Genomic DNA, 57,671 nt, shown 5'->3' on the forward strand with positions numbered 1-57,671 from the left:
GTTCTCGACCAGGGGCTGCACGCACAGGAAGGGGACCGCCACCGGCAGCACCTCCGGCGCGGCCTGCACGTCGACGCGCAGCCGGTTCCCGAAGCGCGCCTGCTCCAGCAGCAGGTACTGGCCGATGGAGCGGAACTCCTCCGCCAGCGTGGTGAACTCTCCGTGCCGGCGGAACGAGTAGCGCGTGAAGTCCGCGAACTCCAGCAGCAGTTCGCGGGCGCGCTCCGGATCGGTGCGCACGAACGACGCGATCGCGGTGAGCGCGTTGCACGAGAAGTGCGGGGAGATCTGCGCGCGCAGCGCACGCAGCTCCGCCTCCACCAGGCGGGTGCGGGAACGGTGCAGTTCCGCGAGTTCCAGCTGGCCGGAGGTCCAGCGGGCCACCTCACCGGTCGCCCGGACCAGCCCCGCCGACATCGCCGGGGCATACGCGAGCAGCGCGCCCTCGACCCGGTCCTCCACGACCAGCGGTGCGACGACGGCCTCCCTGACCTCGCAGCGCGCCTGCCCGCACCACACCCGGTCGGCCTTGACCACGGCCGTCCTGCCGCCCGCGAGCACCTCCGCCGCCAGGTCCAGGACCTGCGCGGCGTGGTGCTTTCGGGCACCGTCCCAGGTCAGCACGCGCTCCGTGTCCGTGACGGCCAGCGCGGGAACGCCGAGCAGCTCGCGCAGATGCCGCGCGGCCGCGCCGGCCGACGACTCCGTCAGCCCACCGCGCAGTGCCGGTGCCGCGAGAGACGCACGGTGCAGCGCCTCGAACGCGGCCTGCCCGGCCCGCCCGTCGAATCCAGGGTGCCGGCGCAGCCATCTGCGCTGCCGGAATATGCCCGCCATGCCGGACACGGTAACCCGACGTGGGGGCGGCGCGGCGGACGGAGTCAGGTGCCGGGGGCGGGGCGCGGTTCGCCGGCGACCTGCGCGGGCAGCGGTTGCTCGGTCCAGATCGTCTTGCCCCGGCGGGTGTGGCGGGTGCCCCAGCGCTCGGTGAGCTGGGCGACCAGCAGCAGCCCCCGGCCGCCCTCGTCGGTGGTGTGCGGATGGCGCAGATGGGGGGCGGCGCTGCTGGTGTCGGCGACCTCGCAGATCAGGGAGCCGTTCCGGATCAGCCGCACCCGGATCGGGCCCGGGGCGTAGCGGATGGCGTTGGTCACCAGCTCGCTGACGACCACCTCCGTCGTGAACGCGAGATCGGACAGGCCCCAGCTGGCGAGCTGGCGGTCGGCCAGGGTGCGGGCGGTGGCCACGATCACGGGGTCGCTGGGGAAGGTCCAGGAGGCGACCTCGTCCTCGCGCAGGACGCGCGTGCGCGCGACCACGAGCGCCACGTCCTCCTCGGGCCGCGCGGACAGCTCGGAGTAGATCACCGCGTCGCATGCCTCCCGGACGCTCGAGTGCGGCTGGACGAGGATGCGCCGCAGCCGCTCCAGCCCTTCCGCGGGGGGCCGGCCCACGAGCCCCTCGGTGTAGAGGGCGATCAGACTCCCCTCGGACAGGTGCGTCTCCCAGGTCTCGAACGGCAGCCCGTCGCCGCCCAGCGGCGAGCCGGCGGGCGCGCCGGCCGGCCGCGCACGCCCGTCGGGGTGGGTCAGGAGCGGGGCGGGGTGCCCGGCACGGGCGACGTCCAGACGTCGGCTCACGGGGTCGTAGACGGCGTACACGCAGGTGGCGGTGGTGGGCCGGCCGTTGAGCGGTTCGCTGCCGGGGACCGCCCGGCCCTCCTCGGTGAGCCGCACCATCAGGTCGTCGAGGTGCGCCAGCACCTCGTCCGGGGCCAGGTCCAGGGCGGCCAGGCTGTGGGTCGCCGCGCGGAGCCGGCCCATGGTGGCCACGGCGCGCATGCCGTGGCCCGCCACGTCCCCGACCGTGAGCGCGACCCGTGCGCCGGACAGCGGGATGACGTCGTACCAGAGCCCGCCCGCGTGCCCCGGCAGGTAGCTGAACGCCGCCTCGACGGCGTACTGGGCGGGCAGCCGCATCGGGAGCAGGCTGTTCTGGAGGACCAGGGCCGCGGTGCGCTCCCGCGCGTACCGGCGGGCGTTGTCCACACACAGGGCGGTGTGCGCGGCGAGCTCGGCGGCGATGGTCAGGTCCTCCTCGTCGAAGGGGTCGGGCGTCGCGGACCGGTAGAAGCTCGCCGCGCCGAGCACCACTCCGCGCGCGGCCAGCGGCACCACCATCATCGAGTGCACGCGCGCGGCGCGCATGCGGTCGGCTCTGAGGGGATCGTGCGCCAGCCAGTCGCTGTCCTCGTCCACCTCGCGGACCAGGCGGGGGCGCAGATCGGCCAGGCACTGGGTCAGTGGCGTGGGGAAGCCGTACGACGCCTTGTCGCCCGTCGCGTAGGCGGGCCTGAGACCGGCGGCCTCGGCCGACCGGAACGCGGCGCGCCGGAAGGTGATCTCGTAGGGCACCGGCCCCGGCTGGTACGCCTCGCCCTGGTAGACGGTGTCCAGCACGTCCACGCTCACGGCGTCGGCCACACGCCCGGTCGCCACCTCGGCGAGCTCCTCCGTCGTGCGGCCGATGTCCAGGGTGGTGCCGATGCGTGTGGAGGCGTCGTTGAGCAGTTCGAGGCGGGCCCGGTACCGGTGGCGTTCCGTGATGTCGATGGCCACGGTCGCCACTCCCAGGTTCTCTCCGGCGCGGTCGCGCAGCCGGAAGGCCGACAGGGAGAACACGTGCTCGTGACGGGGGTCGGCCGGGGTACTTCCCGGCTGGACGAAGTCGATGACCGGCTCACCGGTGCTCAGGACGTGCCGCAGCTGTCGCTCGGCGGCGTCGGTCACCAGGCCGGGCGCGACATCGCGGGCCCGCCGCCCGATGACGTCCTCGGCGCGGACGCCGCGCATGCCGGGCGAGGCGGTGTTGAACCGCACCAGCCGGAGACGTGTGTCGAGGACGTGCAGTCCGAACGGCGACTCGCTCAGCAGCGCTTCGAGCACCGCCCGGTCGAATTCGGCCGGGTCCGCGCCCGGTGCGCGGCCGAGGTGGACCGCCCAGGTCACGGGACCCTCCGCGCCGATCTGCGGGCACATCCACCACTCGGTCTCCACCGCGCGACCGCAACGGTCACGCAGGCGCACCCGGTTGCCGCCGCAGACCGGCGGGATCTGCGGAGCGGCCGTCTCGGCCGCCGGGCCGGGCCGGACCAGCAGCGACGACAGCGGCCGGCCCACCATCTCCTCGGACCCGTGGCCGAGCAGGGCCTCGGCCTCCTTGCTCCACTCGGTGATCACCCCCGCGGAGTCCAGGAGGACCCTCGCCGGAGTCACCGGGACGCCGACGCCGTCCGGCCCCTTGTCCGGAGCGCTCATCGCGGCCCTCCCTTCGTCCGGAGGCGTGCGCTGTCTGCCCGGGTACCCACCGCCCGGGCCCTCAGCCCTCGCGTGTTCGAATTATCGTTCGATAATGTGGATCGCGGGAGGTGGACGCCATGACCACGGACGGGACGAGGGACGACATGTCGACCGTGATGCATGTGCGCTGCCCCGACCGCCTGTCGGAGGACGTCTTCCGGCAGGTCCTGGAACAGCTGACGGAGCTGTCCCCGGTCGTCCAGGCCCTTCCGCCGTCGGCGGCCCTGGTGGAGCTGAAGGGCGCGCTGCGCTATCACGGCGTCGGCGCACGCCGGCTGGGGGAGATGCTGCGGGTGCGGACCATCTCCCGGCTGGGCGTGGACGTCCGCGTCGGGATCGGGCCGACCATCACCGTCGCGGCCACCGCCTCCGGACGGATCCGGCCACCGGGAGGCGTCCTCGCCATCGAGCCCGGCGACGCCGCCGAGTGGCTGGGGTCCCTGCCCGTCGAGGCCCTGCACGGCATCGGCCCCCGCCAGGCCGGGATCCTGCGGGACTACGGCATCCACACCGTCGGCCTCCTCGCCGCCGTGCCCCCGGCCACCGTGCAGCGGCTGCTGGGCGGCCGGGCCGGCCGCCTGGCAGCCGACCGGGCCCGCGGCATCGACCCCCGGCCCGTCGTACCCCGCGCCCTTCCCGCCTCCGCCGTGGTCCGCTGCGACTTTCCCCAGCACACCCTTGACGGCGCCACGGTCCGCGCGGCCCTGCTGGATCTCGTGGTCCGGCTCGGACGGCTGCTGCGCCACCGGGGCCAGGCGGCCCGCGGGCTGACGCTGACACTGCGGTTCGCCGGCGGCGCGCGCTGGGAGAAGACACGCCGCCTGGAGCAGCCCTCGGCGCACGACGACGATCTGCGCGTGCCGGCCTACCGGTTGATGGACGCGGCGGCCCTGCAGCGCGGCCGGCTCACCGGTATCGAGCTGAAGGGCGAGGACCTGGTCGACGCCGGCCAGGTCGCCGAACAGCTCAGCCTGGACCGCGCCCGCGAGGCCCGGCTGGCCGCCGAAGAGGTCAGCGACCGCATCAGCGACAAGTTCGGGCCCGGTGTGATCGGCCCGGCCGGTACGTTCCGCGACGTCTCCTGACCGGCGTCGTCCGCCGTGGCGGCCCCCGTGCCCGGTGCCGGCGGCCGCGGCCCCAGGCCCTCGCCGCGCATCCTGGACGCGCTGGCCCAGGCCCTGCGGCTCACCCCGGCCGGACACAGCCATCTCCTTCCGGCTCGCCGGTTCCGGCGCCCCGCCCCCTGCCGGCGCCGTGCGGCGGGTGCGGCCGCACGGCGCGCGGATGCTGCGGCGGCTGCCGGAGACCGGTGCGATCGTCACCGACGCGGCCTGTGGCGTCGTCGCCTGGAACCCCCTGGCGCAGCCGCTGCTGGGCGGCGGTCTCGGAGCCGGGACGGCGACCCGGGCCCGCCGGCGCTTCCTCGGGCAGGGGCGTTCGCATGAGAGCTCCGGCGCCGAGGAGTTCGGGCGCATCGTGGCGGCACGACCGCGCCGTGCCGCCGACCGCCACCCCCACGACGCCTCACTCGCCGCCCTGCCGGCCCAGACGCAGCGCGTCGCGATGTCGTGAGGCCGGCGGTGCGGATGTGACCCATGGGGCTCATGGGAAAGAAATCCCCTGCCGGGAACCGGTCATCGGGTCAGGCCGTGGCCACCGGGGATCAACCAGTGCTAGAAATGGGGCATGGCGGACCGTTTCGTCCGGTTTCGACGCGTATCGCTGCGGTCACTGATCGGAAAGAGCCCGCGAAGCGTTGCCGGGCAGGTGTTCGTCCTGCAGGTGGCGCTGGTGGTGCTGCTCGTGGCGTGTGCCGTCATCGCGCTGGTGCTGCAGTCCGAGCGGGACACCGACGCCGAGGCCAAACGCCGCTCCATAGCCGTGGCGCAGACCTTCGCGCACTCCCCGGGCGTCGTGGCGGCGCTGCAGACCCCCGAGCCGTCGAAGATCCTCCAGCCGCTCACCGAGGCCGGGCGCAAGTCCGCGGGCGTCGACTTCATCGTGGTCATGGACACCAAGGGCATCCGCTACACCCACCCCCTGCCGAGCCGGATCGGCAAGCGGTTCGTGGGCAGGATCGGCCCGTCACTGCAGGGGAAGGTCTACACCGAGAGCGTTCACGGCCCTCTCGGCCACGAAATGCAGGCAACGGTGCCCATCAGGAACGACAACGGCAAGATCGTGGCCCTGGTCTCCGCCGGGCTGAAGGTCAAGAACGTCACCAACCAGGTGGACCGGCAACTCCCCATCATCCTGGCCGCGGGGGCCGGCGCGCTCGTGGTCGCCACCGGCGGGACCGCACTGGTGGGCAGACGGCTGCGCCGGCAGACCCACAGCCTGGCCCCCGAAGAGATGACCCGCATGTACGAGCACCACGACGCGGTGCTCCACGCCGTGCGTGAAGGCGTGCTCATCATCGGGGACGACGGGCGGCTGCTGCTGGCGAACGACGAGGCCAGGCGGCTGCTGGAGCTCCCGCCGGACGTCGAGGGGCGGCATGTGTGGGAGCTGTCGGACCTCGACCCCGAAACGGTGGCGCTGCTCGTGTCCGGACGCGAGGCCACGGACGAGGTGCACTTCGCCGGGGAGCGGCTGCTGGCGGTCAACCAGCGCCCCACGGACCGCGACGGAGGTCCCAAGGGAACCGTGGTGACGCTGCGCGACTCCACCGAACTGCAGGCCGTGTCCGGCAGGGCGGAGGTCGCACGTGAGCGGCTCAAGCTGCTCTACGACGCCGGGCTGGGCATCGGCACCACCCTCGACGTGATCCGCACCGCCGACGAACTGGCACAGGTCGCCGTCCCCCGATTCGCCGACTTCGTCACCGTGGACCTGGCCGACGCCGTGCTGCACGGCGAGGAGCCGCCCGGCGCGGCGACGGCCATGCGCCGCACCGCCGTGCACGGCGTCCGCGACGACCACCCGCTCTACGAACAGGGCCGGCTGATCGACTTCCTGCCCTCCACGCCGCAGGCGCGCGGCTACGGAAGCGGGAAGTCCGAGCTGGTGCCCGACCTGTCGACCGCCACCGGCTGGCACGCACAGGACCCGGAGCGCACCAAGGCGATCCTCGAATACGGCATCCACTCGCTCATCGCCGCCCCGATCCGGGCCCGCGGCGTCGTCCTGGGCATGGCCAACTTCTACCGCTCCGAGCAGCACGGCCCCTTCGACGAGGAGGAGCAGTCCCTGGCCGAGGAGCTGGTGGCCCGGGCCGCGGTCAGCATCGACAACGCCCGCCGGTACACCCGCGAGCACGCCCTGGCGGTGACCCTGCAGCGCAGCCTGCTGCCGCGGGCCCTGCCCGAGCAGAGCGCCCTCGACGTCGGCTACCGCTACATCCCCGCGCAGTCGGGCGTGAGCGGCGACTGGTTCGACGTGATCCCCCTGCCCGGGAGCCGGGTGGCGCTGGCCGTCGGCGACGTGGTCGGCCACGGTCTCCACGCCGCCGCCACCATGGGCCGGCTGCGGACGGCGGTGCACAACTTCTCCACGCTCGACCTGCCGCCCGACGAACTGCTGAGCCATCTCGACGACTTGGTCGGCCGGATCGACCAGGACGAGTCGACCACGGAGGGCGCCGCGGGTGTGGTGGGCGCCACCTGCCTGTACGCGATCTACGACCCCGTGACGCGCCGCTGCGCCATGGCACGCGCCGGCCATCTGGCGCCCGCGCTGGTCTCCCCCGAGGGAAGCGTCACCTTCCCCGACCTTCCGGCCGGGCCGCCGCTCGGCCTCGGCGGCATGCCGTTCCAGACGGCCGAGCTGGACCTCGCGGAGGGCACCCAGCTCGTCCTGTACACCGACGGCCTCATCGAGGACCGCAGGCGCGACCTCGACGTGGGCATGGAACTGCTGCGCGACGCGCTCGCGGGCCATCCCGACCGGCCGCCCGACGAGAGCTGCCAGGCCGTGGTGGAGGCGCTGCTGCCCGGGCGCCCCGCGGACGACGTCGCCCTGCTCATCGCCCGCACGCAGGGGCTGGCGCCCGAGCGGATCGCCGACTGGGACGTGCCGTTCGATCCGGCGGCCGTCGCGGGGATGCGCGTCGTCCTGTCCGAGAAGCTCGACGAGTGGGGCCTGTCGGAGCTCGGCTTCTGCATGGAACTCGTCCTGAGCGAGCTCATCACCAACGCCATCCGCTACGGCACCGAGCCGATCCACGTACGGCTGATCCACGACCGCACCCTGATCTGCGAGGTGTCCGACGGCAGCAGCACCTCACCGCATCTGCGCTACGCGGCGACGACCGACGAGGGGGGCCGCGGCCTGTTCCTGGTGTCGCAGGTGACCGAGCGCTGGGGCACCCGCTACACCGCTCAGGGCAAGGTGATCTGGGCCGAGCAGGCGCTCCCGGAGGCCGCCGGGAAGCCCGCGCTGGCGCCCCCGCGGACGGACGCGGCCCTGCTGGGCGTCCACGGATCCGGTCCGCAGGCACCGGCGTGACCCGGCAACGGGGAGGCGTCCGGGCCCTGGAACCGTTCGCCCACCGCTGCGGCCGGCGAAGGCCCGTACGCGGTGCGTCACTTGATGCCGTACCCGGCGTGGGTTGCGGTCCGTGCCGTAGGGGCGTTACCTGGAAGTACCGGCGGTGAAGCGAGCGCGCCCGGGGCCACGGCCCACAGACCGACGGCCCGCGTTCCCCTGTGTGTCCCCCGGTAGCGGCCCGGCCGTCGCCGCCGACATCCGGCGCTCGACGCGGAGGTGACCCAGGTGAAAGCCGTCGTCTACGAAAAGCCCTTCAACGTGGCCGTGAGGGACGTCGAAGACCCGCGGATCCAGCACCCCAACGATGTGCTGGTGCGGGTCACGTCGACCGCGATCTGCGGATCGGACCTGCACATGTACGAGGGCCGCACGGCGGCCGAGTCGGGCATCGTCTTCGGCCACGAGAACCTCGGCATAGTCGAGGAGGTCGGGCCCGGCGTGACCTCCCTGGCCCAGGGTGACCGGGTCGTGATGCCCTTCAACGTCGCGTGCGGATTCTGCAAGAACTGCCTCGCCGGGAAGACCGGATTCTGCCTGACGGTCAATCCCGGCTTCGCCGGCGGAGCCTACGGATACGTGGCGATGGGACCGTACACCGGCGGTCAGGCGGAGCGGCTGCGCGTGCCCTACGCCGACTTCAACTGCCTGAAGCTGCCGCCCGGTGACGAGTTCGAGACCGACTTCGTCCTGCTCGCCGACATCTTCCCGACGGGCTACCACGGATGCGAACTCGCCCAGGTGTCCCCGGGTGAGAGCGTGGCCGTCTTCGGCGCCGGACCGGTGGGGCTGATGGCCGCCTACTCGGCGCTGCTGCGCGGCGCCTCGAAGGTGTTCGTCGTCGACCGGGTGCCGGAACGGCTCGCCAAGGCGCGGGAGATCGGCGCCATTCCCGTCGACTTCACCGCGGGCGACCCCGCCGAGCAGATCAAGGAGCAGACGGGCGGGGAGGGCACCGACAAGGGTGTGGACGCCGTCGGCTACCAGGCCCAGGCGCACGACGCGAGCCACGAGGAACCCGCCGTCGTCCTCAACACGCTCGTCGAGACGGTGCGGCCGACCGGCATGCTCGGCGTCCCGGGCCTGTACGTGCCCGCGGACCCGGGCGGCCCCGACGAGCACGCCAAGCACGGCCAACTCCTGGTCTCCATCGGCCGGATGTTCGAGAAGGGCCAGCAGATGGGCACCGGCCAGTGCAACGTCAAGCGGTACAACCGCCAGTTGCGCGACCTGATCATCGCCGGTCGTGCCAGGCCCAGCTTCGTGGTCTCCCACGAACTGCCGCTGGAACAGGCGCCGCAGGCGTACGAGAAGTTCGACAAGCGTGTCGAGGGCTACACCAAGGTGGTGCTGCACCCCGGTCACGCACTCGCGGCATGACGGACGGGTCCGGGTGCGCCCGCGCCCGGCCTCGGGAGGTGCCGGCGGACGCCTGACGTGTCCGCCGGCACCTCCCGTGGGATCATGTCCGGATGCGCGGACTGAGCGTGCTGGGAACGTGCGGGGCCTGGCCCGAGGCCGGGCGCGCCGCCAGCGGTTTCCTCCTCGAGTACGACGGGTTCCGGCTGGTGCTGGACCTCGGTTACGCCACGCTGCCGCGACTGCTGGAGCGGTGCGCCGGGACCGACGTCGACGCCGTCGTCATCACCCACGAGCACCCGGACCACTGCGCCGATCTGAGCGCCTTGTGCCGGGCCCTCCTCTTCGGGCCCGGCCGGGCCGGGCCGGTGCCGCTGTACTGCACGCCCGGAGTGATCGGCCGGGTGCAGGCCATGGAGCCGACCGAAGACCTGCTCGACGTCTTCGACGTGCATCCGCTCCCGGCCCGCCACCGGGTCGGCCCGTTCGTGCTCGACAGCGCTCCGCTTCCCCATCACGTTCCGCACGCCGGTGTCCGGCTGACCGCGCCGGGCCTGACCCTGGCCTACAGCGGCGACGCGGGCCCGGACCCCGCCCTGGGCCGACTCGCCGCCGGCGCGGACCTGTTCGTCGCCGGGACGACGCTCCAGGCCGGCGGCCCAGACGGCGCCGATCCCCGGCTGATGAGCGCCGCGGACGCCGGAACCTGGGCCGGCCGCGCCGGGGCCGGACGCCTCGTCCTCACGCACTTCTGGCCCGGCAGCGACCGCGAACGCTCCGTCGCGCAGGCGCGCGCCACGTTCACCGGCGACGTCGTCGCGGCGGACGAAGGAGCGGTGTTCACCGTCTGACGGCCGGGCGCCGGGACGGTGCGTACGGCACTCCGGTCATCCGGCGCTGCGCCGAGGGACCTCAGACGGCGGTCACCACCAGCGCCGCCTGGTCGTCGCGGGAGGTGTCGTGCGTGAAGGCGGCGACCGACGTGGTGACGGATTCGAGCAGGGTGACGGCCCCGGGAGAGGCGGCGGGGGAGGCGCAGAGGGCGTCGGTGAGCCGTTCCTCGCCGAACTGCTCGCCCTGCGGGGAGCGGGCCTCGGTGATGCCGTCCGTGACCAGGACCAGGCTGTCGCCCGGGCGCAGGTCGACGCGCGCGGGCGAGCCCACGCTCTCGCAGCCGATGCCCAGCAGCAGCCCCGGCGGCACGAGCCGTTCCACGCTGCGGTCGGCGCGGCGCACGAGCGGAGGCACATGGCCCGCGCGCATCAGGCTCACGGCCAGACCGGAGGGACTGCGGCGCAGTTCGCCGTAGACCAGAGAAACGAAGAGGTCCCGGTCGGCGGTGTGCTCCTCCAGGGCGTCGTTGATCGCGGCGACCACGGACACCGGGTCCTCCACCAGCCTGGCGACGGCACGCGCCGTGTGGCGGACCATGCCGGTCGTGGTGGCGGCCACCGCGCCGTGACCGCACACGTCGCCGATCATGAGGGCCCAGCGGTCGCCGGGCAGCGGGAAGACGTCGTAGAAGTCGCCGCCGACGTCGAGCCCCTCGCCGGCCGGATGGTAGGACGCAGCCAGAGCCGCACCCGGCACCTGGGGCAGTTGCGGCGGCAGCAGGCCGGCCTGGAGGTCATGGGCGAGCCGCACCCGGTAGGTGAACTGGCGTGCGTTGTCGGCGTTCAACGCCGCCCTGCCGGCGAGTTCCTCGGCCAGGGCGACGACATGGCCGTCCGGGTCGCGGTCGATGCCCAGCAGCGCCAGCACGCCGAAGGTGCAGCCGCGGGCCGTCAGCGGCACGCACAGGTAACCGGTGCCGCGCCCGCCGGGCCCCGCCTCGGGGGAGGAGCCGAGGAGCCCGGTCTCCGTCGTGCCGGAGGCAAGCACACGGGCGACCGCGCGATCCGCCTCGTCGTACCACCTCGATGCCACCAGCAGGTCCTCGTCCGCCGAGGTCGCGGCCGCGAAGGCGATCCGCGTGCAGCGGCCGCGCTCCTCCACGTAGACGGCGCACAGCGGTGCCAGCTCGGGCACGGTCAACTGGGCCAGGCGCCGCAGGCTGTCGGCGTAGTGCTGCTCGCGCGCGATGGCGGTGCTCGCGTCCAGGACGAAGGCCAGGTCCTCACGGGCCGCGTTCTCCCGCTCGCGCGCGGCGCGGCCGGCCGCCAGGGACTCATGGCGCTCGATGGCCAGCGCCGCGATGCGGGTGAAGGCGGATCCGAGCGCAAGGTCCTTCGGGGTGGGGGTCCTCGGGGTGCGGTGGTACATGGCGAACGTGCCCAGCAGCCGGCCGCCCGTGCCCAGGATCGGGGTGGACCAGCAGGCCGCCAGTCCGGCGCGCTTCGCCACTGCGCGGTAGTCCTCCCACAACGGGTCGGTGGCGATGTCGCGGGTGAACACCGGCGCACGGCGGTGCGCCGCCGTGCCGCAGGCCCCCACGCCCTCGGCGATCGGGATGCCGTCGATCGCCGCGTTGTAGAAGGCGGGCAGACCGGGGCCGGCGCCGTGCCGCAGCCGCCGCCGGCCGGGGTCGGTGAGCAGCACCGAGACGATCATCTCGGGGGAGAGGTCCCCGATGGCCTTGGCCATGCCGCTGAGGATCTCCTGGAGCGGGGCCTCACGCACGATCTGTTCCAGCAGAGCGCGCTGCTCCGCGGCCAGCAGTTGGGTGTCGTGGTAGACGGTGGTGTCGACGGCGATCATCACCACACCGTCGATCCGGCCCGTCGCGCACCGCCGGGGTTCGCACGTCAGGTCGAAGAACCTCTCGTGCGGCCCTGCGGGCTTTCCCAGGAGCAGCCGGCTGTCCCGGGCGCGATGAGGAATCCCGGTGCGGTACACCTCTCCCAGACGGGCGAGCAGGCCCTGCCGTGCGAGGCCCGGTAGCAGGTCCGCGATCGGCATGCCGGTCTCCGTCCGGCCGCTGCCGACGAGGGCGAAGAAGGCCGAATTCGCCGATTCCACCACATGCTGGGGGCCGCCCAGCGAAGCGAAGATCACCGGGGCGGGCCCGAACAGCTCCGCCTCCGCGCGCCACCGGGGTGAGAGGGCCGTCGCACCGGCCGGACCTGACCTGGGGCCTACGGGCATCACCGATGCCTCCCTCCCACGGTCTTACCTTCACTGTCCCACGTCTTGGTGTGTTAGGGGGTGCTTTGAGAAGTTTATTCCGATATTAGGTCGCGGCCCGGGACGGATCCGCCGTGCCACGCAGCACCGGTGCGCTGCGCAGCCGTACGAAGGTGACCGTCAGGGCCAGGGCCTGCAGCACCGCGCACCCTCCGATCGCCGCGGTCAGGTACGGCGCCGGTGTGAGGGCGATGACGACGCCGGCGAGGGGGAAGGGCAGCAGCAGGAGCAGGATGGTCAGGGACAGGGTCGTGCCGAAGGCCGCGGGCGGAATGACCAGGGAGCGCACGGTCCGCAGGACGACGGTGAGCCCGCCGTCGCCGGCCATGAACAGCGCCACCAGGACCGTGTAGGCGGGGTAGGAGGGTGCGTAGGGGAGGGCGAGGCAGGCCGCCGCGGCCACGGTCGAGCTGATGACGCCGACGCCCCACAGGCCCACCCGGTTGAGGGCGAACCGGCAGCAGGCGATGGCGAGGAGCGTGGAGGCGGCGGCGGCCGACCAGAGGGTGCCGACGGCGGCCGGGGAGCGGCCGAAGCCGTCCACCACGATGACGGGGCTCGCCGACTGCAACAGGCCCAGGGCGAGGTTGGAGCAGGCCAGCCCGGCCACGAGCCGGCTCAGGACGGGCAGTGAGCGCAGGGTCTCCCACCCTTCCCGCAGCCCTCCGCTCTGCTCCTGCCCGCCCTGCTGTGCGGCGCGCAGGGGGGTGGGCGGGGTCTGAAGGGCGAGTCCGGCCGACAGGAACGACAGCAGGCTCAGGCATGCGAGCATGCCGGTCGGCCCGGCCAGAAGGAGGACACCGCCCAGCGCCGGACCGGCCAGGGTGGCCGTCTGGTCGATGCCGATGAGCACCGACTGCACCTTGTGGGACCGGCCCTCCACCCGGCGGCTGACGACGGCGCCGACGGCTTCGTTGGCGATGAAGCTGAACTGGGTGAGTGTGCCGGTCACGGCCGCCAGCGCCATGACGGCGACCGTCTCGGCCGTTCCCCGCGGCAGCATCACCAGCACGACGGCGGCGGCCGCCACCAGCACGGCGCGTGTCAGGGAGGCGAGGAAGCACACGATCGCGGCGCCGCTCCGGTCCACCAGGCCCCCCGCCAGGCCGAACGCGGCCACCCGGGGTATCCACTCCAGCGCGAAGGCCAGACCCGTCAGGGACGAGGAGCCCGTGGTCGCCAGCACCAGGAGCGGCATCGCGTAGGTCGACATGGAGAAGGCGAGCGCGTCGCAGGCGCGCGGTGCGTAGACCCGCCGGAAGAGGCTGCCGGCGGGCACGGCGGCGTGGCGGCCGGCGGGCCGGCTCTCGTACAGGGAGATGGACACGGAGTGGGGGGCTTTCGTCGAGCGGCAGGGGGCGGACGCAGGCTCGGGAGTCCTCAGGGCCCGGGCGCGGCCTCGTCCGTGGGGGCGCCGAACGGCGCGGCGGACGGCGGGGGACGGTTCACTACACGCTGATTCCAGCCATGGTCATGACATGCCTGTCGGCCACGGGAACTCCGCTCGGACGGGAGGCGGGAGGCAGGCGACAAGCACGCCGACACACCTGTTGAGGCGTGAACCATGGTGCGCTCACAAGATAGCGGAAACGGCTCCCCTGCCTGCCCGTGAGTTGCCCGTCCGAAGCGGATCCGGGCTTCTGGACGGCATGTTGGACACTGTGTCCAATCTCTTCTAGGCTCCTTCCACCGGCACGGAGAAGCGCCGTGGCCGTCCGATCGTGAGGTGGAGTGCCGTGACTGCTGGTGGAGCCGACCGACCGACCCTGCTCCTGGTGCACGGGGCCTGGCACGGCGCGTGGTGCTGGGAGAAGCTGACCCCGGTGCTCGCTGCCGACGGCTGGACGACCCGGACGGTCGCCCTGCCCAGCGCCGGGCGGGAGGCCGGAGTCCAGGACGACGCGCGCGTGGTGCTCGGTGAACTGGAGCGCATCGACGGGCCGGTGGTGGTGGTCGCCCACTCCTACGGCGGCATACCGGTCACCGAGGCCGTCGCCGAGGCCGCCCACGTCGCGCACGTCGTCTATCTGGCGGCGTACCGGCTCGACGTCGGGGAGAGCCTCCTGGGGTACCACGGCGCACCGGTGCCGACGGAGCCGCGCGGTTTTCAGCCCGTGCCCCGTCGCCCGGTCCCGAAGTTCTACACGGACGTGCCCCCGGCCGAGGCCGAGGAGGCGGCGGAGCGTCTGGTGCCGCAGAGCACGAAGTCCTTCAGCGACCCGCTGACCCGGGCCGGGTGGCACACCGTCCCGTCGACGTACGTGGTCTGCGAGCGGGACCAGGCGCTGCCGCCGCGGGACCAGGAGGAACTCGCCGCCAGGACCGGCGCGGTCCACCGCATCCGCAGCGACCACTCGCCGTTCCTCTCGATGCCCGGGGAGTTGGCCGCCCTCCTCGCGAAGATCGTGCTGGAGTCGGCCGGCTGAGCGGCGCCGCGCCGCCGCGGGGGGCCGCTCGGCACCCGCGGCACGGACCCCGCACCCCTCCACCGGCTCCCTAGGATGGCGGCATGGCTTCCACCACTCGACGACCTTCCAGCGCGGCCGGCCGGCGGGCCGCACTCGAGCAGCGGATCCTGTCGGTGCTCGAAGAACTCCTGCGCGGTGGTGCGACGTACACGGAACTGAGCGTGGAGCAGATCGCGAACGCCGCGGGGATCTCGCGCTCCACGTTCTATCTGTACTTCCGCGACAAGGTCGACGTACTGCTGCGGGTGAGCGGGACCCTCAAGGCGCGCAGCTACGAGATCGCGGAGGCATGGCGGCCCTGCGGCCCGGACGGCGGGGCCGCGGGTCTGGCGAGGACGTACGAACTCATCATGCGGCACTACCGCGAGCACGCGGCACTGCTGTCCGCGGTCCACGAGGTGGCCGCGTACGACCCCGCGGTCCGCGACGCGTGGGCGGCGTACCAGGACCGTTTCGCCGACCACCTGGTGACGGTCCTGAAGGAGGAGCAGCAGGCGGGCCGCACACCCGCCGACATCGTCCCCGAACTCGCCGCCAGGGTGATCGTCCAGGGAGGTGGGGAGGTCATCGCCCGGCAGGTCTCCGGCGGGGACGCCGGCGACGACGCCGTCGTCGCCCGGGAGTTGGCCCACGGCTACTGGCACGGGGTCTACCGCCGCCCCGACGCGCGTGCCGCCCGCTGACACCGACCGCGGCGGGACGCGTCGGGCGTCCGCCGCGGCCGCCGGTGTGCGCCGTGTGAGTGGTTCTGCAAAGGACGTACGACACCGCACCCGATCCGGGAGCCGGGCAGGCACAGGCCGTTAGCGTGCCGACGTGGAGACCTCCCCGTCCCGCCGGGTCCTCGACATGCTGCTGGCCTGCCTGGTTTCGGTTCCTTTGCTGACCGCCGCCGCCGGACCGGCCGACGCCGCGGTGCCCACCTGCCGGCTCGGTGCCTACGTCGCCGACCTGTACGGGCTGAACACACGGCAGCAGACCGTCAACGCGGACATCTGGTTCTGGAGCGTGTGCCCACGGGCGGACATGGAGCCGATCCGCCGCTTCGAGTTCATCAACGCCTCGCAGGCACGGAGGGCCGACCGCGTCAGCGTCCGGAGCAACGGCGAGTACTGGACGTACGAAAAGGTCGTGGCGACCTATCGTGACCAGTTCGACATCTTCGACTACCCGTTCGACCGGTACACCCTGGACTTCATCGTGGAGGACACCCGGGACGCGGCGCAGTTCGTCTACACGGCCGACCCGGCCAACTCCACCTACAATCCCGGCATCCGGATGGGAGGCTTCTCGATCAAGGGTTTCCGTGTCCTGGTGCGGGACCACCGTTACCGGACGACGTTCGGCGCCCCGGGACTGCGCCCCGGAAACGGCTCGGCCTACAGCCAGTTCGTCATCCGGATGAACATCGAGAGGATCGACGCCAGCGGTTTCATCCGGGAGACCTGGCCGGTCTACGTCTCCTTCCTGATCGCCCTGGCGACGTTCTTCATCTGGTTCGAGGACACCACGGCGGTGCTCGGCGCACGCCTGGGCATGCTGGGTGCCGCGCTGTTCACCATCGTGGTGAACCTGCGGGCCGCCAACCAGTCCCTCGGTACGGGGGTCGGGATGACCCTGGTCGACCAGATCCACCTGTACACGCTGGTGTACGTACTGGTCGGGGTGGCGACGACCACATACAGCTGGCGTGTCTCCATCCACCCCCAGGGAGAGTTCCGGGCCCGGCGGTTCAACCGCCGGGTGGCGCTCGTGGCCAGCCTCGGCTACGCGGCCGCGCTCGTGGCCGCCATCGCATCGGCACTGTCCGGATGAACAGGCGGGATGAACGGGGCGGGATGAACAGGGCCGGATGAACAGGGCCGGATGAACAGGGAGAGCACAGCACGGCCGCGCCCATCGACGCGCTGACGCAGGGCGGGCCGGGTCCCGGCTCAGCTCCGGTGGCGGACCCCGAAGCGGACGGAGTTGGCGGTCATCTTCTGCAGCAGGGCGATCAGGGTCTCCCGCTCGTCCTCGCTGAGGGTGCCCGCCCACTCCTGCTCCCGCGCGTTGTGGGCGCGGAAGGCGCGGGTGATGGCCTCGTGGCCCTGTTCGGTCAGGCTGAGGTGAACCGCTCGGCCGTCGAGCGGGGAGCGCTCCTTCACCACCAGCCCGTCCCGGCCGAGGGTGGCCACGAGGGCCGAGACCGCCGCGCGGCTCATCCCGGACAGCTCCGCGACCTGTTTCGCCTCCAGCGGGCCGGTCAGCCAGATGACGAAGAGGACGCGGAAGCCGGGCCAGGACCAGCCGCGCGGCCGGTGCACGGTGGACTCCAGATCGTAGACCAGCATGTTCGCCGCGCGGTGCAGCGTGAGCACCAGTCGCATCGCCAGCGGGTCGATGCCTGGCAGTTCCCGCGCGGTGCGCGCGATCGCGTGGTCGACGAACGACCAGAAGTCCAACTGGTCGCTGTCGCCGTCGGACGGTTCCGGGGTCACACCTGAAGTGTAGGCAGGACTTCGGGCCCGGACTCGGGGGCAGGAGTCTTCTCCCGCGGCCGGCGCGTCAGCACGAACAGGCAGGCCAGGCTGAAGGAGGCGATGAGCACCAGGTAGAGGGTGATGGGCCAGCTTCGGCCGTTGATGCCGTAGAGCGCGGTGGCGACGGTGGGCGCGATGCCGCCGCCGAGGACGGCGCCGAGCTGGTAGCCCAGCGAACTGCCGCTGTAGCGGAGCTTGGCCGGGAAGAGCTCGGAGAAGAGGGCGGCCTGCGGCCCGTAGGTGAAGCCGAGCATGACGGCCATCACCAGGAAGGCGAGCACGACGACCGGTACGGAGGCGCTGTCCAGCAGCGGGAAGAAGACCGCGGCGGCGGCGACCAGTCCGAGGGAGCCCGCGAGGAACACCGGGCGGCGGCCGAGCCGGTCGGAGAGCACCGCGGCTCCGGCGATGGTGACCAGCCAGGCGGCGGCGCCGACGAGGATGACGGCCAGCATGGTGTTGCGGCTCAGCCCGAGCACCTTGGTGCCGTAGGCCAGGGTGTAGGCCATGAAGATGTAGCCGATCGCGTTGTTCGCGACGAACGTCCCGCCCGCGAGCAGCACGTCCCGCCACTGGTGGCGCAGCACCTCGACGATCGGCAGCCGGGCCGGGCGCTCGTCCGCGGCGTCCCGCTTCACCGCGGCGAACTCCGGGCTCTCCTCGATCCTGGCCCGGATCACCAGGCCCACCACGATGAGCAGCGCGCTGGCCAGGAAGGGGATGCGCCAGCCCCAGTCGGTGAAGGCGGCGGTCCCCAGCCCCTGCGAGGTGGTCAGGAAGACGAGGTTGGCCAGGATGAGACCGCCGGGCACGCCCATCTGGGGGAAGCTGCCGTAGAAGCCGCGCCGGCCGTCGGGCGCGTGCTCCACCGCCATCAGGACGGCGCCGCCCCACTCCCCGCCCACGCCGAGGCCCTGCACGAAGCGCAGCACCACCAGCAGCACGGGCGCCCACACACCGATGGCGGAGTAGGTGGGCAGCAGGCCGATGCCGGTGGTGGCCAGGCCCATCACGGCCAGCGAGAGCACCAGCATCGACTTGCGGCCGATGCGGTCGCCGAAGTGCCCCATGACGATGCCGCCCAGCGGACGGGCGGCGAAGCCGACGGAGTAGGTGGCGAAGGAGGCGAGGGTTCCTGCCGCGGGCGAGAACTGGGGGAAGAACTGCGGGCCGAAGACCAGGGCCGCGGCCATGCCGTAGATGAAGTAGTCGTACCACTCCACGGCGGTGCCGACGAAGCTGCCGACGAGAACTCGCCGTGCGCTCGTTCTTGCAGGTGGGGACACGTTCGTGCGGGTCATGAGGGGAACTCCCGGAGCAGAGATCGACACATCGGGGAAGCGAGCCGTCCGCCCACGGTTCGACCGGCGGTGCAGGGTCCCCGCCCGGGTACTCCCTGCCGCGAGGTCACAAGCTAAGTGAGCCACGCCACGGTGACAAGGCTCCGGCGCCGGTCATGACCGGGGGGTTCCCAAGTCCGGGACGCCGGGGTACCGTCCGCATTTAATCAAAGCTTTGATCAGTTCTGCGGCAGCGGCTTTCCTCTGCCGCGGCCGCAGGACGCGGCTCTCCCGGCCCGCCCGCCGGGAGAGCCGTCCTTTCCCGACACCCCGTTGACCAGGCAGGTGAGTCCCGCCATGCCCGCTGCACCCCTCTCGGCCCTGCCCCGCACGGCCGAGCCGGATCCCGGCGCCCTGCGCGCCTGCATGTCCCGCTTTCCCACCGGCGTCACCGTGGTGACCTTCGACGACGACGGCGCACCACGCGGCGCCACCATGAACTCCTTCACCTCGGTGTCCGCAGATCCGCCGCTGGTGCTGGTCAGCGTGGCCCGCGGGGCCCGCTGCCACCGCCGGCTGACCGGCCGCCCCTTCTGCGTCAACATCCTCGGCGCGGAACAGGAACCGCTGGCCCGGCTGTTCGCCGGAGCCGGCGGACCGGCCGAGCCGCGCTGGGCGGCCGGGGCGCGGGTGCCCCGGCTCGCCAACCCGCTCGCCTGGGTGGAGTGCGCGCCCTGGCGCTCCTACGAGGCCGGGGACCACACCCTCGTCCTCGGCCGCGTCACCGACCTCGGCCACCGTGACGGCGACGCCCTCACCTACGCCTGGAGCCGTTTCGGCACCGCGGTGGAGGCCACCGAGGGCGTCGAACACCTCATCTGAACCGGCCCCGCACCCGCCCTTCGACCGTTCCGCCCGATTCGCCCGTAAGGAAGACCAGCATGGCCGCACGCACCGGCGAAGAGTTCCTCGACCGCCTCTCCCGATCCCGCCCCACGGTGCACATCCAGGGGGAAACGCTCACCGGCTCCGTCCAGGACCACCCCGCCTTCCGCAACGTGGTCCGCAGCTACGCGGAGCTGTACGACCTCCAGCACGCCCCGGAGCACAAGGACGTGCTCACCTACCCCTCACCGACCTCCGGGGAGCCCGTCGCCACCTCCTTCCTCACTCCCCGCACCCCCGAGGACCTGGCCAGACGGCGCCGGGCGTTCAAGGTCTGGGCCGACCACAGCATGGGCATGCTCGGCCGCACCGGCGACTACCTCAACAGCTCGCTGATGGCGCTCGCCTCCGCCGCGGACTGGTTCGCTCAGGCCGATCCCGCCTTCGGCGAGAACATCCGCCGCTACTACGAGAAGGTCCGCGAAGAGGACCTGCTGTGCACCCACACCCTGATCCCCCCGCAGGCCAACCGCGCGGTCGCGGGCACCCGGCAGGGCGACGGACGGCTGGCCGCCCGCATCGTCCGCGAGGACGACAACGGCGTGGTGGTCCGCGGCGCCCGGATGCTCGCCACCATCGCCCCGTTCGCCGACGAGATGCTGGTCTTCCCCTCCACCGTGCTGCGCGGCACCCCCGAGGACAAGCCGTACTCGTACGCGTTCGCCGTCCCCAACGATGCCAAGGGACTGCGCTACATCGCCCGGGAGCCGCTGGACCACGACCGGCCGCGCCACGACCACCCGCTGGGCTCCCGCTTCGAGGAGAGCGACGCCGTGGTCGTCTTCGACGACGTCCACGTCCCCTACGAGCGCTGCTTCGTGCTGGGCGACCCGGAGCTGTGCAACGGCTTCTACGCCCAGACCTCCTCCGTGGTGCACATGTCCCATCAGGTGGTCACCCGCACCACCGCCAAGACCGAGTACATCCTCGGTCTGGTGTCGCTGCTCACCGAAGCCATCGGCATCGAGCAGTTCCAGCACGTCCAGCAGGACATCGCCGAGGTCATCACCACCCTGGAGACCCTGCGCGCCTTCCTCCGCGCCGCCGAGGCCGACGCCGAGATCAACGAACACGGGGTGCTCACCCCCGCGTTCGCCCCGCTCAACGCGGCCCGGAACCTCTACCCCCGGCTCTACCAGCGCTTCCCGGAGATCCTGCGGAAGTTCGGCGCCTCCGGTCTGATGGCCACCCCGACCCAGGCCGATGTGACCGGCCCCGCCGCCGGTGACATCGAGGCGTACCTGCAGTCCGCCTCCCTCAGCGGCGCGGACCGCGTGAAGCTGTTCCGGCTGGTGTGGGACACCTGCATCTCCGCGTTCTCCGGCCGCCAGGCGCTGTACGAGTACTACTTCTTCGGCGACCCGGTGCGCATGGCCGGCGCCTATGTCCAGGGCTACGACCGCGAACCGTACAAGGCCCGGGTCCGGGCGTTCCTCGACCGCGCCTGAGCAGGTGGGACGCCATGCCGCACCCGCTCGGGACCACCCCCTCGAAGATCATCGCCGTTCATGTCAACTACCCCAGCCGGGCACGGGAGCGCGGCCGGGTCCCCGCGGCCCCCTCCTACTTCCTCAAACCCCCCTCCTCCCTCGCGGGCACCGGGGAGGCGATCGTCCGCCCGCGCGGTTGCGAACTCCTCGCCTTCGAAGGGGAGATCGCCCTGGTCATCGGCGAGCGGGCGCGGCGCGTCCGCCCCGAGGACGGCTGGCGCCACGTCCGGTGGGTGACCGCCGCCAACGACGCCGGCGTGTACGACCTGCGCCATGCCGACCGCGGCTCGAACCTGCGGTCCAAGGGCGCGGACGGGTTCACGCCCATCGGGCCGCGGCTGCTCCAAGCCCGTGAACTCGACCCGGCACGACTGAGGCTGCGCACCTGGGTCAACGGCGAACTCGTGCAGGACGACACCAGCGACACCCTGCTGTTCCCGTTCGCCGAACTCGTCGCCGACCTGTCCCGGCTCCTCACCCTGGAGCCGGGGGACGTGATCCTCACCGGTACCCCGGCCGGGGCCTCGGTGGCCTCGCCCGGTGATGTGGTCGAGGTCGAGATCACCGCGGACGGCCGTACCACGGGGCGGCTGCGCAACCCGGTCTCGGAGGCCGGCCACGACCTGGAGCCCTGGGGCGCCATGCCGCGCACCGGCCCGGCCGACCGCGCCGCCGCCCTGGGCGCCGCCCACCGGGCCGCACCCGAACTCGACCCCGTCACCGCGCAGGGCCTGCGGTCGGTGGCCGTCGCCACCCTCAGCGCACAGCTGCGCCGACGCGGCCTGCCGCACATGAGCCTGGACGGTCTGCGGCCCACCCGGCCCGGCGACACCATGGTCGGCGTCGCTCACACCCTGCGCTACCTGCCCCTGCGCGAAGACCTGTTCGAGCGCTACGGGACGGGCATGAACGCGCAGAAGCGCGCGGTGGAGGAGCTCCGCCCCGGCCAGGTCCTGGTGATGGACGCGCGCCGCGACACCAGCGCCGGCACCCTCGGCGACATCCTCGCGCTGCGCGCCCTGCAGCGCGGCGCGGCCGGGGTGGTCACCGACGGAGGACTGCGCGACAGCGCCGCCGTGGCCGGACTCCCGCTGCCCGTCTACCACGGCGGCGAACACCCGTCCGTACTCGGCCGCCGCCACGTCCCCTGGGACACCGGGGTGCCGATCGCCTGCGGCGGCGCCCTGGTCCAGCCGGGGGACCTGCTGGTCGGCGACGCCGACGGCGTGGTGGTCGTCCCGCCCGACCTGGCCGGGGAACTCGTCGCCGACTGCCGGGAGCAGGAGGCGCAGGAGCGGTTCATCACCGAGCAGGTGCGGGCCGGCCACGGCATCGACGGCCTCTACCCGCTCGGTCCGGCCTGGCGGCGCCGGTACGAACAGTGGCGCACGCAGCACACCCCAGAAGGAGACTCCGTATGAAGTTCCGCAGCGACCCCGGGGCCGTCCGCGGATCCATCGCCCCCCTCGTCACCCCCTTCGCCGACGACGGCTCCGTCGACCACACCTCCCTGCGCTCCCTGATCCGCTTCCAGCTCGACGCCGGATCCCACGGCATCTCCCTGGGCGGCTCCACGGGAGAGCCCGCGGCGCAGACCGCCGCCGAGCGGATCGCGGCCATGCGCACCGCGGCCGAGGAGATCGCCGACCGGGTGCCCTTCCTGCCCGGCACCGGCTCGCACAAGCTCGACGAGACCCTGGAGATCACGGACGCCGCACGGGCCCTGGGCGCGGACGCCGCCCTCGTCATCACCCCCTACTACGCGCGGCCCACCCAGGAAGGGCTCTACCAGTGGTACGCCACCGTGGCCCGGGAGTTCCCCGACCTGCCGCTGGTCATCTACAACGTGCCCTCGCGCACCGCCGTGGACGTGGCGCCGGAGACGGTGCGGCGGCTGTTCACCGACTTCGAGAACATCGTCGGGATCAAGGAGACCACCAAGGACTTCGAACACTTCTCCCGGGTCCTGCACCTCTGCGGCCGCTCACTGCTCGTCTGGTCCGGCATCGAACTGCTGTGCCTGCCGCTGCTGGCGCTCGGGGGTGCCGGATTCGTCAGCGCGGTCGCCAACCTCGCCCCGGAGGCGGTGGCCCGGATGTACGACCTGTGGGAGGAGGGCGCGTCCGACGCCGCCCGCGACCTGCACTACCGGCTGCACCCCCTGGTCGACCTGCTCTTCACCGAGACCAACCCCGCTCCCGCCAAGTGGGTGCTCCACCAGCAGGGCCGCATCGCCTCCCCCCATGTGCGCCCGCCGCTGGCGCCTCCCACCCCCGCCGGGACGGCCCGCATCCGCTCCCTGCTCGCCGAGGGCGGCGACCTCACCCGGCAGCTCCGAGAGGGCACACCATGACCGAGCACGCCCCGGCGGGACTGCCGGACACCATCCTCCACTGGATCGGTGGCGCATCCGTCGCCGGCCATGACGGACGCACCTTCGAGGTGGCCGACCCCGTCTCCAACACCCCCTACGCGCGGGCGGCCGCCGGCGGCCCCGCCGACATCGATCGGGCCGTGGCCGCCGCACGGGCCGCCTTCCCCGGCTGGTCGGAGCTCTCCGGCCGGGAACGCGCCCGCACCCTCCACCGGATCGCCGACGCCGTCGAGGACCGTCACGAGCTGCTGGCGCGCTTCGAGTCGTACGACACCGGACTGCCCATCACCCAGGCCCGGGGGCAGGCCCGGCGGGCCGCCGAGAACTTCCGGTACTTCGCGGACGTCGTCGTGGCCCTCGGCGAGGAGGCGTTCCGCCAGGGACACGAGCAGTTCAGCTACGTGGTGCGCACCGCCGCGGGCGTGGCCGGGCTGATCACCCCGTGGAACACCCCGTTCATGCTGGAGAGCTGGAAGCTCGCCCCGGCCCTCGCCGCGGGCTGCACCGTCGTCCTCAAGCCGGCCGAGTGGACCCCGCTGTCGGCGAGCCTGTGGCCGGAGATCCTCACCGCGGCGGGTGTGCCCGACGGCGCCGTCAACATCGTGCACGGCATCGGCGAAGAGGCCGGACAGGCACTCGTCGACCACCCTGCGGTGCCGCTGCTCTCCTTCACCGGCTCCACCACCACCGGCCGGCACATCGCGGGCAGCTCCGCCCGGCACCTCAAGACCCTGTCGATGGAGCTGGGCGGCAAGTCCCCGGTCGTCGTCTTCGCCGACGCCGACCTCGACGCGGCCCTCGACTCCGTCGTCTTCGGCGTCTTCTCGCTCAACGGCGAGCGCTGCACGGCCGGTTCCCGGGTCCTGGTGGAGCGCCCGCGCTACGCCGAGTTCACCCGCCGCCTCGCCGAACGGGCCGAGCGGGTCCGGGTCGGACCGCCCTCCGACCCCGGCACCGAGGTCGGCGCCCTGGTCCACCCCGAGCACTACGCCCGGGTGCTCGGTTACGTGGACCTCGGGAAGCAGGAGGCACGCCTGGTCGCGGGCGGCACCCGCCCCGCGCACCTGGACACCGGCAACTACCTCCAGCCGACCGTCTTCGCCGACACCCCGCGGGACGCCCGGATCTTCCAGGAGGAGATCTTCGGCCCCGTCGTGGCCGTCGCGCCGTTCGACGACGAGGCCGAGGCGGTGGAGCTCGCCAACGCCACCGAGTACGGCCTGGCGGCCTACGTCTGGACCTCCGACCTCAAGCGCGGACACCGGGTGGCGCACGCCGTCGAGTCCGGCATGGTCTGGATCAACTCGCACAACGTACGCGATCTGCGCACGCCCTTCGGCGGCGTCAAGGCGTCCGGGCTCGGCCGCGAGGGCGGAGCCCACAGCATCGACTTCTACACCGAATCCAAGATCGTGCACGTCGCCCTGGGCGAGGTGCACACCCCGCGCTTCGGAGGTACCGCATGACCACCGCACCCCCTGACGCTCCCGACGTCGTCCGCTCCGCCTATGCCCAGCTCGCCGTCACCGACCTGGCCCGGTCCCGCTGGTTCTGGGTGGACATGCTCGGACTGCACGTCCAGTACGAGGACGAGGACACGCTCTACCTGCGCGGCACCGACGAACTCACCCACCACAGCCTGGTGCTGCGCCGCGGGGACACCGCCGCACTCGACCACATCGCCTACCGGGTCCGCACCCCGCAGGACGTCGACCGGGCGGAGGCGTTCTTCACCGCGCTGGGGCGGCCGGTGCGCCGCGTCCCGGCCGGTGCGGGCACCCGGGGCATCGGCGACGCCGTCCGGGTCGTCGACCCGCTCGGGTTCCCGGTCGAGTTCTTCCACCACACCGAGCGCGCCGCCCGCCTCATCCAGCGCTACGACCTCCGGCGCGGCGCCGAGGTCGCCCGCCTGGACCACTTCAACCTCTGCACCCCGGACATCCCGGCCGCCTACCGGCACTACCGGTCGCTGGGGTTCGGCTGCTCCGAGACCATCGAGGGCGAGGGGCGGGAACTGTACGCGGCCTGGATGTACCGCAAGCAGACCGTGCACGACGTGGCCTTCACCGGCGGCGCGGGTCCCCGGCTGCACCACCTCGGGGTCGCCACCCACGAATCCCACCAGGTGCTGCGCACCGCCGACCTCTTCGGCGCGCTCCGCAAGGAGCACCACATCGAGCGCGGTCCCGGCCGGCACGGTGTCTCCAACGCCTTCTACCTCTATCTGCGCGACCCCGACGGCCACCGGGTGGAGATCTACACCTCCGACTACTACACCGGCGACCCGGACCACGAGACCCACCGCTGGAGTGTGCGGGACGACCGGCGCCGCGACTTCTGGGGCAACGCGGTCATCGAGTCCTGGTACAAGGAGGCATCCCCGGTCCTGGACCTGGAGGGCAGGCCGCAGCCGCTGTCGGAGTCCCTGCTGGACGAGTCCGCCGTGCGGGTCGGCGCCGACGGACTGGGGTGACCCCCGCACCGTCCCGGCCCCGGCCCACCGCCGGGGCGCGCATCGCCCCGGCACCGTGCTCTTCTTACGCGTCCCAGGGCAGGAGCCCGCCGGGCGGCCGGGTCATGGCGAACCCATGCCGGATATTCGCGAGAGGAAAATCCGGTTAACAGGTCTGCAAATCGGTCGCTGGATCGGTGTAATCGGCACCTATGTCGGACCGTGGAAAGACCTAGCGTCCGGGATGTACGCGGGCTGTTACACGCCTCAGAAAGGAAACCAGGCACCCATGTCCGTCCCGGATACCGGCGTAGCGCCGAAAGCAGACCTCGACGCCCTCATCACCTTCCCCGACCCCGGCCACCAGCCCCTCGGCGACCTCCCCCTGCCGGTCGAGGAGCTGCCCGGCTCGGAAGCGTCGCCGGACACGGTCTGCCGCCGTGTGCGGGACGAGCTGATGCTCGACGGCAACGCACGCCTCAACCTCGCCACCTTCGTCACGACGTGGATGGAGCCGCAGGCGCGGCAGCTCATGGCCGAGACGGCGGAGAAGAATCTCGCGGACCGCGCCGAGTATCCCCAGATCACCGCGATGGAGGAGCGGTGCGTGCAGATGCTGGCCCGGCTCTGGCACGCGCCGTACCCCGAACGGGTGCGCGGCTGCTCCACCACCGGGTCCAGCGAGGCCGCCATGCTCGGCGGCCTCGCGCTCAAGCGCCGCTGGCAGGCCCGTCGCCGCTCCCAGGGCAGGGACACCGCACGCCCGAACCTCGTGATGGGCGCGAACGTCCAGGTGTGCTGGAAGAAGTTCGCCAACTACTTCGAGGTGGAACCCCGTTGTGTCCCGATGGAACCGGGCCGGTATCACCTCACCCCCGACACGCTGACCGCCTACTGCGACGACAACACCATCGGTGTCGTCGCCGTCCTCGGGTCGACGTTCGACGGCTCCTACGAGCCCGTCGCCGACATCTGCATGGCCCTGGACGGCTACCAGGCCGCCACCGGAACCGATATCCCCGTGCATGTCGACGGCGCCTCCGGAGCCCTGGTGGCCCCCTTCCTCGACCCCGGCCTCATGTGGGACTTCCAACTCGAACGCGTCGCCTCCATCAACACCTCCGGACACAAGTACGGTCATGTCTTCCCCGGTCTCGGCTGGGCCCTGTGGCGCGACGCCGAAGCCCTCCCCGACGACCTGGTCTTCGAGGTCGACTACCTCGGGGGCAAGTCCCCGACCTTCACCCTCAACTTCTCGCGTCCCGGAGCCCATGTCGTCGCCCAGTACTACAGCTTCCTGCGCTACGGCTTCCCGGGCATGAGGCGCCTGGCGTCGCAGTGCCGCACGACGGCCCGCGCGCTCGCCGCGCAGATCCGCAGCATGCCGTCCTACGAGCTGATCACCGACGGCTCCGAGCTTCCGGCCTTCGCCTTCCGCGTCACGCCGGGCACCCCGGGCCTCAGCGTGTTCGACGTCTCCCAGGCCATGCGGGCACGAGGCTGGCATCTGCCCGCCTACACCTTCCCGGCTCCGTGCCAGGACATCTCCGTCCTGCGCCTGGTCGTACGGACCGGCTTCACCGCCGAACTCGCCCGGCTTTTCATCGCCGACCTGACCGAGGTCACCAGGCGTCTCCAGGCCCGTACTCCACGCGCCCTTCCGCCGCTTCTCAAACCCTCCACCGCGACCGAGCCCGGGGTCTGACCCCGCGTCCGGCCGCCGCGCCGGCCCGGCGGTGCCGGAGGCGCGGCCCGGCGGCCCGCCGCCGCGGCCGCGTTCCCGGTCACGCGGTGACGATGTCCTGCCGCAGCGGCAGCAGGGCCTGCGCGACGGTTGCGATCGTGGGCTCGTCGACCCCCGCTTCCGCGAGCGAGGCGGCCAGATGCCGTACGACCCGGTCGAAGGCGTCATCCGTGATCGACAGGTGCTCGTGCGCCGTGCGCATCGAACGGCCGGAGTAGGGGCGCGTCGCCCCGAGCGCCTGCCCGATGAAACGCCGCTGGTGCCGCTTGAGCCGTTCAAGGTCCACTCCGGTGAAGTACGGCCGCAGGCCGGGGTCGCCGAGCACCTTCCCGTAGAAGGCGTCGACGACCGCGCCGATCGCGGGTTCCCCGCCCAGTCGCTCGAACAGGCTCGGGGAGCCGGGCTGGGACGGCGTGGTGGAGACGGTGTCAGTCATGCCGCCAGCGTCCGGCCCGGTCCTTGCCGGTTCGTCAGCACGAGGTTTCCGAGCGGTCAGAACCCGCGCATCCGCCTCCGCGCCCCCTGGGAACGTTCCGTAACGCCGCGCTTACACGGCAGTCGTCGGTGTCCCGCCGCTGGGCCGGGGAGCGGCCGGGGCGGGAACGGCGACGAGGCCGAGCGCGCCCAGATGGGCCCGGTGCCGGTGGAAGACCCGCCGCATGTGCAGCACCCGGCGCCGGGCCACCGGGTCCCGCAGGGCCCGGCCGATGATGCCCAGGGCTCCGTCGGCTCCTTCGTCGGCGACGAGCCGCCGCGTCTCGAGAAGGGCCATCGGCACCGTCTTGCGGGCGATGACGGTGAACCCCTCGGCGGCCAGCAGGTCGCTCCAGCCGGCCGGGGTGAGGGGACGAGCGCCGATGTGCATGGCCTCGCACAGGTCCGTCGTTATCCTCTCGGCGTGCGCCGGGTCCAGCCCGTCGGGCAGCAGGCACAGTTCGTGGACGGCGTACCGGCCCGAGGAGCCGGCGAGGAGCCGGCGCGCCTCCCGCACGATCCGCCGCTTGGCGGGGTCGGGCTGCATCGTCAGCATCGCCTCCCCGTACACCACGGTGGCGCAGCCGTCGGGCAGACCGGTGCCCGCGGCGTCCGCGCGCACCGCCCTGACCTCGGTGGCGCCGGGTGCCGTCAGGGTGCCCAGCGCGGCCACGGCCGCGGCATCGCGGTCGACGGCGGTGTAGGCGGCGGGGGCGCGGGCGAGCGTCAGGCGGGCGGTGGCCCCCAGCCCCGCGGCCAGTTCCACCACCCGGTCGTCCGGTCCCACGCTCAGCCGGTCGAGCATCCAGCGCGTCAGGCGGATGCCACCCGGGCGCAGGACGCGTTTGCCCAGGCGTGCGAGGGTCCGGTGGCCGGGCAGACGGGCGGCGGCCGAGCCGCCGCCGGGCGGGCGGCTGGGCCGGGGCGGCCGTCCGCGATCGGTGCCAGCCATACACGTGCCTCCCTCGCCCTCGGCCCTCGCGCTCGCCGGGGCCGCGCAGGCAAGGCTAATTTCATTGTTTGCCGGTGTATGGGGCCGAACGTCCCCATCGAAGGGACCACCGGTCCGACCTCGGGCGCCGGACCGGTCGCCGGCACGCCGCCGGGTCCGTCCCGGAGCGCCCGGTGACCGGCGGAACCCGGCGGAAGGAGGGACCAACGGCCCTGGGACGGGGGCCAGTCGGCCGTGGGTCCGGATGCCGGGCGCGGTGCAGGCTGGCGGTGATCGAACCGGAGGTAGCTGCATGTACGACCGCACCGAGCGCCGGCCCGGCCCTGTCCGTCCCTGGCCGAGACCGGCGCGACGTTCGGTACGTACCCCCCGGTGCGGTCATCGTCCGGCCGCCCCGCACGTCTGCCCTGACTCCCGGGCGGCCGGACGTACGGCCGGCAGGCCGCGGTGAGCGGCGGGCGGGCGGTGCGCCGCCAGCGCCAGGACGTGGCCGACAGGCCGTTCATCGTGATCTGGGAGTCCACCCGGGCATGCCCCCTGGCCTGTCTGCACTGCCGTGCGGAGGCCGTGCCCGACCGGGACCCGGGAGAACTGGACACCAACGCGGCCAAGGAGCTGATGCGTCAGGTCGCCGCCTTCGGGCACCCGGCGCCGCTGTTCGTGATCACGGGCGGTGATCCCTTCCAGCGCCCCGACCTGCTGGAGCTGATCTCCTACGGGAAGGAGTCGGGGGTGCGGGTCGCCGTCTCCCCGTCCGGCACCCCCACCCTGACCCCCGAGCGGTTGCGGGCCGTCGACGCGGCCGGAGCGGTCGGGCTCTCGCTCAGCCTGGACGGCTCGACCGCCGCACTGCACGACGGGTTCCGCGGCGTGCCCGGCGTGTTCCGCTGGACCCTCGACGCCTGGGACGCCGCGCGCGAGCTGGGCATGAAGGTCCAGATCAACACCACGGTCACCCGGCACAACCTCCACGACCTGCCGGACGTCGTCCGCCTCGTCCATGATCACGGGGCGATGCTGTGGAGCGCTTTCTTCCTCGTACCGACCGGGCGCGGCAAGGTGCTCGGGGCGCTGACGGCCGGCGAGACCGAGGATGTCCTGAACTTCGTGTACGACGTCGGCCTGACCGTGCCCGCCAAGACCACCGAGGCCCACCACTTCCGCCGTGTCGCGCTGCAGCGGCGGATACTCGCGGACGGGGGCGAGGACCATGAGAAGGCGCTCCGACTCGGCCCGCTGTACCGGCGGTTGCGCGACCGGACCGGTGAACTGGGCCTCGCCACGGGGCAACGGCGCGTCCGCCGGCCACCGCTCGACGTCAACGCCGGCCGGGGCTTCGTCTTCGTCTCCCACACGGGGACCGTGCACCCCAGCGGATTCCTGCCGCTGGGCGCGGGCAGCGTGCGCGAGCGGCCGCTGACGGACATCTACCGCTCCTCGGAGCTGTTCACCGGCCTGCGCGACGCCGACCGGCTGGGCGGCCGGTGCGGCTCGTGCGAGTTCCGCCGGGTGTGCGGCGGCTCCCGTTCCCGGGCCTACGGGGTGACCGGCGACCCCTACGCCGAGGAGCCGTGGTGCGGTTACGTTCCCGGATCCTTCCCCTATCAGCGGGAGTTGGCCGCGCTGCTGACCGGGGACACGGCCGGGGACGTCGAGGGGGAGCCGGCGCCGCCGCGGGCGGCGCGGTGAGGGGCGTGGAGAACCGCCCCGCCCGAGCGGCCGGCCGGCGCCTCGACGGGCCCGGCCGGCCCTCGGGTACGGACGCGTGACCGCGCGTCAGCGCCGGAAGACGTCCTTGCCCTTCTCCTTGGCCTGGCGTGCGTCGCCCTTCGCCTTCTCGGCCCGCCCCTCGGCGGTCAGGCGCTCATTGCCCACCGCGCGGCCGACCGCCTCCTTGGCCTTCCCCTTGGCCTGCTCCTTCTTCGCCTTGGCCTTCTCGTCTCGTGCCACCGCTGCTCACTCCAAGCGACCCTCGACTCCGATGTCACAGACCGAGTGACCGCGAGCCGGCCTCGTAAACGGTGAGACCGTCGCCCCTGCCGGTCCCGGTCCCGGCCCTGGCCCCCGGCCGCCGGCGCGGCCAGGACCGGCGACTATGACAGTTGTCATGAAGGTGTGCTATGACAGCGGTCATGACGGGAATCGGGTGGTGCGAGGACCGCGGAACAGCGGAGCGAGGGGGGAACGGTGAGTGAGGTCTCGTCCCGGGCGATGTGGGAGCTGGCCGAACCGGTGCACGACCTCGTGTACTTCACCCCGGAGGCCGTGCAGACCGCCGGTGAGGTGGGGATGCGGGGCTTTTGGATGGGATACGTCGCGATGCGCGCCGCCCCGCTGGGACCGGTGCATCCGGCGGTGGTGACCAGCAGCTTCTATGTGTTCCACCCCGACCGGGTGGCCCGGGCCCTGCCGGACGCGTGGCGGTACGCGACGCCGCCGGAGGTCCTGGCGGCCCGGGAGCGGGCGGTGGACCTCGCCATGCGGCGGCTGTACGGGCGGGACGCGCTGCGCGGCGCGCCGATGGCCCAGGCGGCGGATCTCGCCTGGGACGCGGCCCAGGCGGCCGACACCGCCGGGCGCGTGCTGGGAGCCGCCAACCAGGCCCTCGAACGTCCGGCCGAGCCGCATGTGCGGCTGTGGCAGGCGGTGACCACGCTGCGCGAACACCGGGGTGACGGGCATGTCGCCGTACTGGTGGGCCGCGGTATCGGCCCGGTCCAGGCCATGGTGCTCAAGGCCGCCGCGGGAGAGTCGGACGGCGCGATGCTGCGTGAAGGCCGCAAATGGGATGCCGCGACGTGGCACGCCGCGGAAGCGGAGCTGCGGGAGCGCGGATGGGTCGATGACGACGGGGGTCTGACCTCCCGGGGAGCGGCCGAGCGCCGTGCGATCGAGGACGCGACCGACGCTGCCGCCGAAGGGCCGTGGCGCGCCGTGGGCCGGGGCGCGGCCGCACGACTCGCCGAACTGCTCACCCCGCTCGCGCGGACGGTGGTGGAGTCGGGGCTGATTCCCACGGGCAACCCGGTGGGGCTCACCGGCTCCCTGCTCGGCGGTTCACGTCAGTTCCACAGCGGGTAGGTCTCCACGCGCCCGTACCCGGCCGGGCGGCCGTCGGTGTAGACGAGGCTCATGCGGGCGTAGTGCCGCACCTGGGGATGCTTCTTCCAGACCTGCGGGTCGTCGAGCCGCACGATGACGCGGTACGAGTGGAATCTGCCCGCTGCGCAGTACGGCACGCAGTCGTTCACCACGTTGACGCCCTCGGCCAGCGCCGAGTCGGCGCCCCAGCTCGACCAGTGCAGCGAGGTGAGCAGGCTGTTGCCGTCACCGCAGGCGATCATGAAGTCGCCCGGCTGCAGCTGCGGGCGCCAGAAGCAGTCGACGAGCACGGGGTCCACGGGCTGCTGCCGCTGCGCGGTGTGCGCGGCCGGCGCCGCCCTGGGAGCGGCGGAGGCCGTCCCCATGACTCCGAGGAGCGATGCGGCGCAGAGCGCCACCGCCGTACTCACCGTGTGTCTCCGCATGTCCGCTCCCGGCTTGCTGATCTCCGGATCCATGCGCCCCTGCCCGGACTTCTCTAACCGACGCTACGACCGTGCCAGGGGATGCACCACTCGTACAGACGCCACGCCGTGTCGGCGTGCACGTCGCCGGGGCCGGGGACGGCCCCGGCGACGCGCCGCCAGGGGTCAGCAGCCCCCGCAGTTGTAGTACAGGACGTCCCAGTGGTTGCCCTCGTCGGCGTAGATGTTGCCGGCGCCGGACTGGTACTGCGGCGCGCCGTCGCCGCGCAGGCCGATGTACGTGAACGTGCCCTTGATGTAGTTGGTGACGCAGGTGTTCTTGCCGTAGTCGAGCTTGTAGCCGTTCCAGTGCGAGTAGGTGCCGCTGGCATGGCCGGTCTCGGTGCCGCCGGTGATGTTCAGCGCACAGCCCGAGGCGCCCTTGAGGGTCTGGGCGCCCTGGGCGGTGGCGAGGTTGAGCTGCTCGAAGGACGTGCAGGTCGAGTTGTTGCGGTCGGAGCAGTTGCCGGAGGACGACCAGGTGATGCCCACCTGACGGAACATCGAGGTGGCGGTGGCGTGGGAGATCTTGGTGACGGTGACGGTCTGGGCGCTGTCCTGGGCGGCGAGGGCGTCGCCGGCGCCGCCCAGGACAGCGAGGCCGGGGGCGACGGTGAGCGCGAGAGCCGTGAGGGCGGAGCGGATTTTCATACGAGGACCTCCTGCGGTCGGGCCGTGCGTCTCGTGGGGTCGGCGGTGCAGGTGGTGCACGCAGATGATGCCCGAGGTCTACGCGCGTCCGCCAGAGGGCGGGGCCCGCCGCCCGCCACGGGGCGGGGCGGGCGGCCACGGCCGGGCGGTGCTCAGGCCGCGCCGCTGAAGACGGGGAGGTAGCCGTCGGACTGCCCGAGCGCCGTGGGATGGTACGACTCGACGGGGGCGAGCCAGTTGACGCTGCGCAGCCAGGGGGTGCCGGAGCAGATCTCGTGCCCGGAGAAGGCGGTGGCGATGTCGGTGAAGGTGAACCCGTGGTCGGCGGCGCGTTTCGCGATCACGCTGTTGAGATGGTCCACGGCGTCGTTGACGGCGGAGCGGGCGGCCTCCGTCAGGCCCGCCACGCAGGTGCCCCCGAGCCGGTACAGGCGCGGATAGCCGAGCACCACGACGTGGGCGGCCCGGGCCTTGTCCCTGATCGCCGTGTAGAGACGGTCCAGGTCGTGCGGGAGGGTGCGGTCCATGTACGACCTGGCCTCGGTGATGACGGTCTGGCATGCGGTGTTGCCCCGCAGCACACACGTCGTCATGACCTCGCCGAAGCCCGCGTCGCTGCCCCCGGCCGTGATGCTGACCAGGCCCGTACGGGTGCCGAGCGGGCCGAGTTGCCTGGCCAGCACATCACTCGTGCGCGCGCCGTTGCACGCGGTGAAGGTGAACGACGACGGTGCATGCGCCGCCGCCCACAGGGCGGGATACGCCCGGCCGCTGCGCAGGCAGTCGCCACTGGAGCCCAGATAGCTGCCGGTCCCGACGCCGGCGGAGTAGGAGTCGCCGAGGGCCACGTATCCGGTGGCCGCCGTCTGCGGGGTCGCCTGCGCCGCGGCGGCACCCGTGACGGTGCAGGCGACGGCGAGAAGGAGGGAGGACATGCATGCCGCGATTCGGGACTGTCTCATACACCTCCCTTAGCACGGCCCGTTCGCCCCGGCCGTCATGGCCGTACCGCCGTGTCCTGCCCGGTGGAGAGGTGCCCGCGGCCGTGCCGTGGCCCGGAAACCCCCCGCATCCCGGGGGACTCGCGCCGCCCCGGGAGGGGGTGGCGGCCGGCCGCCCCGGGGCGGGCGTCACCCGAAGGGGCGTCACCCGCCCGGCGGTGTCCCGGCCACGCCTCGGCGGGCGCGCGCCGGCCCGGGTTCCCGTTCCCGTCCGGGCACGAGGCGTCCGGGATCGGGGAGGCGGTGAGCGGTGCCGGGCCGGGGCCGCCTGTTCCTTGACAAGGGTTCCGGGCCGCCCGCAGACTGATGTTGCGCTTATCGCAATCCGTTTCGCTATACGCACCGAGGTGTCATGATGATTCCCGCGTGCCGTCTCGCGGATCTGCCGCGAGGCGAGGCTCTCCGGCTCGACATCGATCCGCCGGTCTCCGTGTTCCACACCGATGACGGTGAGCTGTTCGCCATCGACGACACCTGCACCCACCAGGACGCCTCCCTCGCCGACGGCTGGCTGGAGGGCTGCGCGGTGGAATGCCCGCTGCACGCCTCCACGTTCGACCTCCGCACCGGTGCCGTCGACGCCCCGCCGGCCAGGCTCCCGGTGCGCACCCACGAGGTCGTCGTCGAGGACGGGATGATCTACATCCGGCTGTCCGCCCAGGCCCCCAACCTTCCCCCCGGTTCCCGGCTTCGCTCGGACAGGGGGCACGCCCGTCCCTGCGTCGCGTCCCGTCTCGCCGGGGGCACCGCGTGAGGACCGTGGCCGTGGTGGGCGCCTCGCTGGCCGGGCTGTCGGCGGCGCGCTCGTTGCGGAAACGGGGGTACGACGGGCGGCTGGTCGTCATAGGGGACGAGCCCCACCGTCCGTACGACCGGCCGCCGTTGTCCAAGGAGTTCCTGTCCGGTGCCATGGGCGAAGCGGATCTCGCACTGGAGACGGACGACGAGGACCTGCGGGCGGAATGGCTGCTCGGTACCCGCGCCACCGGACTCGACCGGGCCCACCGCGCCGTACGGCTCGCCGGCGGCCGTGAGGTGAGGGCCGACGGGGTCGTCATCGCGACCGGTGCGGCCGCGCGCCGGCTGCCCGGCGCCCACGGCCTGGCCGGGGTGCATGTGCTGCGCACCCTGGACGATGCCCGCGCCGTGCGTGACGAACTGGCGTGCGGCGGACGGCTGGTGGTGGTCGGCGCCGGCTTCGTCGGCGCCGAGGTCGCCTCCACCGCCCGCGCCCTCGGGCTCGATGTGACCGTTGTCGAGGCGGCCCCGGCACCGCTGGCCGGAGCGCTCGGCCGGGCCATGGGCGGCGTCGTCTCCGCCCTCCACGCCGACCACGGTGTACGGCTGTCGTGCGGTGTGGGCGTCAAGGGGCTGAGCGGCGGGAGCCGAGTCGGTGCCGTGCTGCTCGAGGACGGCCGCAGCATCCCCGCCGACACCGTGGTCGTCGGGGTGGGCGCGCGCCCGTGCGTCGAGTGGCTGGAGGGATCCGGTGTCGCGCTCGACGACGGCGTCAAGTGCGGCGCGGACGGCCGCACCGGCGTGGGTGGTGTGGTCGCCGTCGGTGACTGCGCCTCCTGGTACGACCCCCGCATCGGCCGCCGTCGCCGGGTCGAGCACTGGACCGGCGCACGGGAACGGCCCGACGCCGCCGTCGCCGCGCTGCTGTCCTGGGGCGCGGTGGAACCGGGCGTGCCCAGGCCGCCGTACTTCTGGTCCGACCAGTACGGTGTGAAGCTCCAGTTCGCCGGTCATGCGGCCGGCGCGGACAGCGTGACCGTCGAGGAGGGCGCCACCGGCGACCGCTGCTTCCTCGCCGTGTACCGGCGTGCCGGCCATCCCGTCGCCGCGCTCGCGATGAACCAGCCGCGGTTGTTCACCCGCTGGCGCAAAAGGCTCGCCGGCGCCACCGCGTGACACCACCGGCGCCGCCTCCCGCGCCGCACTCTGCCGGAGTGCGCGGCGCCGCCCCGTCCACAACGCCGTCCGGAGCCGCTCTTCCCGGCGCGTGAACGACCGATCCACGACGTTTTCCGAGGAGTGCACCGTGACCTCGACCAGCCTGCCCGAGAGCCTGATCGCCACCCTTCCCGGCTCCTTCTACACGGACCCCGGGATCTTCGCCCAGGAGCAGGAGCGCATCTTCGAGAGGATGTGGTTCTGCGTCGCCCGGTCGTCCGACCTGGCCGGACCCGGGGCCTTCCGGACCGTGGACGTGGGCCGTGAGAGCGTCCTCGTCACCCGCGCCCGCGACGCCTCCGTCCGCGCCTACTTCAACGTCTGCCGGCACCGCGGGGCCAGGATCTGCACGGAGCGGTCCGGCGAGGTCAAGAGGGCCTTCCAATGCCCGTACCACGCCTGGACGTACGACCTGACGGGGAAGCTCGTGGCGGCGCCCAACCTCACCAGGATGCCCGATGTCGGCCGCACCGAGTACGGCCTGGCGGGCGTCGCCGTCCGCGAGTGGCTCGGCTACGTCTGGGTGTGCCTGGCGCAGGACCCGCCCCCCTTCGAGGAGGTCGTCGGCGAGGTCGTCACCCGCCTCGGCGACATGGAGTCGATCGAGCACTACGGCATGGCCGGCCTCGCGGTCGGCAAGCGGATCGTCTACGACGTCAGGGCGAACTGGAAGCTCATCGTCGAGAACTTCATGGAGTGCTACCACTGCGCCACGATCCACCCCGAACTCACCGAGGTGCTCCCCGAGTTCGCCGACGGCTACGCCGCCCAGTACTACGTCGGCCACGGCGCCGAGTTCGGTGCGCGGATCCAGGGCTTCACCGTCGACGGCTCGCCGGGCCTCGATCGCATCCCGGGAGTGTCCGAGGAACAGGACCGCCGCTACTACGCGATCACCGTCAAGCCGCAGGTCTTCATCAACCTCGTCCCCGACCATGTGATCTTCCACCGGATGTACCCGGTGGCCGTCGACCGCACGGTCGTCGAGTGCGACTGGCTCTACCTGCCCGGCGTGGTGGAGGGCGGCAAGGACATCAGCCGTTCCGTGGAGCTCTTCGACCGGGTCAACCGCCAGGACTTCGACGCCTGTGAGCGCACCCAGCCCGGAATGGGCTCCCGGGTGTACGCCGGGGGCGGCGTCCTGGTGCCCAGCGAGCACCACCTCGGTGCCTTCCACGACTGGGTGCACGAGCGCCTGGGCACCCGGCCGCCGCAATAGCGGCGGCCGCGGCTCAGCCCAGGTAGCCCATCCGGTGGCTGATCTCCTCCGCGCCCTTCAGCAGGAGCGGGGCCAGCTCGTGCATGCGCTCCTCGGTGAACCGGTACGAGGGTCCGGACGCGCTGATGGCGGCGACGACCCGGCCCTCCCGGTCGCGGATCGGCGCCGCCATGGCGTGCAGCCCGATCTCCAGCTCCTCCAGCGTCAGGGCGTAGCCGCGCTCCCGGGCCTCGGCAAGGTTCTTCTCGAGCTTCGACTTCGCGGTCAGGGTGTGCGGCGTCGCCTTCTTCAGGCCCGCCTCCGACAGCAGCGCGCTACGCTCCGCCGCCGGCAGGTACGCCAGCAGGATCTTGCCGCTCGACGTGGCGTGCAGCGGCGTCAGCTGGCCGACCCAGTTGTGCGCGGCGACCGCCCCCGGGCCGCGCACCTGGCAGAGGTTGACCGCGTAGCGCTCCTGCAGCACCGCGATGTTGACCGTCTCCCCGATCTCCTCGGCGAGGCGCTCGCAGACCGGGCGGCCCTGCTGGGTGATGTCGATCCGGCCGGTGACGGCGCCGGCCAGGCGTACGATGCCGAAACCGAGCCGGTACTTGCCGCGTTCGCCGGCCTGTTCCACCAGGCCGCGCGCCTCCAGGGCACCCAGCAGACGGAACGCGGTGGACTTGTGGACGTCGATCTCGGCGGCCACCTCGCTGACGCCCGCCTCGCCGCGCTGGGCCAGGATCTCGAGGACGCTGATGGCCCGGTCGACGGACTGCACCCCGCCGGCCTGCGAACCCGTCGTTTCGGTATCTGGACTGTAGTTGCTCACAGCGAAACTATACGCGCAGTAAACAACGCGGACGCAAGCAACGCGAGCGGAACACGGCACCCTTCAAGTTGCGCTCAACGCAACCTGGTGCGGATAGCGCTACCCGTATTAGCATGCCTCGCGTATCGACGGCGCGAGCGAGACGAGGCCCCATGGCTCCTGTGCAGTACGACTTCGTCATCGTCGGCGGCGGATCAGCCGGCAGCGCGCTGGCGAACCGGCTCTCGGCCGACCCCGCACACCGGGTACTGGTGCTGGAGGCGGGCCGGTCCGACTACCCGTGGGACGTGTTCATCCATATGCCCGCGGCGTTGACCTACCCCATCGGCAATCGCTTCTACGACTGGAAGTACGAGTCCGAGCCGGAACCGCACATGGGCGGCCGGCGCATCTACCACGCCCGGGGCAAGGTGCTGGGCGGCTCCAGCAGCATCAACGGCATGATCTTCCAGCGCGGCAACCCCATGGACTACGAACGCTGGGCCTCCGGTCCCGGCATGGAGACCTGGGACTACGCGCACTGCCTGCCGTACTTCCGGCGGATGGAGAACTGCCTCGCGGCCGGCCCCGACGACGAGTTCCGCGGCCACGACGGCCCCCTCGTCCTGGAACGCGGCCCGGCCGCCAACCCGCTGTTCTCCGCCTTCCTGGAGGCCGCCCAGGAGGCCGGCTACACCCGCACCGACGACGTCAACGGCTACCGGCAGGAGGGCTTCGCGCCCTTCGACCGCAATGTGCACCGCGGGCGCCGGCTGTCGGCCTCCAAGGCGTACCTGAGGCCCGCGATGCGGCGGCCCAACCTCACCGTCGTCACCCGCGCCCTGGTCACCCGCGTGCTCTTCGAGGGCAAGCGCGCCGTCGGCGTCGAGTACCGGCGCGGCCGCGGTGCCGTCCGGCAGGCCCGCGCGGGCGAGGTGATCCTGTGCGGGGGCGCCGTCAACTCCCCGCAGCTGCTCCAGCTGTCCGGCGTCGGCAACGCCGGTGAACTGGCCGCCCTCGGCATCGACGTCGTCCACGACCTGCCGGGCGTCGGCGAGAACCTGCAGGATCACCTGGAGGTGTACGTCCAGTACGCCTGCCGGCAGCCGGTCTCCGTGCAGCCGTACATGGCGAAGTGGCGGGCCCCCTTCATCGGGCTGCAGTGGCTCTTCCGCAGGGGCCCGGCCGCGACCAACCACTTCGAGGCCGGGGGCTTCGCCCGCAGCAACGAGGACGTGGACTACCCCAACCTGATGTTCCACTTCCTGCCCGTCGCGGTCCGCTACGACGGCTCCTCGCCGGCGGGCGGCCACGGCTACCAGGTGCACGTGGGACCCATGTACTCCGACGCCGTCGGCTCGGTGAAGATCAGGAGCGGCGATCCGCGCGAGCACCCGGCGCTGCGCTTCAACTACCTCTCCACCGCCCAGGACCGCCGGGAGTGGGTGGAGGCGATCCGTGTCGCCCGCAGGATCCTCGGCCGGCCCGCGCTCGCCCCCTACAACGACGGGGAGATCTCCCCGGGACCCTCCGTCGAGACCGACGAGGAGATCCTCGCCTGGGTCGCGAAGGAGGGTGAGACCGCACTGCACCCCTCCTGCACCTGCAGGATGGGTACCGACGAGATGTCCGTGGTCGACCCGCGGAGCATGAGGGTGCACGGAGTGGACGGCCTCCGCGTCGTGGACGCGTCGGTGATGCCGTACGTCACCAACGGCAACATCTACGCGCCGGTGATGATGATCGCCGAGAAGGCGGCGGACCTCGTCCTCGGCACCGAGCCCCTGCCGCCCTCCACGGCCGTCTACTACCGCCACCGCGACGCCCGGAAGCGGGCCGGGTAGAGCACGACGCCGGTCGCGGGGCGCACCGCCGGAACCCGGCCCGCCCCGCGACCGTGTACGACCCGGCGCTCAGCGGAAGACGACCGTGCGGTTGCCGTCCACCATGACGCGGCTCTCGCTGTGCCACTTCACCGCGTGCGCCAGCACCTGCGCCTCCACATCGCGGCCGACCGTGACGAGTTCGTCCGGGCCGAGCGAGTGGTCCACCCGTACCACGTCCTGCTCGATGATCTGCCCCTCGTCCAGATCCGGCGTCACATAGTGCGCCGTCGCCCCGACGAGCTTCACCCCGCGCTCGTACGCCTGCTCGTAGGGACGCGCTCCCTTGAAGCCGGGCAGGAAGGAGTGGTGGATGTTGATGGCGCGGCCCTCCAGCTCCTTGCACAGGTCGTCGGAGAGGATCTGCATGTAGCGGGCCAGCACCACCAGGTCGACGCCCAGCTCGCGCACGAGTTCCAGCAGACGCGCCTCGGCCTCGGGCTTGGTGTCCCCGGTCACCGGAATGTGGTGGAAGGGGACGCCGTAGCCGTCCGCCAGGCCCTCCAGGTCCCGGTGGTTGGAGACGACGGCGGGAACCTCGATGCCGAGGGCGCCGGTGCGGCGGCGGAAGAGCAGATCGTTCAGGCAGTGGCCGAACCGGGACACCATGATGAGCGTGCGGGTCGGTGTCGCGGCGTCCCTGAGGGTCCAGGAGATCCCGTACGCCTCGGCGACCGGGCCGAAGCGGTAACGCAGATGTTCCAGAGTGGCGTCCGGATCGGAAACGCCGAAGTGGACCCTCATGAAGAAGCGGCCCTGGAGACGGTCGTCGAACTGGTGGCTCTCCAGGATGTTGCCGGAGTTCCGGACGAGAAAACCGCTCACGGCATGAACCAGACCGGCCGTGTCGGGGCAGGAGAGGGTGAGGACGTACTCACGGCCGGGATGCGGTCTCAGGGACATGCGGGCCTCCCTCGGTGCGTATCGCACAACCTGATGAGCGATGCGCAACATGGTCGAGTCCGCCGCCGCCCTCGGTCAAGGGTGGCGGGACAACTGCCCGTATGCCGGAGACGGGATGCGCCAACCCCTTGACGTATCTCCTGGAATTCGTCAGGGTGTTCCACCACAAGCAATTCAATGCACGATGCGCAACGAATTCCGGTCGAAGGGATCGGCGCATGGCAGAGCTGTACGTGGACGGGGAATGGCGCGATGCGGTGGCCGGCGGCCACCGCGAGATCCGGTGCCCGGCCGACGGCACTCCGGTGGCGACCGTGTCCGAGGGGACGCGCCCCGACACCGAGGCGGCGATCGCCGCGGCCCGCCGGGCCTTCGACGACGGTCCCTGGCCCCGCACCCCCGAACGCGAGCGCGGCGCACTGCTGCTGCGCACCGCCGGCATCATCGAGCGCGACGCCAAGGAGTTCGCCCGCGCCGAGTCGCTCGACACCGGCAAGCGGCTGGTCGAGAGCGAGTACGACATCGCCGACGTCGTCTCCTGCCTCCGCTACTACGGCGGCATCGCCGGCACCAGCGCCGGCCGGGTGGTCGACACCGGCCGCGCCGACGCCCTCAGCCGGATCACCTACGAACCCGTCGGTGTCTGCGGACTGATCACCCCCTGGAACTACCCGCTGCTCCAGGCGTCCTGGAAGGTCGCCCCAGCCCTCCTCGCGGGCGACACGATCGTCCTCAAGCCCAGTGAGTTCACGCCCTCCACCGCGATCCTGCTGATGCGGTCGCTGCAGGAGGCCGGGCTGCCCGCCGGAGCCGCGAACCTGGTGCTCGGCACCGGACCCGAGGCCGGCGCACCGCTGTCCGCGCACCCTGCGGTCGACATGGTCTCCTTCACCGGGGGCCTGGACACCGGCCGGCGCATCATGGCGGCCGCCGCACCCACCGTGAAGAAGGTGGCCCTGGAGCTCGGCGGCAAGAACCCCAACGTGGTCTTCGCCGACGCCGACTTCGACACGGCCGTGGACTTCGCGCTGACCGCTGTCTTCCTGCACTCCGGGCAGGTCTGCTCGGCCGGCGCCCGGCTGATCGTCGAGGACCGCCTCCACGACGCACTCGTCGACGAGATCGTGCGCCGCGCCCGCCGGATCCGCCTCGGAGGACCCTTCGACCCCGGGGCCGAGACCGGACCGCTGATCTCCGCCGCGCACCGCGAGAAGGTCGAGGCGTACGTCGCCGCGGGAGTCGCCGAGGGCGCCGTACTGCGCTGCGGCGGCGCCCGCCCCGACGACCCCGCGCTGGGACGCGGCTTCTACTACCCGCCCACCGTCCTCGACGAGTGCCGGCAGGACATGCGCGTGGTGCACGAGGAGTCCTTCGGGCCCGTGCTCACCGTGGAGCGCTTCCGCGACGAGGACGACGCCGTCCGGATCGCCAACGACACCGCATACGGACTCGCCGGGGCCGTGTGGACGCAGGACGCGGGCAGGGCCCAGCGGGTCGCGCGGCGGCTGCGCCACGGCACGGTGTGGATCAACGACTACCACCCCTATGTGCCACAGGCGGAATGGGGTGGCTTCGGGCACTCGGGCGTCGGCCGCGAACTGGGCCCCACCGGCCTGGACGAATACCGGGAACCCAAACACGTCTGGCAGAACATCCAACCCCGGCCGCAGCACTGGTTCCGCGGCTGAACGCCGAAAAGAGGTCGATCGTGACCCCCACGCAGACCGAGGCGCCGCAGCGGCGCGGCACGCCCCAGGACGCGGACGGCACGCCGGTCGTCTCCGTGCGCGGGCTGTGGAAGGTGTTCGGGCCCAAAGCCGGCCGGGTGCCCGGCTCCGAGGAGCTGTGCCGCCTGACCCGCCGCGAGCTCATGGACCGCACCGGATGCACCGCCGCCGTACGCGACGTCACCTTCGAGGTGTCTCCCGGTGAGGTCTTCGTCGTCATGGGTCTGTCCGGCTCGGGCAAGTCCACGCTGGTGCGCTGTCTGACCCGGCTGATCGAACCCACCGCCGGCGAGATCGTCTTCGAGGGCGAGGACATCCGCGGCGCCGACGCGGGGCGCCTGCGCGAACTGCGCCGCAGCAAGTTCTCCATGGTCTTCCAGCACTTCGGGCTGCTGCCCCACCGGCGGGTCGTCGACAACGTGGCGTTCGGCCTGGAGATCCGCGGCATGGGCAGGACGGAGCGCACCAGGCGGGCCCTGGAGGTCGTCGAACTGGTCGGCCTCGCCGGCTACGAGAACTCCTACCCCGATCAGCTCTCCGGCGGCATGCAGCAGCGCGTCGGCCTGGCCCGGGCGCTCGCCGGCGACCCGGACGTGCTCTTCTTCGACGAACCGTTCTCCGCCCTCGACCCGCTGATCCGCCGCGACATGCAGAACGAGGTCGTCCGCCTGCACCACGAGGTCGGCAAGACCATGGTGTTCATCACCCACGACCTGTCCGAGGCGCTCAAGCTCGGCGACCGCATCCTCATCATGCGGGACGGCCGGACGGTGCAGTGCGGCACCGGCGACGAACTCGTGGGCGCCCCCGCCGACGACTACGTACGGGACTTCGTCAGGGACGTACCACGCGCCGATGTGCTGACGCTGCGCTGGATCATGCGCCCGGCGGGCCCCGACGACGCCCTGGACGGCCCGGAGCTGGGCCCGGACGTCGTGGTGCGGGAGGCGACCCGCGCGGTGCTCGCGGCCGAGAAACCGGTCAGGGTCGTCGAGGACGGCACACTGCTCGGGATCGTCGGCGACGAGGAGATCCTCTCCGTGGTCGCCGGGCGGGCGGGCGGTGCGTGATGGCCGCCGCCGACACGACCGCACCGATCGCGGCCGTACGCCGGATCAGCCGCCGCACGGCCGTGGCGGCGATCCTGATCGCCTGGCTGGTGCTCTTCGCCCTGCTGCGCGGCCGGCAGACGCTGTCCCTCGCCGCGGCCGACCTCACCGCGCTGCACCGCTGGTTCAACGACGTCAACGACACGATCGGCGCCCACCGCAACTCCAACCCGCTCTTCCTGTACTTCTTCAACGAGATCCGGCTGGTCATCGACAACCTGGTGACCTTCATCCAGTCCCTGATCTCCCAGCCCGCCGGCGGACGCCCGGTGCCGCAGATCGGCTGGCTCGGTGTCGTCGGCCTCACCGGCTATGTCTCCTGGGCCGTCGCCAACTGGCGGGTCGCTCTGCTGGCCGCGGCCGGCTTCACCTTCTTCGGACTGCAGGGGCTGTGGCAGGAGAGCATGGACACGCTGGCGCTCACCCTGTCCGCGGTCCTCGTCGCGCTCCTGATCGGCATCCCGCTCGGCCTGTGGGCCGGCCTGTCCGACCGGTTCGACCGGATCATGACGCCGTTCCTGGACTTCATGCAGACGATGCCCACCTTCGTCTACCTGGCCCCGCTGACCCTGTTCTTCCTCATCGGCCCCGCCTCCGCCACCATCACCACGCTGATCTACGCGGCGCCGCCCGCGATCCGCATCACCGCGCACGCCATCCGCTCCGTGCCCGAGACCACCGTCGAGGCGGCCGGCTCGCTGGGCTCGACGCGCCGTCAGACCCTGCTGAAGGTCCTGCTGCCGATGTCGAGGCGGACCGTGGTGATGGGCGTCAACCAGACCATCATGGCGGCCCTCGCCATGGTGACCATCGCCGCCCTGATCGACGCGCCCGGACTCGGCAAGACCGTCGTACAGGCCCTGCAGTCCCTCGACGTCGGTACGGCCTTCAACGCGGGCCTCGCCATCGTCGTCATGGCGATCGTGCTCGACCGTGTCACGACCGCGGCGAGCGGACGAGAGGAGGCCGCCCGGCGCTCCGGCGGCCGCCTCCTCGCCTGGCGGCGGCCCCTGCTGGCGGCGGGCGCTGCCGTCGCCGCGGTCCTGGTGTACCTGTCCCACACCTACGTGTGGGCCGCCGAGTTCCCCGGGGAGGGCGGCACCGGCAGCGCCGTCGCGAGCGCGGCGGACACCGCGACCACCTGGGCGCAGGACCATCTGTCGGGCCTCACCAACGCCTTCCGGGACGCCCTCACCAACGGTCTGCTCAACCCGTTCCAGTCGCTGCTCACCGACTCCCCCTGGTGGCTGGTCGGCGCCGCCCTGACCGGGCTGGGCGCGGTGCTGGGCGGATGGCGCGCCGGAGTGACCGCGGCGGTCTGCGTCGGCCTGCTGGTCGGCACGGGCGTGTGGTCGGACGGCATGACGACGCTGGCCTCGACCGTGGTGGCCACCGCGCTGGTGCTGCTGCTCGGCGTCGTCCTCGGGGTGTGGATGGGACGCAGCGCCCTCGTGGACCGGGTGGTGCGCCCCACGCTGGACGCGGCGCAGGTGATGCCGCCGTTCGTCTACCTCGTGCCGTTCCTCGCGCTCTTCGGCGCCACGCGCTTCACCGCGATCGTCGCGGCCGTGGTCTACGCGGCGCCCGTCGCGATCAAGATCATCGCGGACGGGGTGCGCAACGTGCCCACGACCACGGTGGAAGCGGCCACCTCCGCCGGGTGCAGCACCTGGCAGATCATCACCAAGGTCCAACTGCCGATGGCACGCGGCGCCCTGACCCTCGCGACCAACCAGGGGCTCATCTATGTGCTGTCGATGGTTGTGGTGGGCGGCCTGGTGGGGGCAGGCGCCCTCGGCTACGACGTCGTGGCCGGCTTCTCACAGGGAGAGCTGTACGGCAAGGGACTGGCGGCGGGGCTGGCCATCGTACTGCTCGGAGTCATGTTCGACCGGATCACTCAGGCAGCTGCGCGACGCACCAGCGCATAAGGAGCGCGACACCATGGCAAGACACTGGCGAGCCGGCGCGGCCGGCCTGGCCGTCCTCGGCCTCACCCTCACCGCCTGTTCCGGAGCGAAGGTCGGCGACGGCTCCTCCGCCGGCTCCAAGAGCTCGGGAAAGTGCGGCACCTTCAACCTCGCGGTCAACCCGTGGGTGGGCTACGAGGCGGACGCGGCGGTCGTCGCGTACGTCGCACAGCACGACCTCGGCTGCACGGTCACCAAGAAGGACCTCAAGGAGGAGATCGCCTGGCAGGGCTTCGGGACCGGCGAGGTCGACGCCATCCTGGAGAACTGGGGCCACGACGACCTGAAGAAGAAGTACATCTCCGGCCAGAAGACCGCCGTCGAGGCCGGCCGGACCGGCAACAAGGGCATCATCGGCTGGTACGTGCCACCGTGGCTGGCCAAGGCGCACCCCGACATCACCGACTGGAAGAACCTCAACAAGTACGCCGGCAGGTTCAAGACCTCCGAATCGGGCGGCAAGGGCCAGCTCCTCGACGGCGACCCGTCGTACGTCACCAACGACGCGGCGCTGGTGAAGAACCTGAAGCTGGACTTCAAGGTGGTGTACGCGGGCAGCGAGACCGCGCTCATCCAGGCGTTCCGCAAGGCCGAGAAGAACAAGGAATGGGTGATCGGCTACTTCTACGAGCCGCAGTGGTTCCTGTCGGAGGTGCCCCTGGTCAAGGTCGGCCTGCCCGCGTACACGACGGGATGTGACGCCGTGGCGGCCAAGGTGGCCTGCGACTATCCCGTGTACGACCTGGACAAGATCGTCAGTTCCAGGTTCGCCGCGTCCGGCAGCCCGGCCTACGGCCTGGTCAAGAAGTTCAACTGGACCAACGACGACCAGAACACCGTCGCCAGGTACATCGCCGTGGACAAGATGACGGCCGACGCGGCGGCGAAGAAGTGGGTCGAGGCCCACCGCGACAAGGTCGACGCCTGGCTCGACTAGCCGAAGCGGGCGGCGGACGGCGTCGCCCCGGCCCCCGGGGCCGGTGGCGGCGCCCTCGCGCGTACATCCGGAACACCCCCGTCAAGGGCCCGGCAGGCTGCGCCGACAGCCTGCCGGGCCTTTGTGTTCCGGGTCGTTCCCCGACGTCAGCGACCCCTTGACACCCATCCGCACGGCGGGCACATTGAGTTGCGCAACCTGAATCATGTTGCGTATTCGGCAACTGGAGGTTTGGTGATGGCGGGACCCCGAGTGGTCATCATCGGAGCGGGCGTCGTGGGAGCGGCCCTCGCCGACGAGATCTCCGAACGCGGCTGGACCGAGGTGACCGTGGTGGACCAGGGCCCGCTCCCGGCCACCGGAGGCTCGACCTCGCACGCCCCCGGTCTGGTCTTCCAGACGAACCCGTCCAAGACCATGACCGAACTGGCCCGCTACACCGTCGAGAAGTTCTGCTCCCTCGACGTCGACGGCAGGCCCTGCTTCCTGCAGGTCGGCGGCCTCGAGGTGGCGACCACCCCCGAGCGCCTCGCCGAACTCCACCGCCGCCACGGCTGGATCACCGCCTGGGGCGTCGAGGCACACCTCCTCGGCCCCCAGGGGTGCGTCGAGCGGCACCCGCTGCTCGACCCGGACAAGGTCCTCGGCGGCCTGCTGGTCCCGACGGACGGCCTGGCCAAGGCCGTCCTCGCCGTCGAGGCGCAGATCCGCCGGGCCACCGCACGCGGCGTTCGCTTCCTTCCCCGCCACGAAGTCCTCGACGTGCTCCACGGCGCGGGCCGGGTCACCGGCGTCCTCACCGACCGGGGCGAACTGCCCGCCGACATCGTCGTGTGCTGCGCCGGCATCTGGGGACCGAAGATCGCCCGCATGGCCGGCATGGACCTCCCGCTCACCCCGCTCGCCCACCAACTCGCCTGGACGGGCCCGATCCCCGCCCTGGCGGGCCAGACCGAGGAGGCGGTGCGGCCGATCCTGCGCCACCAGGACGCCGACCTCTACTACCGCGACCGCTTCGACGGCCTGGGCATCGGCTCCTACGGACACCGCCCGATGCCGGTCGCCGCCGACGACATCCTCCCCGTCGACGAGGCCGACGCGATGCCGTCGGTCCTGAAGTTCACCGAGGACGACTTCGCCGACGCCTGGACCGAGACCCGGTCGCTGCTTCCCGCGACACGTCAGACGGAGATCGAGGAGGGCATCAACGGACTGTTCTCCTTCACCCCCGACGGTCTGCCGCTGCTCGGCCAGTCCCCGGACGTCGAGGGCTTCTGGGTCGCCGAGGCCGTCTGGGTCACCCACTCCGCCGGAGTCGGCCGCGCCGTGGCCGAGTGGCTGGTGGACGGCCACTGCTCGTCCTTCGACCTGCACGAGTGCGACGTCAACCGCTTCGAGCCGCACCAGCTCGCCCCGGAGTACGTCCTGGCCCGCGACTGCCAGAACTTCGTGGAGGTCTACGACATCCTGCACCCGCTGCAGCCGTCGGGACCTCCGCGCCCGATCCGCACCAGCCCCTTCTACGCCCGCCAGCAGGACCTCGGCGCGTTCTTCCTGGAGGCGAACGGCTGGGAACGCCCGCAGTGGTACGAGGCCAACGCCGCGCTGGCCGAGGGCCGCGGCATCCCTGCCCCCAACCGCTGGGCCGCCCGCTACTGGTCGCCCGTCGTCGGCGCCGAGGCACAGGTCACCCGCGAGACCGTCGCCCTGTACGACATGACGGCACTGAAGCGGCTGGAGGTCGCCGGGCCCGGTGCCGCCGCGTTCCTGGAGCGGATGTCCACCGGAAAGGTCGACAAGTCGGTGGGCTCCGTCACCTACACCCTGCTGCTGGACGAGGACGGCGGCATCCGCAGCGACATCACCGTCGCCCGGCTGGCCCCCGACCTCTTCCAGGCCGGCGTCAACGGCAACGTGGACCTCGACTGGCTGCGGCGCCACCTGCCCGCCGACGGCTCGGTCACGGTGCGCGACATCACCCCGGGCACCTGCTGCATCGGGCTGTGGGGGCCCCTGGCCCGCCACGTCCTGCAGCCCCTCACCGACGAGGACTTCTCGAACGACGGCCTGAAGTACTTCAGGGCCAGGCGTGCCCACATCGGCTCCGTGCCGGTCACCGCGATGCGCCTGTCGTACGTCGGTGAACTCGGCTGGGAGCTGTACACCACCGCGGACCTCGGCCTGAAGCTGTGGGACACCCTGTGGCAGGCGGCCCGGCCCCTGGGCGGCATCGCCGCCGGCCGCGGAGCCTTCAACAGCCTGCGCCTGGAGAAGGGCTATCGCTCCTTCGGCACCGACATGACGTACGAGCACGACCCGTACGAGGCCGGACTCGCCTTCGCCGTCAAGCCCGACAAGGGCGACTTCATCGGCAAGGCCGCACTCGAGCGGCGCCGCGCCGACGTACGGCGCAGGCTCACCTGCCTCACCATCGACGACCCGCGGGCCGTCGTCATGGGCAAGGAGCCGGTCTACGACGGCGACCGCGCCGTCGGCCATGTCACCAGCGCCGCCTACGGCTACACCATCGGCAAGGGCATCGCCTACGCCTGGCTCCCCGCCGGCCTCGCCACCACCGGGAACACCGTGCACATCGGCTACTTCGACCAGCGCGTCGAGGCGGTCGTCGCCGACGAGCCCCTGTTCGATCCGGCCATGTCCCGCCTGCGTGGCCGGCCGAGCGCATGACCCACGCCGGGGAGGAGCACCGCCGGTGACCGCACAACCGCCCGACGGCCGGGTGATGCCGATGGCCGGCACCACCGCGCCGGGGAGCCGGACCCATGACCGGGCGATGCCGCCCGCCGACGCCGTCGAGGCCGCCGAGAGGAACGCGAACGCCGTATGAACGCGCCGACCACCCCGCCGGCGGAGCCGGACCCCGAGGTCCACGCCGCCCCGCGCGCCGAACCGCACCCCGGCCCCGCCGGGCACCCGCTCTGCCCGCACCTGTCGGACGGAGACGCCCGATGAGCCCCCGCACCCCCGGCGCCGACCTCCCCGAGCACCCCGACCGGCTGTGGCGCACGCCCGAGCCGCGGCGCTCGTACGACGTGGTGATCGTCGGCGGCGGCGGACACGGCCTCGCCACCGCCCACTACCTGGCCAGGAACCACGGCGTCACCGACGTCGCCGTCCTGGAGAAGGGCTGGCTCGCGGGCGGCAACACGGCCCGCAACACCACCATCATCCGTTCCAACTACCTCTGGGACGAGAGCGCCGGCATCTACGAGCACGCCCTGAAACTGTGGGAGGGACTGGAGGACGAACTCGGCTACCCGATCCTCTTCTCCCAGCGCGGCGTCCTCAACCTCGCCCACAGCCTCCAGGACGTCCGCGACGGCGTGCGCCGCGTCGAGGCCAACCGCCTCAACGGAGTGGACGCCGAATGGCTCGACGCGCAGGGCGTCAAGGACGTCTGCCCGATCGTCGACATCTCACCCGACGTGCGCTACCCGGTCCTGGGCGGCACCTACCAGCCGCGCGCGGGCATCGCCAAGCACGACCACGTCGCCTGGGGCCTGGCGCGCTCCGCCGACGCCGCCGGAATCGACATCATCCAGGACTGCGAGGTCACCGGCATCGACATCGCCGGCGGCCGGGCCGTGGGAGTACGCACCACGCGCGGGCCGATCGCGGCGGGAAAGGTGGCGCTGTGCGCGGCCGGCCACACCTCCGTGCTGGCCGCCATGGCGGGCATCGAAGTCCCCCTGCAGAGCCACCCGTTGCAGGCACTCGTCTCCGAACTCCTCGAACCGGTGCACCCGACCGTGGTGATGTCGAACGCGGTCCACGTGTACGTCAGCCAGGCGCACAAAGGCGAGCTGGTGATGGGCGCGGGCATCGACGCCTACAACTCGTACACGCAGCGCGGCGCCTTCCACATCATCGAACGGCAGATGTCCGCCGCCCTGGAGCTGTTCCCGGTGTTCGCCCGGGCCCATGTGCTGCGCACCTGGGGCGGCATCGTCGACGTCAGTCCCGACGCCTCGCCCATCCTCGGCCTCACCCCGGTCGGCAACCTCTACCTCAACTGCGGCTGGGGCACCGGAGGGTTCAAGGCCACCCCGGGCGCCGGCTGGCTCTACGCCCACACCATCGTCCATGACGCCCCCCATCCCCTCAACGCCCCCTTCTCGCTCGACCGTTTCACCACCGGCGCGCTCGTGGACGAGCACGGCGCGGCCGCGGTGGCCCACTAGGGAGCCCAACCATGCTGCTCATTGCCTGTCCTTGGTGCGGGCCCCGTGACGAGGCCGAGTTCCACTACGGCGGCCAGGCGCACGTGCCCTATCCCCAGGACCCGGCGGCCCTCACCGACGAGGAGTGGGCCCGGTACCTGTTCTTCCGCGACAACCCCAAGGGCCCGTTCGCCGAGCGGTGGAGCCACGCGGCGGGCTGCCGGCGCTGGTTCAACGCGGTGCGGGACACGGCGACGAACGAGATCCTCGCGGTGTACCGGCCGGGGGAGGAACGTCCGGTTCCCTTCGGGACACGGTCGGTACGGCCGGCCCGTCCGGCGTTCGAGCAGGAGATCCCTTCACGACCGGACGGGGGCCCGGAGACGGAACCCCCAGCGAGGTCCAGGGGCGGCAGCCCGGTACCGGGAAGGAGCGGGGCGGGGGAGAGGACCCAGCCGTTCCGCCTCCCCGCCCGCGGCCGGATCCACCGCGACGAACCCCTCCGCTTCACCTTCGACGGCACCGCCTACCAGGGCTACCGAGGCGACACCCTCGCCTCCGCCCTCCTCGCCAACGGCGTCATCCGGACCGGCACCAGCATCAAGCTCGGCCGCCCGCGCGGCGTCTTCTCGGCCGGCGTGGAGGAACCCAACGCCGTCGTCCAGATCGAGGCCCCCTTCCCCGAGCCGATGCTGCCCGCGACGACCGTGGAGCTGTACGACGGCCTGGCGGCGAGCAGTCTGCCCGCCCAGGGGCGCCTCGCCACCGGGCCGGACCCGGCGCGCTACGACGCCGTCCACGCCCACTGCGACCTCCTGGTCGTCGGCGCCGGCCCCGCGGGCCTCGCCGCCGCCGCGGCCGCCGCGGGCACCGGCGCCCGCGTCATCCTCGCCGACGAGCAGCCCGAACCGGGCGGCAGCCTGCTCGGCACGGGGGAACACCTCGACTGGGTGGAGGCGACCGCCGCGCGGCTGGGGTCCGCACCCGAGACGCGCGTACTGCGCCGCACCACCGTCTTCGGCTACTACGACGACAACCACCTCCTCGCCGTCGAACGCCGCACCAACCACCTCGGCGCGCGGGCCCCCGGCCACCGCGCCCGCGAGCGGGTGTGGCGCATCCGCGCCCGCCGCGTCGTCCTCGCCACCGGCGCCCACGAGCGTTCGCTGGCCTTCGCGGACAACGACCGCCCCGGTGTGATGCTGGCCGCCTCGGCCCGCGCCTACGTCCACCGCCACGGTGTGCTGCCCGGCCGCCGCGCGGTCGTGTTCACCACCAACGACAGCGCCTACCCGGCCGCACTGGACCTCGCGGCGGCGGGCGCCGGCGTCACCGCGATCGTCGACACCAGGTCCGAGCCGGGGGAGTGGGCCGACCGTGCCCGCGCGGCCGGGATCCGGGTGCTGCCCGGTCATGCCGTCATCGGCACCCGGGGCGGCGCGCGCCTCACCGCGGTGACCGTCGCCCCGTACGGGCGGCCGGCGGAGCGGCGGGAGTTCGCCGCCGACCTGCTGCCGGTCTCCGGCGGCTGGAACCCCGTCGTGCACCTCTTCAGCCAGGCGGGCGGGAAGCTGCGCCACGACGACACGCTCGGCGGCTTCGTCCCCGCCGGCTGCCGTCAGGCCGTGGAGGTCGCGGGCAGCGCGAACGGCGCCCTGGACCTGGCCGCGGTCCTCGCACAGGGCGCCGCAGCCGGCGCCCGCGCGATCGCGGCCGAGGGCCACCCGCCCCTGCGACCCCCTCTTCCGGAGGTCCCGGCGCGGCCGGCCCCGTCGCCGCCCATGCAGGTGTACGCCGTCCCCGGCGCCGACGGCGGACCCCGCTTCGTCGATCTCCAGCGCGACGTCACCGTCGACGACGTGGCCCGCGCGACCGGCGCCGGCCTGCGTTCGGTCGAGCACACCAAGCGCTACACCACCGCCGGCACCGCGAGCGACCAGGGCAAGACGTCCGGGGTGCTCGCCGGCGGCGTGGTCGCGGAGCTGCTCGGGGTGGACGTCCCGGACCTCGGCACCACCACGTTCCGGCCGCCCTACACACCCGTCTCCTTCGCCGCCCTCGCCGGACGCGACCGCGGCGCGCTGCACGACCCGGTGCGGGTGACCGCGCTGCACGACTGGCATGCCGCACACGGGGCGCTGTTCGAGAACGTCGGGCAGTGGAAGCGGCCGTGGTACTACCCGCGGCCCGGCGAGGACAGGGACGGCGCCGTCCTGCGGGAGTGCCGGGCGGCCCGCGAGGGCGTGGCGTTCATGGACGCCTCCACCCTCGGCAAGATCGACGTCCAGGGCCCGGACGCGGCCGTCTTCCTCGACCGCCTCTACACGAACATGATGAGCACCCTGAAGCCCGGCATGATCCGCTACGGCGTCATGTGCCGGCCGGACGGCATGGTCTTCGACGACGGCACCGTCCTCCGCCTCGCCCAGGACCGCTTCCTCACCACCACCACGACCGGCAACGCGGCCGCCGTCCTGGACTGGATGGAGGAATGGCTGCAGACCGAATGGCCCGGACTGCGCGTGCACTGCACCTCCGTCACCGAGCAGTGGGCCACCGTCGCCCTGGCCGGCCCCCGCTCGCGCGACGTCCTCGGCGCGCTCGCGCCGGCGCTGGCGGTGGACAACGCCGGCTTCCCCTTCATGGCATGGCGGGAGACGGCCGTCGCGGGCATCGAGGCCAGGGTGTGCCGGATCAGCTTCTCCGGCGAACTGGCCTACGAGATCAATGTGTCGCCCTGGCACGCGGTCGCGCTCTGGGAGGCGCTGTACGAGGCCGGTGCCCCGTACGGCATCACCCCCTACGGCACCGAGACCATGCACGTCCTGCGGGCGGAGAAGGGCTACCCCGTCATCGGCCAGGACACCGACGGCACCGTCACCCCGCACGACCTCGGCATGGCCTGGGCGGTGTCGAAGAAGAAGCCCGACTTCATCGGGAAGCGCTCCCACACCCGCGAGGACACCCTTCGCCCCGACCGCAAGCACCTGGTCGGCCTGCTCCCGGAGGATCCGGACGACCTCCTGCCCGAGGGCGCCCAGCTGGTCGCCGACGGCGTCCTGCCCGAGCCGCCGGTCCCGATGCTCGGTCACGTCACCTCCAGTTACCGCAGTGCGGCGCTCGGCCGGACCTTCGCCCTCGCGCTGGTCAAGGGCGGCCGGCAGCGGATCGGCGAGCGGCTTGCGGCCCCCGTGGGCGACCGCCTGGTCCCGGTGACCGTCGCCCACCCCGTCCTCTACGACCCCGAGGGAGCCCGCCGCGATGGCTGACACCGCCCCGCCCGCCCCGCCCCGCAGCCCCCTGGCGCACGCCGCGCGGCGACTGGCCGCCGCGACGCGCACCTCCCGCGGCGCCGTCCGGCTGGCCGAACTCCCCTTCCTGGCCCAGGTAGATGTGCGGCTCGACGGCAAAGGCCCGGCGGCGGACGCCGCCGCGCTCGCCCTGGGGCTCCCCCTGCCCCTCGAACCGAACACGGTCGTACGCGCCGGGGAGCTGACCGCGCTGTGGCTCGGCCCCGACGAATGGCTGCTGGTGGGCCCGCCCGGCACCCAGCGGGATCTGGAGACCCGGATCAGGGCGGCCGCCGGGGACGAGCCGGTGTCCGTCACCGACGTCTCCGCGCAGCGCACCACCCTCCTGGTCGCGGGACCCCGCGCCCGCGACCTGCTGGCCCACGGCTGTGCGCTGGACCTGCACCCGCGTGTGTTCGGCCCCGGACGCTGCGCCCAGACCACACTGGCCCGCACCCAGGTCGTGCTGGTCGCCCGGGACGAACCCGGGTCGGGCTTCTGGGTGCTGGTCCGTTCGTCCTTCGCCGGCTATCTGGGCGACTGGCTGCTGGATGCGGCGGTGGAATACGTGTGACGGCGCGGGCAGGGCCCGGTGACGCGCCGCGGCCCGGCGGCCGGCCGGGCCGGTACCGGCGTCGGCGTCGTCAGACGCCGTCCGGCCCGTCCCGCAGCGCGTGGTACAGCCGCTGCCTCAGGGCGAAGACCGCGCCGACGTCCGCCTCGGGTGCGAAACGCTCGACGAGGAGCACACGCAGCCGCGCGTCGTCGCCCGCGCGGACGGCCGACACGATCTCGTCGATCACCTGCTGCATGTCCGGCAGCACCCCGGCGTAGTGCTCTTCCACCGGGCCCGGGTATCCTCCGCCCGCCCGCGTATGGGTCCCCCGTTCGAGTGAATGAGGCGTCACGGACGGCGGTCACCGGGAGGTACGCCACGCGCACGGCGAGCGCCGTGCGCGTCGTGGACATGACGGCCCAGCAGGGCGCCCCCGAAGACCACGAATCCGACCCCGATGAGCCAGGACTGCACGACGAGAACGGTGCCCACGGCGCCGTAGGTGACCGCGTTGTTCACGATCAGCGGGGAGAAGACCTGGTAGGAGAACCAGCGCAGGCCGACCAGGCCCAGCAGCGTGGCCACCGCCCCGGGCAGCAGCGCCCGCCAGGGCACCCGCCGCCCGAGCAGGAAGTACTGGCCCCACCAGAAGAACAGCACGCCGAACACGACGGTGAGGGTGATGCGGGTGGCGGACCGCGGTGTTCCGCCCCGCAGCACCGTGCCGCTCTGCACCTCGGCGAACAGATACGCCGTCAGCGCCGCGAGCCACACGGCACGCCGCCACACGGTGTGCCACCGGCCCGCGGGCAGACCCCACACCCGCTCGTATCCCGTCTGCACGCTGGAGGCGAAGGTGAGTCCGAACAGCGCCAGGACGACCACGCTGAAGACGCTGGTCGCGCTCAGCACCCTGCGGGGCGCCGAGAACAGGCGCTGCACGGCGTCGGCGGGATGCCCAGACAGGCTCATGCCGTCGATCACCCAGGCGTCGAAGCCGCGATGGGGGAAGGGGGAGGCGGCGGCGACGACGATCAGCAGCGGTGCGAGGGTGACCAGGCCCAGTGCGGCGAACCCCATGGACCGGTGCAGCAGTTCCAGCTCGCTGCCGTGCCGGTAGAGACGCCGGGCGGCCGAGTCGTGCCGGCGGGAACTCCGCCCCGGCCGTGGGGGGCGGTCGTTCCCGGGCGGGTCTGAGGAACCCGTCATGCGTCCCCCGCTTCCCGGCCACCCGTCGGACGAAACCTCCCCGTCCTCGCCGTCACCCCGAGGGCCGGTGCCGTGAGGGCCGGTGCCGTGAGGGACACGCCGGACCGGGGCACACCCGTCTGCGGTCGCCGACTACGTCGAACTGCCCGGCGCGGGCACGTGCTGCGGCGCGGCGGGAACGTACTCGATCGGTGCCCCCTGCCGTCGAGGTACTGGCTCAGTTCCCGCACCCGGTCCCCGCCGAGGTGGTGGGCGAGGTGCGCGGCGCAGCCGCCCGCGGTGGTGACGATGGTGCCGGGCAGCCGCTCGCCGAGTGCGCGGGCCAGTTCGGCGCCGGTCGCGGAGTCGCCGTTGTGGGCGTGGAGCGCGCCGCAGCAGCCCTGGCCGCCGGGGACGGTCATCTCCGGGCACAGCTGCCGTGCGGCCCGGGACACCTTTCGGGTACAGGCCGCGTTCGACACAGCCGAGCATCAGCGACACCGGCGTCCCGGCAGACCGGTCGCCCGGCGCGTCCGCCGGGGGTGCGGCACCCGAGTGAGCCCCCTACGGGCTGGAAGATCTGTCGGTAACCTTCGTCGGATCCGACCTGCGTTTCCACCAGTCCCTCGTCGACGCCGTCGACAGCCCCCGTCTCAGCCGGCTCTACCGCGGCATCAAGGGCGAGATGCACCTGTGCATGGTGCAGACCCGGCACACCCCCGGGCGGGAGCGCATCGTCGCGGAGCACTGCGCGGTCCTGGAGGCGCTGCGCGCCGGCGACGCGGACGAGGCGGTGCGCCGGATGCGCGACCACCTCGACGGCGCCTGCCGGTCGCTGCAGCGGCTCTTCGAGGAGAAGGGCGACCGACCGGCCGCCGCTACCCGATGACGACCACGTGTGCCCACTCGGGCGGCGAGTCCGGCACATAGACGGGGTCGTCCCCGTCCCACGACCCCTCCGGCCGCCGACGGGGGAAGAGGCCCACCACCGTCCGGCACGGCGGCCGCCTGCCCGGCCAGGGCGTCTGGCCGTCGGTCAGGGCCACGATGACGTCCGGGCGGGGCCGTGCCCCGAGCGCCTTGGCGAAGCCCGCCCGCAGATCCGTACCCCCGCCGCCCACCAGCGGAATCCCCTGGGCACGGCACAGCGGGTGCGCGATCCGCGCCGCGGCGTCGCAGGGCAGCACGGTGATCAGATCGCGACGGCCGCCCACCGCGCGGGAGATGGCGGCCACCTCGACGAGCGCGCTGCCCAGTTCGGCGTCACTGACCGACCCGGAGGTGTCGATGACCACGGAGACCCGCGGCGGCCTGCGCCGGAGGCTCGGCAGAACGACCCCGGGCACCCCGGCCGAGCGCCGCGACGGCCGGCCGTAGGTGTAGTCCTCGCCGGCGCCCGGTCCGGAGGCCGCCGAGCGGACCGCCGCGCCGAGCAACTCCCGCCACGGCTGCGGCGGGTGGAACGCCTCCTCCGCCCACCGCCGCCACCCCCGCGGGGTGTTCCCGGGACGGGCGGTGATGCCCTGCGCCACCCGGAACCGGACCGCGTCCCTTTCCTGCGCGCTGAGCCCGTGTGCGCCGTCGGGTCCCAGGTCCCACTCCCGCTGCAGCCCGTCGGCGCCGCTGCCGCAGTCCAGCCAGGCCATGCTCTGCGTCCGCGGCCCGAGCCGGAACAGGCGCAGGTAGTCCTCCATCAGCTCCCCCTCGGGCAGCCCCA

48 protein-coding genes and 1 pseudogene (2 of these 49 cut by a window edge) are annotated in these 57,671 nt (G+C 72.6%); 31 read left to right on the plus strand and 18 right to left on the minus strand.

Annotation, left to right across the window (positions count from 1 at the left end; genetic code table 11):
• Window positions 1-837, minus strand: the 5' portion of a protein-coding gene (locus ACZ79I_RS38860; protein WP_471504467.1) for a sensor histidine kinase. Its footprint begins 369 nt before the window's first position; only the first 837 of its 1,206 coding nucleotides appear in the window; its start codon is at window positions 835-837; its stop codon lies off the left edge, out of view.
• 44 nt (window positions 838-881) lie between these two features.
• Window positions 882-3,317 (minus strand): SpoIIE family protein phosphatase, encoded by a 2,436-nt coding sequence (locus ACZ79I_RS38865; protein ID WP_471504470.1) that lies wholly within the window; start codon window positions 3,315-3,317, stop codon window positions 882-884.
• Between the two features lie 119 nt (window positions 3,318-3,436).
• Here ACZ79I_RS38865 and ACZ79I_RS38870 point away from each other — a divergent pair, with 119 nt between their 5' ends.
• From ACZ79I_RS38870 to ACZ79I_RS38890, 5 genes and pseudogenes are all read left to right on the plus strand, one after another.
• The gene (locus ACZ79I_RS38870) at window positions 3,437-4,444 is read left to right on the plus strand and encodes a DNA polymerase Y family protein (protein ID WP_471504472.1); all 1,008 of its coding nucleotides are present in this window, start codon (window positions 3,437-3,439) and stop codon (window positions 4,442-4,444) included.
• A 45-nt stretch (window positions 4,445-4,489) separates the two neighbouring features.
• Window positions 4,490-4,907: pseudogene (locus ACZ79I_RS38875) on the plus strand (MmyB family transcriptional regulator); the annotation flags it as partial.
• A 138-nt stretch (window positions 4,908-5,045) separates the two neighbouring features.
• Entirely contained in the window at window positions 5,046-7,805 is a 2,760-nt protein-coding gene (locus ACZ79I_RS38880) for a SpoIIE family protein phosphatase (protein WP_471504474.1), read from the plus strand.
• Between the two features lie 267 nt (window positions 7,806-8,072).
• Window positions 8,073-9,224 (plus strand): glutathione-independent formaldehyde dehydrogenase, encoded by a 1,152-nt coding sequence (locus tag ACZ79I_RS38885; protein WP_471504476.1) that lies wholly within the window; start codon window positions 8,073-8,075, stop codon window positions 9,222-9,224.
• A gap of 92 nt (window positions 9,225-9,316) precedes the next feature.
• Window positions 9,317-10,054, plus strand: coding sequence for an MBL fold metallo-hydrolase (locus tag ACZ79I_RS38890; protein WP_471504478.1), 738 nt, complete (start codon window positions 9,317-9,319; stop codon window positions 10,052-10,054).
• A 61-nt stretch (window positions 10,055-10,115) separates the two neighbouring features.
• Here the strand turns inward: ACZ79I_RS38890 and ACZ79I_RS38895 are convergent, their stop codons facing one another.
• Window positions 10,116-12,287, minus strand: coding sequence for a SpoIIE family protein phosphatase (locus ACZ79I_RS38895; protein ID WP_471504480.1), 2,172 nt, complete (start codon window positions 12,285-12,287; stop codon window positions 10,116-10,118).
• Window positions 12,288-12,372: 85 nt separating this feature from the next.
• Window positions 12,373-13,653: an MFS transporter gene (locus tag ACZ79I_RS38900; RefSeq protein WP_471504482.1), complete on the minus strand. Its 1,281-nt coding sequence runs from the start codon at window positions 13,651-13,653 to the stop codon at window positions 12,373-12,375.
• 409 nt (window positions 13,654-14,062) lie between these two features.
• Here ACZ79I_RS38900 and ACZ79I_RS38905 point away from each other — a divergent pair, with 409 nt between their 5' ends.
• From ACZ79I_RS38905 to ACZ79I_RS38915, 3 genes are all read left to right on the plus strand, one after another.
• The gene (locus ACZ79I_RS38905) at window positions 14,063-14,752 is read left to right on the plus strand and encodes an alpha/beta fold hydrolase (RefSeq protein ID WP_471504484.1); all 690 of its coding nucleotides are present in this window, start codon (window positions 14,063-14,065) and stop codon (window positions 14,750-14,752) included.
• 83 nt (window positions 14,753-14,835) lie between these two features.
• The gene (locus ACZ79I_RS38910) at window positions 14,836-15,477 is read left to right on the plus strand and encodes a TetR/AcrR family transcriptional regulator (protein ID WP_471504486.1); all 642 of its coding nucleotides are present in this window, start codon (window positions 14,836-14,838) and stop codon (window positions 15,475-15,477) included.
• 133 nt (window positions 15,478-15,610) lie between these two features.
• Window positions 15,611-16,609, plus strand: coding sequence for a ligand-gated ion channel (locus tag ACZ79I_RS38915; protein WP_471504489.1), 999 nt, complete (start codon window positions 15,611-15,613; stop codon window positions 16,607-16,609).
• Window positions 16,610-16,728: 119 nt separating this feature from the next.
• Here ACZ79I_RS38915 and ACZ79I_RS38920 read toward each other — a convergent pair whose 3' ends face one another.
• Together ACZ79I_RS38920 and ACZ79I_RS38925 are read right to left on the minus strand one after the other, a co-directional pair.
• Window positions 16,729-17,274, minus strand: a complete 546-nt coding sequence (locus ACZ79I_RS38920) for a MarR family winged helix-turn-helix transcriptional regulator (protein WP_471504492.1) — start codon at window positions 17,272-17,274, stop codon at window positions 16,729-16,731.
• Window positions 17,271-18,617, minus strand: a complete 1,347-nt coding sequence (locus ACZ79I_RS38925; protein WP_471504495.1) for an MFS transporter — start codon at window positions 18,615-18,617, stop codon at window positions 17,271-17,273. Before ACZ79I_RS38925 ends, ACZ79I_RS38920 begins: the two co-directional genes overlap by 4 nt.
• A gap of 336 nt (window positions 18,618-18,953) precedes the next feature.
• Between ACZ79I_RS38925 and ACZ79I_RS38930 the strand changes: the two genes are divergently transcribed.
• From ACZ79I_RS38930 to ACZ79I_RS38960, 7 genes are all read left to right on the plus strand, one after another.
• On the plus strand, window positions 18,954-19,478 hold the full coding sequence (locus ACZ79I_RS38930; protein WP_471504497.1) for a flavin reductase family protein: 525 nt from the start codon (window positions 18,954-18,956) through the stop codon (window positions 19,476-19,478).
• 59 nt (window positions 19,479-19,537) lie between these two features.
• Window positions 19,538-20,989, plus strand: coding sequence for a 4-hydroxyphenylacetate 3-monooxygenase, oxygenase component (gene hpaB, locus ACZ79I_RS38935; RefSeq protein WP_471504499.1), 1,452 nt, complete (start codon window positions 19,538-19,540; stop codon window positions 20,987-20,989).
• A 14-nt stretch (window positions 20,990-21,003) separates the two neighbouring features.
• Window positions 21,004-22,452, plus strand: coding sequence for a fumarylacetoacetate hydrolase family protein (locus ACZ79I_RS38940; RefSeq protein WP_471504501.1), 1,449 nt, complete (start codon window positions 21,004-21,006; stop codon window positions 22,450-22,452).
• Complete coding sequence (dapA, locus tag ACZ79I_RS38945) at window positions 22,449-23,384, plus strand: 4-hydroxy-tetrahydrodipicolinate synthase (protein WP_471504503.1); 936 nt, start codon at window positions 22,449-22,451, stop codon at window positions 23,382-23,384. Before ACZ79I_RS38940 ends, dapA begins: the two co-directional genes overlap by 4 nt.
• A complete protein-coding gene (hpaE, locus tag ACZ79I_RS38950; protein WP_471504505.1) occupies window positions 23,381-24,871 on the plus strand; it encodes a 5-carboxymethyl-2-hydroxymuconate semialdehyde dehydrogenase in 1,491 nt (496 codons plus the stop codon). The genes dapA and hpaE overlap by 4 nt, the downstream gene beginning before the upstream one ends.
• Window positions 24,868-25,878, plus strand: coding sequence for a 3,4-dihydroxyphenylacetate 2,3-dioxygenase (hpaD, locus tag ACZ79I_RS38955; protein WP_471504507.1), 1,011 nt, complete (start codon window positions 24,868-24,870; stop codon window positions 25,876-25,878). Before hpaE ends, hpaD begins: the two co-directional genes overlap by 4 nt.
• Before the next feature lie 268 nt (window positions 25,879-26,146).
• Window positions 26,147-27,562 (plus strand): glutamate decarboxylase, encoded by a 1,416-nt coding sequence (locus ACZ79I_RS38960; protein ID WP_471504509.1) that lies wholly within the window; start codon window positions 26,147-26,149, stop codon window positions 27,560-27,562.
• A gap of 79 nt (window positions 27,563-27,641) precedes the next feature.
• Here ACZ79I_RS38960 and ACZ79I_RS38965 read toward each other — a convergent pair whose 3' ends face one another.
• Both ACZ79I_RS38965 and ACZ79I_RS38970 read right to left on the minus strand, forming a co-directional pair.
• Window positions 27,642-28,037: a group I truncated hemoglobin gene (locus tag ACZ79I_RS38965; protein ID WP_471504511.1), complete on the minus strand. Its 396-nt coding sequence runs from the start codon at window positions 28,035-28,037 to the stop codon at window positions 27,642-27,644.
• A gap of 111 nt (window positions 28,038-28,148) precedes the next feature.
• The gene (locus ACZ79I_RS38970; protein ID WP_471504513.1) at window positions 28,149-29,027 is read right to left on the minus strand and encodes a methyltransferase domain-containing protein; all 879 of its coding nucleotides are present in this window, start codon (window positions 29,025-29,027) and stop codon (window positions 28,149-28,151) included.
• Between the two features lie 486 nt (window positions 29,028-29,513).
• Here ACZ79I_RS38970 and ACZ79I_RS38975 point away from each other — a divergent pair, with 486 nt between their 5' ends.
• Window positions 29,514-30,716 (plus strand): TIGR04053 family radical SAM/SPASM domain-containing protein, encoded by a 1,203-nt coding sequence (locus ACZ79I_RS38975; RefSeq protein ID WP_471504515.1) that lies wholly within the window; start codon window positions 29,514-29,516, stop codon window positions 30,714-30,716.
• An 87-nt stretch (window positions 30,717-30,803) separates the two neighbouring features.
• Here ACZ79I_RS38975 and ACZ79I_RS38980 read toward each other — a convergent pair whose 3' ends face one another.
• Window positions 30,804-30,977 (minus strand): CsbD family protein, encoded by a 174-nt coding sequence (locus ACZ79I_RS38980; protein WP_471504517.1) that lies wholly within the window; start codon window positions 30,975-30,977, stop codon window positions 30,804-30,806.
• Window positions 30,978-31,214: 237 nt separating this feature from the next.
• Between ACZ79I_RS38980 and ACZ79I_RS38985 the strand changes: the two genes are divergently transcribed.
• Window positions 31,215-32,108 (plus strand): SCO6745 family protein, encoded by an 894-nt coding sequence (locus ACZ79I_RS38985; protein WP_471504520.1) that lies wholly within the window; start codon window positions 31,215-31,217, stop codon window positions 32,106-32,108.
• Here the strand turns inward: ACZ79I_RS38985 and ACZ79I_RS38990 are convergent.
• From ACZ79I_RS38990 to ACZ79I_RS39000, 3 genes are all read right to left on the minus strand, one after another.
• Window positions 32,090-32,554 (minus strand): hypothetical protein, encoded by a 465-nt coding sequence (locus ACZ79I_RS38990; protein WP_471504524.1) that lies wholly within the window; start codon window positions 32,552-32,554, stop codon window positions 32,090-32,092. The two genes, ACZ79I_RS38985 and ACZ79I_RS38990, sit on opposite strands and share 19 nt — an antisense overlap.
• 165 nt (window positions 32,555-32,719) lie before the next feature.
• The gene (locus ACZ79I_RS38995; RefSeq protein ID WP_471504527.1) at window positions 32,720-33,244 is read right to left on the minus strand and encodes a hypothetical protein; all 525 of its coding nucleotides are present in this window, start codon (window positions 33,242-33,244) and stop codon (window positions 32,720-32,722) included.
• Between the two features lie 152 nt (window positions 33,245-33,396).
• On the minus strand, window positions 33,397-34,206 hold the full coding sequence (locus ACZ79I_RS39000; protein ID WP_471504531.1) for an SGNH/GDSL hydrolase family protein: 810 nt from the start codon (window positions 34,204-34,206) through the stop codon (window positions 33,397-33,399).
• Between the two features lie 391 nt (window positions 34,207-34,597).
• Here ACZ79I_RS39000 and ACZ79I_RS39005 point away from each other — a divergent pair, with 391 nt between their 5' ends.
• The 3 genes from ACZ79I_RS39005 to ACZ79I_RS39015 all read left to right on the plus strand — a co-directional run bounded on the left by ACZ79I_RS39005 (window position 34,598) and on the right by ACZ79I_RS39015 (window position 37,420).
• Entirely contained in the window at window positions 34,598-34,999 is a 402-nt protein-coding gene (locus ACZ79I_RS39005; RefSeq protein WP_471504535.1) for a bifunctional 3-phenylpropionate/cinnamic acid dioxygenase ferredoxin subunit, read from the plus strand.
• Window positions 34,996-36,159 (plus strand): NAD(P)/FAD-dependent oxidoreductase, encoded by a 1,164-nt coding sequence (locus ACZ79I_RS39010; RefSeq protein WP_471504537.1) that lies wholly within the window; start codon window positions 34,996-34,998, stop codon window positions 36,157-36,159. Before ACZ79I_RS39005 ends, ACZ79I_RS39010 begins: the two co-directional genes overlap by 4 nt.
• A gap of 130 nt (window positions 36,160-36,289) precedes the next feature.
• Window positions 36,290-37,420, plus strand: a complete 1,131-nt coding sequence (locus ACZ79I_RS39015; protein WP_471504539.1) for an aromatic ring-hydroxylating oxygenase subunit alpha — start codon at window positions 36,290-36,292, stop codon at window positions 37,418-37,420.
• 13 nt (window positions 37,421-37,433) lie between these two features.
• Here the strand turns inward: ACZ79I_RS39015 and ACZ79I_RS39020 are convergent, their stop codons facing one another.
• The gene (locus ACZ79I_RS39020; RefSeq protein WP_471505505.1) at window positions 37,434-38,180 is read right to left on the minus strand and encodes an IclR family transcriptional regulator; all 747 of its coding nucleotides are present in this window, start codon (window positions 38,178-38,180) and stop codon (window positions 37,434-37,436) included.
• Between the two features lie 203 nt (window positions 38,181-38,383).
• On the opposite strand from ACZ79I_RS39020, the gene betA reads away from it, so the two are divergent.
• Window positions 38,384-40,054 (plus strand): choline dehydrogenase, encoded by a 1,671-nt coding sequence (gene betA / locus ACZ79I_RS39025; protein WP_471504543.1) that lies wholly within the window; start codon window positions 38,384-38,386, stop codon window positions 40,052-40,054.
• 69 nt (window positions 40,055-40,123) lie between these two features.
• On the opposite strand, the gene purU is transcribed toward betA, so the two are convergent.
• A complete protein-coding gene (gene purU / locus ACZ79I_RS39030; RefSeq protein ID WP_471504546.1) occupies window positions 40,124-40,996 on the minus strand; it encodes a formyltetrahydrofolate deformylase in 873 nt (290 codons plus the stop codon).
• Window positions 40,997-41,214: 218 nt separating this feature from the next.
• On the opposite strand from purU, the gene ACZ79I_RS39035 reads away from it, so the two are divergent.
• The 9 genes from ACZ79I_RS39035 (at window position 41,215) to ACZ79I_RS39075 (ending at window position 54,784) form a co-directional block, all read left to right on the plus strand.
• Window positions 41,215-42,684: an aldehyde dehydrogenase family protein gene (locus tag ACZ79I_RS39035; RefSeq protein WP_471504549.1), complete on the plus strand. Its 1,470-nt coding sequence runs from the start codon at window positions 41,215-41,217 to the stop codon at window positions 42,682-42,684.
• Window positions 42,685-42,704: 20 nt separating this feature from the next.
• The gene (locus ACZ79I_RS39040; protein WP_471504553.1) at window positions 42,705-43,793 is read left to right on the plus strand and encodes a quaternary amine ABC transporter ATP-binding protein; all 1,089 of its coding nucleotides are present in this window, start codon (window positions 42,705-42,707) and stop codon (window positions 43,791-43,793) included.
• Window positions 43,793-45,763, plus strand: coding sequence for an ABC transporter permease (locus tag ACZ79I_RS39045; RefSeq protein WP_471504556.1), 1,971 nt, complete (start codon window positions 43,793-43,795; stop codon window positions 45,761-45,763). The genes ACZ79I_RS39040 and ACZ79I_RS39045 overlap by 1 nt, the downstream gene beginning before the upstream one ends.
• Window positions 45,764-45,776: 13 nt before the next feature.
• Entirely contained in the window at window positions 45,777-46,739 is a 963-nt protein-coding gene (locus ACZ79I_RS39050) for an ABC transporter substrate-binding protein (RefSeq protein WP_471504558.1), read from the plus strand.
• Between the two features lie 237 nt (window positions 46,740-46,976).
• Window positions 46,977-49,427 carry a GcvT family protein gene (locus ACZ79I_RS39055; RefSeq protein WP_471504560.1) on the plus strand — a complete coding sequence of 817 codons (2,451 nt, stop codon included), beginning with the start codon at window positions 46,977-46,979 and terminating at the stop codon, window positions 49,425-49,427.
• A gap of 25 nt (window positions 49,428-49,452) precedes the next feature.
• Complete coding sequence (locus tag ACZ79I_RS39060; RefSeq protein WP_471504562.1) at window positions 49,453-49,587, plus strand: hypothetical protein; 135 nt, start codon at window positions 49,453-49,455, stop codon at window positions 49,585-49,587.
• Window positions 49,588-49,708: 121 nt separating this feature from the next.
• Window positions 49,709-50,941: a sarcosine oxidase subunit beta family protein gene (locus tag ACZ79I_RS39065; protein WP_471504565.1), complete on the plus strand. Its 1,233-nt coding sequence runs from the start codon at window positions 49,709-49,711 to the stop codon at window positions 50,939-50,941.
• Between the two features lie 11 nt (window positions 50,942-50,952).
• Complete coding sequence (locus tag ACZ79I_RS39070) at window positions 50,953-54,189, plus strand: sarcosine oxidase subunit delta family protein (protein ID WP_471504568.1); 3,237 nt, start codon at window positions 50,953-50,955, stop codon at window positions 54,187-54,189.
• Window positions 54,182-54,784 carry a sarcosine oxidase subunit gamma gene (locus ACZ79I_RS39075; protein WP_471504570.1) on the plus strand — a complete coding sequence of 201 codons (603 nt, stop codon included), beginning with the start codon at window positions 54,182-54,184 and terminating at the stop codon, window positions 54,782-54,784. Before ACZ79I_RS39070 ends, ACZ79I_RS39075 begins: the two co-directional genes overlap by 8 nt.
• 70 nt (window positions 54,785-54,854) lie before the next feature.
• Here the strand turns inward: ACZ79I_RS39075 and ACZ79I_RS39080 are convergent, their stop codons facing one another.
• From ACZ79I_RS39080 to ACZ79I_RS39090, 3 genes are read right to left on the minus strand one after another with little or no spacing between them, the layout of a single operon-like run.
• The gene (locus tag ACZ79I_RS39080; RefSeq protein WP_471504573.1) at window positions 54,855-55,055 is read right to left on the minus strand and encodes a hypothetical protein; all 201 of its coding nucleotides are present in this window, start codon (window positions 55,053-55,055) and stop codon (window positions 54,855-54,857) included.
• Between the two features lie 59 nt (window positions 55,056-55,114).
• On the minus strand, window positions 55,115-55,975 hold the full coding sequence (locus ACZ79I_RS39085; protein ID WP_471504575.1) for a YhjD/YihY/BrkB family envelope integrity protein: 861 nt from the start codon (window positions 55,973-55,975) through the stop codon (window positions 55,115-55,117).
• Entirely contained in the window at window positions 55,972-56,409 is a 438-nt protein-coding gene (locus ACZ79I_RS39090) for a hypothetical protein (protein ID WP_471504577.1), read from the minus strand. The genes ACZ79I_RS39085 and ACZ79I_RS39090 overlap by 4 nt, the downstream gene beginning before the upstream one ends.
• A gap of 125 nt (window positions 56,410-56,534) precedes the next feature.
• On the opposite strand from ACZ79I_RS39090, the gene ACZ79I_RS39095 reads away from it, so the two are divergent.
• Entirely contained in the window at window positions 56,535-56,843 is a 309-nt protein-coding gene (locus ACZ79I_RS39095; protein ID WP_471505507.1) for an FCD domain-containing protein, read from the plus strand.
• On the opposite strand, the gene ACZ79I_RS39100 is transcribed toward ACZ79I_RS39095, so the two are convergent.
• Window positions 56,833-57,671, minus strand: the 3' portion of a protein-coding gene (locus tag ACZ79I_RS39100) for a vWA domain-containing protein (protein ID WP_471504579.1). The gene runs 403 nt beyond the window's last position; only the last 839 of its 1,242 coding nucleotides appear in the window; its start codon lies off the right edge, out of view — the gene reads right to left on this strand; the stop codon is at window positions 56,833-56,835. The genes ACZ79I_RS39095 and ACZ79I_RS39100 overlap by 11 nt on opposite strands.

This window comes from Streptomyces sp. PSU-S4-23 (genome assembly GCF_055632315.1).

Excerpts from the sequence above, each read along its gene's own strand:
- ACZ79I_RS38970 (WP_471504513.1), bottom strand. The coding sequence starts at position 29,027 with ATGGCTGGCACCGATCGCGGACGGCCGCCCCGGCCCAGCCGCCCGCCC.
- betA (WP_471504543.1), top strand. The coding sequence starts at position 38,384 with ATGGCTCCTGTGCAGTACGACTTCGTCATCGTCGGCGGCGGATCAGCC.
- ACZ79I_RS38960 (WP_471504509.1), top strand. The coding sequence starts at position 26,147 with ATGTCCGTCCCGGATACCGGCGTAGCGCCGAAAGCAGACCTCGACGCC.
- hpaE (WP_471504505.1), top strand. The coding sequence starts at position 23,381 with ATGACCGAGCACGCCCCGGCGGGACTGCCGGACACCATCCTCCACTGG.
- ACZ79I_RS38965 (WP_471504511.1), bottom strand. The coding sequence starts at position 28,037 with ATGACTGACACCGTCTCCACCACGCCGTCCCAGCCCGGCTCCCCGAGC.
- ACZ79I_RS38995 (WP_471504527.1), bottom strand. The coding sequence starts at position 33,244 with ATGAAAATCCGCTCCGCCCTCACGGCTCTCGCGCTCACCGTCGCCCCC.
- ACZ79I_RS38870 (WP_471504472.1), top strand. The coding sequence starts at position 3,437 with ATGACCACGGACGGGACGAGGGACGACATGTCGACCGTGATGCATGTG.
- ACZ79I_RS38925 (WP_471504495.1), bottom strand. The coding sequence starts at position 18,617 with ATGACCCGCACGAACGTGTCCCCACCTGCAAGAACGAGCGCACGGCGA.
- ACZ79I_RS39070 (WP_471504568.1), top strand. The coding sequence starts at position 50,953 with ATGCTGCTCATTGCCTGTCCTTGGTGCGGGCCCCGTGACGAGGCCGAG.
- dapA (WP_471504503.1), top strand. The coding sequence starts at position 22,449 with ATGAAGTTCCGCAGCGACCCCGGGGCCGTCCGCGGATCCATCGCCCCC.
- ACZ79I_RS38990 (WP_471504524.1), bottom strand. The coding sequence starts at position 32,554 with ATGCGGAGACACACGGTGAGTACGGCGGTGGCGCTCTGCGCCGCATCG.
- ACZ79I_RS39035 (WP_471504549.1), top strand. The coding sequence starts at position 41,215 with ATGGCAGAGCTGTACGTGGACGGGGAATGGCGCGATGCGGTGGCCGGC.
- ACZ79I_RS38895 (WP_471504480.1), bottom strand. The coding sequence starts at position 12,287 with ATGCCCGTAGGCCCCAGGTCAGGTCCGGCCGGTGCGACGGCCCTCTCA.
- purU (WP_471504546.1), bottom strand. The coding sequence starts at position 40,996 with ATGTCCCTGAGACCGCATCCCGGCCGTGAGTACGTCCTCACCCTCTCC.
- ACZ79I_RS39050 (WP_471504558.1), top strand. The coding sequence starts at position 45,777 with ATGGCAAGACACTGGCGAGCCGGCGCGGCCGGCCTGGCCGTCCTCGGC.
- ACZ79I_RS39075 (WP_471504570.1), top strand. The coding sequence starts at position 54,182 with ATGGCTGACACCGCCCCGCCCGCCCCGCCCCGCAGCCCCCTGGCGCAC.
- ACZ79I_RS38865 (WP_471504470.1), bottom strand. The coding sequence starts at position 3,317 with ATGAGCGCTCCGGACAAGGGGCCGGACGGCGTCGGCGTCCCGGTGACT.
- ACZ79I_RS38880 (WP_471504474.1), top strand. The coding sequence starts at position 5,046 with ATGGCGGACCGTTTCGTCCGGTTTCGACGCGTATCGCTGCGGTCACTG.
- ACZ79I_RS38940 (WP_471504501.1), top strand. The coding sequence starts at position 21,004 with ATGCCGCACCCGCTCGGGACCACCCCCTCGAAGATCATCGCCGTTCAT.
- hpaD (WP_471504507.1), top strand. The coding sequence starts at position 24,868 with ATGACCACCGCACCCCCTGACGCTCCCGACGTCGTCCGCTCCGCCTAT.
- ACZ79I_RS39005 (WP_471504535.1), top strand. The coding sequence starts at position 34,598 with ATGATGATTCCCGCGTGCCGTCTCGCGGATCTGCCGCGAGGCGAGGCT.
- ACZ79I_RS39065 (WP_471504565.1), top strand. The coding sequence starts at position 49,709 with ATGAGCCCCCGCACCCCCGGCGCCGACCTCCCCGAGCACCCCGACCGG.
- ACZ79I_RS38930 (WP_471504497.1), top strand. The coding sequence starts at position 18,954 with ATGCCCGCTGCACCCCTCTCGGCCCTGCCCCGCACGGCCGAGCCGGAT.
- ACZ79I_RS39085 (WP_471504575.1), bottom strand. The coding sequence starts at position 55,975 with ATGACGGGTTCCTCAGACCCGCCCGGGAACGACCGCCCCCCACGGCCG.
- ACZ79I_RS39045 (WP_471504556.1), top strand. The coding sequence starts at position 43,793 with ATGGCCGCCGCCGACACGACCGCACCGATCGCGGCCGTACGCCGGATC.
- ACZ79I_RS39000 (WP_471504531.1), bottom strand. The coding sequence starts at position 34,206 with ATGAGACAGTCCCGAATCGCGGCATGCATGTCCTCCCTCCTTCTCGCC.
- hpaB (WP_471504499.1), top strand. The coding sequence starts at position 19,538 with ATGGCCGCACGCACCGGCGAAGAGTTCCTCGACCGCCTCTCCCGATCC.
- ACZ79I_RS38910 (WP_471504486.1), top strand. The coding sequence starts at position 14,836 with ATGGCTTCCACCACTCGACGACCTTCCAGCGCGGCCGGCCGGCGGGCC.
- ACZ79I_RS39055 (WP_471504560.1), top strand. The coding sequence starts at position 46,977 with ATGGCGGGACCCCGAGTGGTCATCATCGGAGCGGGCGTCGTGGGAGCG.
- ACZ79I_RS38890 (WP_471504478.1), top strand. The coding sequence starts at position 9,317 with ATGCGCGGACTGAGCGTGCTGGGAACGTGCGGGGCCTGGCCCGAGGCC.